The sequence below is a fragment of the Faecalibacterium longum genome (assembly GCF_040094125.1).
Taxonomy (GTDB): Bacteria; Bacillota; Clostridia; order Oscillospirales; family Ruminococcaceae; genus Faecalibacterium; species Faecalibacterium longum.
This window is the reverse complement of sequence record NZ_JBBNIH010000082.1, coordinates 1-46,830: the sequence shown is the minus strand read 5'-3', so window position 1 is coordinate 46,830 and position 46,830 is coordinate 1. Positions and strand designations below refer to the sequence as shown.

43 protein-coding genes, 1 tRNA gene and 1 riboswitch are annotated in these 46,830 nt (G+C 59.3%); of the genes, 32 read left to right on the top strand and 12 right to left on the bottom strand.

Annotation, left to right across the window (positions count from 1 at the left end; translation table 11 throughout):
* Position 1: 1 nt before the first annotated feature.
* The 3 genes from AAAU26_RS02215 (at position 2) to AAAU26_RS02205 (ending at position 3,940) form a co-directional block, all read left to right on the top strand.
* Positions 2-77 (top strand) — tRNA-Gly (locus AAAU26_RS02215).
* A 198-nt stretch (positions 78-275) separates the two neighbouring features.
* On the top strand, positions 276-2,057 hold the full coding sequence (locus tag AAAU26_RS02210; protein ID WP_227619197.1) for an ABC transporter ATP-binding protein: 1,782 nt from the start codon (positions 276-278) through the stop codon (positions 2,055-2,057).
* Positions 2,054-3,940: an ABC transporter ATP-binding protein gene (locus AAAU26_RS02205; protein WP_217211866.1), complete on the top strand. Its 1,887-nt coding sequence runs from the start codon at positions 2,054-2,056 to the stop codon at positions 3,938-3,940. The genes AAAU26_RS02210 and AAAU26_RS02205 overlap by 4 nt, the downstream gene beginning before the upstream one ends.
* A gap of 47 nt (positions 3,941-3,987) precedes the next feature.
* Here the strand turns inward: AAAU26_RS02205 and AAAU26_RS02200 are convergent, their stop codons facing one another.
* From AAAU26_RS02200 to AAAU26_RS02190, 3 genes are read right to left on the bottom strand one after another with little or no spacing between them, the layout of a single operon-like run.
* Positions 3,988-4,548: a GNAT family N-acetyltransferase gene (locus AAAU26_RS02200; protein ID WP_227619198.1), complete on the bottom strand. Its 561-nt coding sequence runs from the start codon at positions 4,546-4,548 to the stop codon at positions 3,988-3,990.
* A gap of 12 nt (positions 4,549-4,560) precedes the next feature.
* Positions 4,561-5,490, bottom strand: a complete 930-nt coding sequence (locus tag AAAU26_RS02195; RefSeq protein WP_158394845.1) for an AEC family transporter — start codon at positions 5,488-5,490, stop codon at positions 4,561-4,563.
* 15 nt (positions 5,491-5,505) lie between these two features.
* The gene (locus tag AAAU26_RS02190; RefSeq protein WP_015565123.1) at positions 5,506-6,501 is read right to left on the bottom strand and encodes a nucleoid-associated protein; all 996 of its coding nucleotides are present in this window, start codon (positions 6,499-6,501) and stop codon (positions 5,506-5,508) included.
* Between the two features lie 159 nt (positions 6,502-6,660).
* On the opposite strand from AAAU26_RS02190, the gene AAAU26_RS02185 reads away from it, so the two are divergent.
* Entirely contained in the window at positions 6,661-7,038 is a 378-nt protein-coding gene (locus AAAU26_RS02185; RefSeq protein WP_015565122.1) for a PH domain-containing protein, read from the top strand.
* A 105-nt stretch (positions 7,039-7,143) separates the two neighbouring features.
* Here AAAU26_RS02185 and AAAU26_RS02180 read toward each other — a convergent pair whose 3' ends face one another.
* Complete coding sequence (locus AAAU26_RS02180) at positions 7,144-7,383, bottom strand: hypothetical protein (RefSeq protein WP_149794605.1); 240 nt, start codon at positions 7,381-7,383, stop codon at positions 7,144-7,146.
* Between the two features lie 293 nt (positions 7,384-7,676).
* On the opposite strand from AAAU26_RS02180, the gene AAAU26_RS02175 reads away from it, so the two are divergent.
* The 13 genes from AAAU26_RS02175 (at position 7,677) to fabZ (ending at position 18,070) form a co-directional block, all read left to right on the top strand.
* Complete coding sequence (locus tag AAAU26_RS02175; RefSeq protein ID WP_227619199.1) at positions 7,677-8,570, top strand: AraC family transcriptional regulator; 894 nt, start codon at positions 7,677-7,679, stop codon at positions 8,568-8,570.
* Positions 8,571-8,598: 28 nt separating this feature from the next.
* A complete protein-coding gene (locus AAAU26_RS02170; protein WP_158394842.1) occupies positions 8,599-8,817 on the top strand; it encodes a hypothetical protein in 219 nt (72 codons plus the stop codon).
* Positions 8,814-9,197: a VOC family protein gene (locus tag AAAU26_RS02165; protein ID WP_227619200.1), complete on the top strand. Its 384-nt coding sequence runs from the start codon at positions 8,814-8,816 to the stop codon at positions 9,195-9,197. The genes AAAU26_RS02170 and AAAU26_RS02165 overlap by 4 nt, the downstream gene beginning before the upstream one ends.
* Before the next feature lie 386 nt (positions 9,198-9,583).
* Positions 9,584-9,817, top strand: a complete 234-nt coding sequence (gene acpP / locus AAAU26_RS02160) for an acyl carrier protein (RefSeq protein ID WP_149794608.1) — start codon at positions 9,584-9,586, stop codon at positions 9,815-9,817.
* A gap of 2 nt (positions 9,818-9,819) precedes the next feature.
* Entirely contained in the window at positions 9,820-10,695 is an 876-nt protein-coding gene (gene accD, locus AAAU26_RS02155; protein ID WP_207677758.1) for an acetyl-CoA carboxylase, carboxyltransferase subunit beta, read from the top strand.
* Entirely contained in the window at positions 10,692-11,657 is a 966-nt protein-coding gene (locus tag AAAU26_RS02150) for an acetyl-CoA carboxylase carboxyltransferase subunit alpha (protein ID WP_158390715.1), read from the top strand. Before accD ends, AAAU26_RS02150 begins: the two co-directional genes overlap by 4 nt.
* A complete protein-coding gene (locus AAAU26_RS02145; RefSeq protein WP_227619201.1) occupies positions 11,654-12,610 on the top strand; it encodes a beta-ketoacyl-ACP synthase 3 in 957 nt (318 codons plus the stop codon). Before AAAU26_RS02150 ends, AAAU26_RS02145 begins: the two co-directional genes overlap by 4 nt.
* A gap of 4 nt (positions 12,611-12,614) precedes the next feature.
* Positions 12,615-13,610 carry a nitronate monooxygenase gene (locus tag AAAU26_RS02140; RefSeq protein WP_227619202.1) on the top strand — a complete coding sequence of 332 codons (996 nt, stop codon included), beginning with the start codon at positions 12,615-12,617 and terminating at the stop codon, positions 13,608-13,610.
* Positions 13,604-14,671 (top strand): NAD(P)H-dependent flavin oxidoreductase, encoded by a 1,068-nt coding sequence (locus AAAU26_RS02135; RefSeq protein WP_227619203.1) that lies wholly within the window; start codon positions 13,604-13,606, stop codon positions 14,669-14,671. The genes AAAU26_RS02140 and AAAU26_RS02135 overlap by 7 nt, the downstream gene beginning before the upstream one ends.
* On the top strand, positions 14,668-15,606 hold the full coding sequence (fabD, locus tag AAAU26_RS02130) for an ACP S-malonyltransferase (RefSeq protein WP_227619204.1): 939 nt from the start codon (positions 14,668-14,670) through the stop codon (positions 15,604-15,606). The genes AAAU26_RS02135 and fabD overlap by 4 nt, the downstream gene beginning before the upstream one ends.
* A complete protein-coding gene (gene fabG / locus AAAU26_RS02125; protein ID WP_149794615.1) occupies positions 15,603-16,352 on the top strand; it encodes a 3-oxoacyl-[acyl-carrier-protein] reductase in 750 nt (249 codons plus the stop codon). The genes fabD and fabG overlap by 4 nt, the downstream gene beginning before the upstream one ends.
* A gap of 15 nt (positions 16,353-16,367) precedes the next feature.
* Positions 16,368-17,606: a beta-ketoacyl-ACP synthase II gene (gene fabF, locus AAAU26_RS02120; RefSeq protein ID WP_158394836.1), complete on the top strand. Its 1,239-nt coding sequence runs from the start codon at positions 16,368-16,370 to the stop codon at positions 17,604-17,606.
* A gap of 5 nt (positions 17,607-17,611) precedes the next feature.
* Positions 17,612-18,070, top strand: a complete 459-nt coding sequence (gene fabZ, locus AAAU26_RS02115) for a 3-hydroxyacyl-ACP dehydratase FabZ (protein WP_158394835.1) — start codon at positions 17,612-17,614, stop codon at positions 18,068-18,070.
* A 59-nt stretch (positions 18,071-18,129) separates the two neighbouring features.
* Here fabZ and AAAU26_RS02110 read toward each other — a convergent pair whose 3' ends face one another.
* On the bottom strand, positions 18,130-19,701 hold the full coding sequence (locus AAAU26_RS02110; RefSeq protein ID WP_227619205.1) for an ABC transporter substrate-binding protein: 1,572 nt from the start codon (positions 19,699-19,701) through the stop codon (positions 18,130-18,132).
* Between the two features lie 335 nt (positions 19,702-20,036).
* Between AAAU26_RS02110 and murD the strand changes: the two genes are divergently transcribed.
* The 4 genes from murD to AAAU26_RS02090 all read left to right on the top strand — a co-directional run bounded on the left by murD (position 20,037) and on the right by AAAU26_RS02090 (position 24,743).
* The gene (gene murD, locus AAAU26_RS02105) at positions 20,037-21,437 is read left to right on the top strand and encodes a UDP-N-acetylmuramoyl-L-alanine--D-glutamate ligase (RefSeq protein ID WP_227619206.1); all 1,401 of its coding nucleotides are present in this window, start codon (positions 20,037-20,039) and stop codon (positions 21,435-21,437) included.
* The gene (locus AAAU26_RS02100; RefSeq protein WP_349180894.1) at positions 21,434-22,192 is read left to right on the top strand and encodes a GNAT family N-acetyltransferase; all 759 of its coding nucleotides are present in this window, start codon (positions 21,434-21,436) and stop codon (positions 22,190-22,192) included. The genes murD and AAAU26_RS02100 overlap by 4 nt, the downstream gene beginning before the upstream one ends.
* A gap of 25 nt (positions 22,193-22,217) precedes the next feature.
* On the top strand, positions 22,218-23,480 hold the full coding sequence (locus tag AAAU26_RS02095; RefSeq protein ID WP_149794636.1) for a methionine gamma-lyase family protein: 1,263 nt from the start codon (positions 22,218-22,220) through the stop codon (positions 23,478-23,480).
* 66 nt (positions 23,481-23,546) lie between these two features.
* Positions 23,547-24,743, top strand: coding sequence for a pyridoxal phosphate-dependent aminotransferase (locus AAAU26_RS02090; RefSeq protein WP_227619208.1), 1,197 nt, complete (start codon positions 23,547-23,549; stop codon positions 24,741-24,743).
* A 157-nt stretch (positions 24,744-24,900) separates the two neighbouring features.
* Here the strand turns inward: AAAU26_RS02090 and AAAU26_RS02085 are convergent, their stop codons facing one another.
* Entirely contained in the window at positions 24,901-26,655 is a 1,755-nt protein-coding gene (locus AAAU26_RS02085) for a sensor histidine kinase (RefSeq protein WP_227619209.1), read from the bottom strand.
* Between the two features lie 85 nt (positions 26,656-26,740).
* Here AAAU26_RS02085 and AAAU26_RS02080 point away from each other — a divergent pair, with 85 nt between their 5' ends.
* Both AAAU26_RS02080 and AAAU26_RS02075 read left to right on the top strand, forming a co-directional pair.
* A complete protein-coding gene (locus tag AAAU26_RS02080; protein ID WP_158394829.1) occupies positions 26,741-27,439 on the top strand; it encodes a response regulator transcription factor in 699 nt (232 codons plus the stop codon).
* A 271-nt stretch (positions 27,440-27,710) separates the two neighbouring features.
* Positions 27,711-29,735 carry an FAD-binding protein gene (locus tag AAAU26_RS02075; RefSeq protein ID WP_227619210.1) on the top strand — a complete coding sequence of 675 codons (2,025 nt, stop codon included), beginning with the start codon at positions 27,711-27,713 and terminating at the stop codon, positions 29,733-29,735.
* A 135-nt stretch (positions 29,736-29,870) separates the two neighbouring features.
* Here AAAU26_RS02075 and AAAU26_RS02070 read toward each other — a convergent pair whose 3' ends face one another.
* From AAAU26_RS02070 to proC, 4 genes are all read right to left on the bottom strand, one after another.
* Complete coding sequence (locus AAAU26_RS02070; RefSeq protein WP_227619211.1) at positions 29,871-30,305, bottom strand: methylglyoxal synthase; 435 nt, start codon at positions 30,303-30,305, stop codon at positions 29,871-29,873.
* A gap of 440 nt (positions 30,306-30,745) precedes the next feature.
* On the bottom strand, positions 30,746-32,008 hold the full coding sequence (locus AAAU26_RS02065) for a glutamate-5-semialdehyde dehydrogenase (RefSeq protein ID WP_227619212.1): 1,263 nt from the start codon (positions 32,006-32,008) through the stop codon (positions 30,746-30,748).
* 1 nt (position 32,009) lies between these two features.
* Positions 32,010-32,789 carry a glutamate 5-kinase gene (proB, locus tag AAAU26_RS02060; RefSeq protein WP_015565101.1) on the bottom strand — a complete coding sequence of 260 codons (780 nt, stop codon included), beginning with the start codon at positions 32,787-32,789 and terminating at the stop codon, positions 32,010-32,012.
* Between the two features lie 3 nt (positions 32,790-32,792).
* A complete protein-coding gene (gene proC / locus AAAU26_RS02055; protein ID WP_227619213.1) occupies positions 32,793-33,599 on the bottom strand; it encodes a pyrroline-5-carboxylate reductase in 807 nt (268 codons plus the stop codon).
* Positions 33,600-33,906: 307 nt separating this feature from the next.
* Between proC and AAAU26_RS02050 the strand changes: the two genes are divergently transcribed.
* Positions 33,907-34,482 carry a TetR-like C-terminal domain-containing protein gene (locus tag AAAU26_RS02050; protein WP_227619214.1) on the top strand — a complete coding sequence of 192 codons (576 nt, stop codon included), beginning with the start codon at positions 33,907-33,909 and terminating at the stop codon, positions 34,480-34,482.
* A 140-nt stretch (positions 34,483-34,622) separates the two neighbouring features.
* Positions 34,623-36,062: a radical SAM/SPASM domain-containing protein gene (locus tag AAAU26_RS02045; RefSeq protein WP_227619215.1), complete on the top strand. Its 1,440-nt coding sequence runs from the start codon at positions 34,623-34,625 to the stop codon at positions 36,060-36,062.
* A 93-nt stretch (positions 36,063-36,155) separates the two neighbouring features.
* Here the strand turns inward: AAAU26_RS02045 and AAAU26_RS02040 are convergent, their stop codons facing one another.
* Positions 36,156-37,436 (bottom strand): AI-2E family transporter, encoded by a 1,281-nt coding sequence (locus AAAU26_RS02040; RefSeq protein WP_227619216.1) that lies wholly within the window; start codon positions 37,434-37,436, stop codon positions 36,156-36,158.
* A gap of 48 nt (positions 37,437-37,484) precedes the next feature.
* Positions 37,485-38,831, bottom strand: coding sequence for a butyryl-CoA:acetate CoA-transferase (locus AAAU26_RS02035; protein WP_227619217.1), 1,347 nt, complete (start codon positions 38,829-38,831; stop codon positions 37,485-37,487).
* A gap of 516 nt (positions 38,832-39,347) precedes the next feature.
* Here AAAU26_RS02035 and coaD point away from each other — a divergent pair.
* The 7 genes from coaD to acrA all read left to right on the top strand — a co-directional run bounded on the left by coaD (position 39,348) and on the right by acrA (position 46,246).
* Entirely contained in the window at positions 39,348-39,851 is a 504-nt protein-coding gene (coaD, locus tag AAAU26_RS02030; protein ID WP_227619218.1) for a pantetheine-phosphate adenylyltransferase, read from the top strand.
* An 88-nt stretch (positions 39,852-39,939) separates the two neighbouring features.
* A complete protein-coding gene (locus AAAU26_RS02025; RefSeq protein WP_158394820.1) occupies positions 39,940-41,157 on the top strand; it encodes an acetyl-CoA C-acetyltransferase in 1,218 nt (405 codons plus the stop codon).
* 120 nt (positions 41,158-41,277) lie between these two features.
* Positions 41,278-42,063 carry an enoyl-CoA hydratase-related protein gene (locus tag AAAU26_RS02020; RefSeq protein ID WP_149794634.1) on the top strand — a complete coding sequence of 262 codons (786 nt, stop codon included), beginning with the start codon at positions 41,278-41,280 and terminating at the stop codon, positions 42,061-42,063.
* A 92-nt stretch (positions 42,064-42,155) separates the two neighbouring features.
* Complete coding sequence (locus tag AAAU26_RS02015; RefSeq protein ID WP_149794635.1) at positions 42,156-43,028, top strand: 3-hydroxyacyl-CoA dehydrogenase family protein; 873 nt, start codon at positions 42,156-42,158, stop codon at positions 43,026-43,028.
* A gap of 120 nt (positions 43,029-43,148) precedes the next feature.
* The gene (locus tag AAAU26_RS02010; protein WP_015565091.1) at positions 43,149-44,318 is read left to right on the top strand and encodes an acyl-CoA dehydrogenase; all 1,170 of its coding nucleotides are present in this window, start codon (positions 43,149-43,151) and stop codon (positions 44,316-44,318) included.
* Between the two features lie 17 nt (positions 44,319-44,335).
* Positions 44,336-45,130, top strand: coding sequence for an acryloyl-CoA reductase electron transfer subunit gamma (acrB, locus tag AAAU26_RS02005; RefSeq protein WP_158394818.1), 795 nt, complete (start codon positions 44,336-44,338; stop codon positions 45,128-45,130).
* 21 nt (positions 45,131-45,151) lie between these two features.
* Complete coding sequence (gene acrA / locus AAAU26_RS02000) at positions 45,152-46,246, top strand: acryloyl-CoA reductase electron transfer subunit beta (RefSeq protein WP_015565089.1); 1,095 nt, start codon at positions 45,152-45,154, stop codon at positions 46,244-46,246.
* A 206-nt stretch (positions 46,247-46,452) separates the two neighbouring features.
* A riboswitch (cyclic di-GMP riboswitch) is annotated at positions 46,453-46,528 on the top strand.
* Positions 46,529-46,830: the final 302 nt, after the last annotated feature.

The window sequence follows — 46,830 nt, the reverse complement described above, 5'->3', positions numbered from 1 at the left end:
TGCGGCCGTAGCTCATCTGGTAGAGCGCCACCTTGCCAAGGTGGAGGTAGCGAGTTCGAGCCTCGTCGGCCGCTCCAACATGAAGCCATCGTTTGTGCAGAGATGCACGACGATGGCTTTTTTCAACAGAAACTGCATCGAATGTTGACAAATCGATGCTCCGGGCCGTATACTGAGACTATCGTGCAACAAACAGAGGCGGGCTGACCGCTTGCGGGAGTTCGGCCCGCGGGCGTTGGCTCGCCTCTGTGCTATGGGAAAAGGAGGGAAAACCAGTGATATTCGGCAAGTACATCAACCGCTATTACCTGCGCCACGCGCCCGCGCTGCTGCTGGGCATCCTTGCGCTGCTGATGGTGGACTATATCCAGCTGCTTGTGCCGCAGCTCTATCGTCTGGTCATCAACGGCGTCAACCTTGGACAGGTGGTGGTGAGGGACGAGACAATGCCTTTCACGAAAGAGGTGCTGTTCCAGCACATCTGCCTGCCCATGATATGGATCGTGCTGCTCATGGTGGTGGGGCGCTTTTTGTGGCGCATCTGCTTCTTCGGCACCAGCATCCGGGTGCAGGCGGATCTGAGGGAGAAGATGTTCGACCACAGCCGCCGTCTGTCCCAGCAGTACTATCAGGTGAACAAGGTCGGCAACCTCATGAGCCTCTACACCAACGACCTCGACACCATCCAGGAGTGCTTCGGCGACGGCATCCTGATGTTCTTTGACGCATTGGTGCTGGGTCTGCTGGCCCTCTACCGGATGTGGTGCATGGACAGACGCATGACCATGCTGGCCCTCATCCCGGCAGCGTTCATGTTTGCCATCGGCACCGTGATGGGCAAGACCATGACCAAAACGTGGGAGAAGCGCCAGCAGGCGTTCTCTGACCTGTCCGACTTTGCGCAGGAAAACTTCTCCGGCATCGCGGTCATCAAGGCGTTTGTCAAGGAGCTCAAAGAGCTCATCGCTTTCCGCAAACTCAACAAAGACAACGAAGAGATCAACGTAAAGTATACCCGCATCTCAGTATTGCTCGAAGTAATGGTGACGTTCTTCGTGGAGTCGGTCATCTGCGTCATCCTCGGCTACGGCGGCTATCTTGTCTACAAGGGCGATTTCAATGCGGGCCAGCTGGTGGAGTACATCGGCTATTTCGAGGCGATCGTCTGGCCCATCATGGCAATCTCAATGCTCATCGAAAAGACCTCCCGCGGCAAAGCCTCCCTCAACCGCATCACCGAGCTGCTGGACGCACCCATTGATGTGGCCGACCGCGCCGGTGTGCCGGACCTCGAAAACCCCAAGGGCGGCATCGAGTTCCGCGATTTGACCTTCCGCTACCCGGACGGCGAGTTCGATGTGCTGAAAAATATCTCCTTCACGATCCAGCCCGGCGAGAGCGTGGGCATCGTGGGCAAGACCGGCGCAGGCAAGACGGCGCTGGTCGATTTGCTCCTGCGCACTTATAACGTCCCCGACGGCACTCTTTTCGTGGACGGGAAGGACGTCAACGGCGTCTCCATCCACTCGGTGCGGCAGGCGTGTGCCTATGTCCCGCAGGAGAACTTTCTCTTCTCGGATACCATCGCCCACAACATCGCCTTTGGCGTGGATGACGCTACCCCTGAGGACATTGAACGGGCAGCCAGCCTTGCTGACGTCCGGGATAACATTGTGGACTTCAAGGATGGCTACGAGACTGTCCTGGGCGAGCGCGGCGTTACCGTTTCGGGCGGTCAGAAGCAGCGAATCTCCATCGCCCGCGCCCTGCTGAAAGATGCGCCCATCCTGATCCTCGACGACTCAGTTTCGGCGGTGGATACCAGGACGGAAAAAATCATCCTCGACAACCTGAAAAAGAGCCGTGCAGGCAAGACCACTCTGCTCATCGCGCACCGCATCTCGACGGTGGAGGGACTGGATAAGATCATCTTCCTCGAAGACGGCAGAGTGGAGGCCGTCGGCCCCCACGACCAGCTCTATGCATCCTGCCCGGAGTACCACAAGATGGTCGATTTGCAGAAGCTTGAAGACGAAGTGGGAGGTGGCAACGCATGATGAGTCTGAATCCGCTTCTTCTCGTAGGCGGCGTTATCGGCACCGTGTCGGTGCTGCTGCTCATCGCCTACGCCTGCGTCAAAGACAAGAAAACGGCTATGGGCTTCGAGCGCAGCATGGCCGACGGCGAGATCCTGCGCCGCCTCTTCGGCTACGCCAAACCCTACCTCAAGCAGTTCGTCGTCGTGGGCTTTCTCGTCCTCTTCTCCATCTCCTACGACATCGCGTCGCCCCTCATCGTGGGCTACATCGAAGAGCTTGTGGTAGGCGATTTCGAACTGAAAAGCCTCTATGTCAGTGTGGCCGTGTACGCGGGTGTGCTGCTCTTCTCGATGGCCAGCACCTATTTGCAGGCCGTCATTCTGCAGCGTGTGGGCCAGCGCATCATCTCCGATTTGCGTGAAGACCTTTTCACCCACATTGAAAGCCTCTCCCACGGCCAGCTGAACGACATCCCGGTGGGCAAGCTCGTCACCCGCGTGACCAACGACACCAACGCCATCTCGATGATGTTCACGAACCTCTTCGTCAACCTCACCAAGAACGCCTTCGTCATTTTGGGCATTCTGGTGGCGATGCTCTTCCTGAACTACGAGCTGACCCTGATGGTGCTTTGCTTCGTACCCTTCATCCTCCTGTTCACGGTCATCTTCCGCAAGTTCTCTCGCCGTGCTTACCGTAAGGTCAAGGACGCGACCACCGACATCAACACCTACCTCTCCGAGAATCTCTCCGGCATCAAAGTCACCCAGATCTTTGGCCGCGAGGACGAGAAGATGGAGGAGTTCCGCCAGAAGAGCCAGACCCTCGCCAAGGCCACGCAGGAGCAGATCTTCGTCTTCGGCGTCTTCCGTCCGCTGGTGTATATGCTGTATATCAGCTCGATCCTCTGCCTGTTCTATCTTGGCGGCATGGGCCATCTGAACCATGTCACCTTCCTCGGGCAGACCATTTCCAGCGGCACCATCGTCACCTTTTATATGTATATCTCCAAGTTCTTCACCCCTATCCAGAACCTCGCCGAGCAGTTCAACTGGCTGCAGTCGGCGCTGGCGTCGTCGGAGAAGGTCTTCTCCATCATGGACATCCAGCCCCAGATGGTGGACGCCCCCGATGCCGTTGAGCTGGACGAAGTGAAGGGCGACATCGAGTTCCGGGACGTCTGGTTCAGCTACATCCCTGGCGAGTGGGTGCTGCAGGGCGTTTCCTTCCATGTGGAGCCCCGCCAGACCGTGGCCTTTGTCGGCTCCACCGGCTCGGGCAAGAGCACCATCCTCTCCCTCATCTGCCGCAACTACGAGTTCCAGAAGGGCGAGATTTTGATCGACGGCATCGACATCCGCAAAATCAAGATTTCCTCCCTCCGCCGTCACTTCGGCCAGATGCTGCAGGACGTTTTCCTCTTCTCGGGTACTATCCGCAGCAACATCGTCCTGCGGGAGGAGAACATTCCGGACGAAGAAATCATGAAGGTCTGCCGGTATGTCAATGCCGACCACTTCATCAACAAACTCGAGCACGGCCTCGACGAAGAAGTCCGGGAGCGCGGCAATAACTTCTCAGCGGGCCAGCGCCAGCTGCTCAGCTTTGCCCGCACCATCCTGCATAAGCCCAGCGTCATGATTCTGGACGAGGCCACCGCCAACATCGACACTGAGACAGAGCTTCTGATTCAGGATTCGCTGGAAAAGATGCGCAGCGTCGGCACTATGCTCATCGTGGCACACCGCCTCTCCACCATCCAGCACGCAGATAACATCATCGTGTTGTCGCGCGGCAAGATCTTGGAGCAGGGAACTCACCAGCAGCTTCTCGCCGCACATGGCCGGTATTATCAGCTGTACACGCTGCAATACCACAAAGAACAAATGGATAAACAGTAAAGCAAAAGCAGGTGCATCATGCGATGCACCTGCTTTTTTGCATAGGCTCAATATTGATACGGCACGATGTCCGGCTGGTCGGGGCGGTGCTCGCCGATGATTTTTTCCATCCAAATCATGTCGTACCAGCGCCCGAACTTATAGCCGCAGTTGTGGAAGGTACCGGCCAGCGTGAAGCCCAGATGTTCGTGGAACTGGGCGCTGTTTTTGGTGAGGTATTCGTCCTCCACCTGCGGGTAGCCGATGCAGGCGTAGAGGTTGAGGACACCCATGGCCTTGAGCCGGTCGGCCAGCGCCTCATAGAGGACGCGGCCCAGTCCGCCGCGCCTGGCGTCGTGGTCGAGGTAGATGGTCAGCTCTGCGGCCCAGTCGTAGGCGGCACGTCCCACAAAAGCGTGGGCATAGGCGTAGCCCTCGATGCGGCCATCCCGCTCGATGACGAGGTAGGGGTATTTTTTCATGATGTCCCGCATCCGACCCTCGAACTCGGCAAGCGACGGCACATCGTACTCGAAAGTGATGACCGTGTGCTCGACGTAGTAGGCGTAGATTTCCAGAATGCGGGGTGCGTCGGCCAATGTGGCGTTGCGGATGGTAATATCGGACATGGTTTTTACTCCTCAGAACATCGTAATGATAAGCGCACACAGCGGCAGAAACACGATGCTGAGCAGGGTGGTCAGCACGACGCTGCCGGCGGCAAACTGCTCATCGTGGTGGAACTGGACGGCGAACACCGAGGTGATGGATGCAGCCGGGCAGCATTCCAGCAGCACGATGACCTGCGTGACCATGCCGTAGCGGAAGAGCCCCAGCGCGGCGAAAGCTGCGATGGTCAGCACTGGAATGAAAAGCATCCGGACTACGGTGAGCTTCCAGATGTGCTGATCGGTGAGGGTGCGGTGCAGGTCGCCCGAGGCGATGAGCATACCGGTGATGAGCATGGAGAGGGGAGTGTTCATGTCGCCCAGAAGTTCCATGGGCTGGACGATGAGGTCGGGCAGCGGGATCTGGAGCAGGTAGAGGACGAGACCCACGACGATGGCGTAGATGGCCGGGCAGTGCAGCAGGCTCTGGGCGACCTTTTTGGGGTCGGAGCTGCCGCTGACCATGCTGTAGCCCACCGTCCAGAGCAGGAGATTGAACATGGTAAAGAAGGCGCTGGCATAAAGCAGGCCCTCGGAGCCGAAGAGCGCCGAAATGAGGGGCAAGCCCATATAGCCCGCATTGGAAAAGACACCGGCGAACCGGAAGATGGGCGTCCGGCTGTCCCTGCTGCGGGCCGTGAACAGCAGGGTGATGACAAGGCCCAGCAGGATGGACAGGGTGCTCAGGGCGAACGCGGCCATGAGGTTGTGCAGAATTTCTGCGCTGAACTCCATGCGGTAGGAGTTGATGATCATGGCCGGGACGACGAGGTTGACCAGCAGGTTCGAGAGAGTCTGCTTGCCCTCGGGGCGGAGCAGGCCGGTCTTGGCACCAAGAGCCCCCAGCCCTATGAGGATGAACAGTTCCGCCACCTGCTGGGCGGTGATGACAGCAAGGTCCATAATAAGATCCCCTCCTTACAGGATGACGTTCTTGATGAGCAGCGAAACACTGCCGTCCTCGGCGTGGAGAAATTCCACCGCAGAATCCTCGGAGAGGATCTCGGTAGGGATCTTTACCTCGATGCCGCTAGCGGTGTGGATGCTGCGGCTCTCCATCCGGCGGATGCGGGCGGGGGAGACAGTGACGGGCTGCTGGGCCTGCGCCGGCTCGAGGACGTCGCTTTTCTCCACATAGTCGTCGAAGGGGACAGCCGCCAGCGGGTATTCCTCAGCAAGCTGCCGGCGCACCTGCTCGACCGTCACCTTGTTGTCGTTGTCAGCGGCCTGATTGGCAATGAGCATGGCCACCTGTGCCTCCACGTGGGGCTCATCCTGATAGTTCTCCTGCACGGCCTGGACGGCGGCGTCCTGAATGGCCTGCAGCTTTTTCTTTTCCGGCTCGGCGGTGGTGTACTGGAAAACGACGGTGGAAAGATAAAACTCCTTGTGGCCGTCGATGTCGAACTTTTTCTCCAGCAGCTTCATGGAGTAGTCGGTCAGGTCCACCAGTGCGCCTTCCTCCACCTTGCCGCTCTGGGTGGGCAGGCAGGCCCGCTGCTGGATGATGGAGTTGACCGGCGCACCGTCTACGCTCTCGGTGTAGTGGGTGTAGCCGTTTTTATAGTTGAGCTTGAGGATGCCCAGCCACGGCTGGCCGTCCCGGGTGAAGTCCACCACAGCGAGGTCGGCCCCCGGAATGGTGGTATGAGCGTGCATATAGTCGAACAGCACGCCCGCGATGCGGCAGGACAGGTCGATAAAGTCCTTGTTCTGTTCCAGCTCGTACCGGAATGCCGAGTCCGGCAGGGGGCGGCACTGGCGGATGTCGTCGCTGGCAAGCAGCTTTTCGATGTGGTATTGCAGATAGGCCGTCTTTTCGGCTGTCATCTCCATGCAGCTGCCGCTGAGCACGGGGGCATCCAGCGTGGTATCCAGAACGTGGAGAATGGCCTGATGTACGATGATCTCCATATGTGAACCTCTTTTTTGTATACAAGAAATCTCAAATCACCTGTCAGTATAACACAACCCGGCCCAAAAGGCGAGAATGACTTGAAGCTCTGTGGCAGAAATGCTATACTTGGCCCAGAAACACCTATTATATAGGGCAAAAGAAGGGAGACTTCCGGTATGGAATTTCGGGAAAAGCCGATGCAGAACCTCATCCGCATCAAGGAGAAGGAGATCTGCAAGAATGTGCAGGCGCTTTTGCTGGACGGCGAAAGCATCGTGGGCGCATACAAGACGGTGCGCGATCAGGCCGTTTTTACGAGCCACCGCATTTTCATGGTGGATATGCAGGGCGTTACCGGCACCCGGCAGGAGATCTTCGTCCTGCCCTACCGGAAGATCGTTCACTTCGGCATCCAGACGGCAGGCTTCGGCGACCCATTGCAGACTTCGGAACTGACGGTCTGCTACGCCGACGAGCACGAGATGAAGTTCGGCTTCATCGGGCAGGAAGAGCTCCTGGCTGTGGCGCAGGCCATCAGCCGGTGCATCCTGTAAAATAAAAATGCAACAAAACGGGACAGCCCCGCTCTGAGATGTGCCAGAGCGGGGCTGTCCCGTTTTGCTGTGATGATGAATAATGAAGAATAGATGATGGCGTTTTCAGCAGGCGCGGCCAGCCTCGAGCATATAGCGCAGGAAGCCGGTGACATCAGCGGGGTCGCTCACGCTGATGCTGAAGCCCTTCTTGGGAGCGTCCAGGGTCTGGAAGATGGCGGAAGCCTCGTTGTCCTTCTTGAGGTCGCAGGTGGAGCCATTGTCCAGGTGCAGGATGACGCTGCCGCGGCTTGCGGCGACCTGTTTCATGAAGCGGTTTTTATCAAAATATTCGATGCGAAGCATAATAAATACCTCCGTGTTCGGTAAAGTGTGTAAGACTTCTGCAAAAGCCTTGTGGGTCGGGGTGCGGGCGGCATCGCGGCCTTGGAGCTGTGGGGCAGTGCGCAAGACCCTTGGAAGCAAAGCTTCGTTGTGGGTTGTATCTGCCCTGTTTCAGTGCTATACTGGGCTTATCAGCTCCGATGAAATAATACCACGAAACCGGCACAGATGATAGAACAAAAACACATTCTTTGTACAACAAAATCGGCTTTGATAAAAAATCTTCAATGTATTGGGGAAAGGAATTGGCGAATATGGCACTAAATATCAGCTCCAACATCGTCGCCAGCGAAAAGGGCAGGGAACTTGTGCAGCACGGCAGCGCGCTGTTTCCCATCGCCTGCTATGCCGAGGATCTGTCCAGCTATTCGGTGGCGTGGCACTGGCACGAAGAGTTTGAATATGTGCTCTGCACGAAGGGACCGCTCCATGTGGACGTCAACAAGACCCGCCTCACCTTGCAGACCGGGCAGGGAGTGTTCATCAACTCGGGCGTCCTCCACGCGGTGGAGCAGGCACCGGAAGGCACAGCCCTGCTCCACTCGGGCGTGTTCCATCCGCGCCTTGTGGGCGGCATGGACACTATCTTCTGGCAGAAGCTCATCCGCCCCATGACCCAGCCCGACGCCCCGCCATTTTTCCTTCTGGATGCGTTGGTGCCGTGGCAGAAACAGGTGTTGGACTGTCTGCACGAGAGCTGGAAAGCCGTGTCAGATGAGCCCTTCGACTACGAGAACCGGGTGCGCTACTACCTCTCTCTGGCCCTGCGGCTGCTGAGCACCCAGTGCGTGGGCGGGCGGACGAAAGTCTCCCAGCAGGAGCAGATCGCCTCCGAGCGGATGAAGCAGATGCTCCACTTCGTGGAGGAACACTACGCGGAAGAGCTGACAGTCCAGCTCATCGCGGGCAGCGTGGCCCTCAGCGAGAGCGCCTGTCTGCGCAGTTTCAGGCAGATGCTGGGCATCACGCCCATCCAGTACGTCAAGCAGTACCGGGTGGAAAAGGCCGCTGATCTGCTTCGCTCCACCCGGCTCAAGACCGGCGAGATCGGCGCGGAGTGCGGCTTCACCGATAGCAGCTACTTTATCAAGATCTTCCGGGAGATAAAACACTGTACTCCCAAAGAATACCGTATGAAATTTTGTTGAGATGTAAGAAAAGGAGAAATCTATCTCCATGCAGCGTGCATTGACATCCGGCCCCATCACCGGCAGCATCCTGCTGGGCCTCTGCATAGGCAGCGGCGCGGCCATCTCGATGCAGTACGGCAGTGGTGAGTACGATAAAATGCGCCAGAGCGTCTTCCAGTCCTTCGCCCTCATTGCGGGCATGGCGCTGGCGGACGCCATCGGCATCGGCTACTATCTGGTGAAACATAGAAAGGAGACGCTGTGAAAATCGAGCACATCGCCCTGTACGTCAACGACCTCGAGGCTGCAAAGGACTTCTTTGTGCGCTATTTTGACGCCGTGCCGAATGCGGGCTATCACAACCCGAGGACGGACTTCCGCTCCTACTTTCTCACTTTCGCGGACGGCGCACGCCTGGAGCTGATGAACAAACCCGGGATGTCCGACGAGCCGAAGCCTGCCGCCCGCACCGGATACGCGCACATCGCGTTCAGCGTCGGCAGTCAGGAGAAGGTGGATGCGCTGACGGCCCGCCTCAAGGCCGACGGCTGCGAAGTCCTCAGCGGCCCCCGCACCACCGGAGACGGCTATTATGAAAGCTGTGTCCTTGCGGTGGAAGGAAATCAAATCGAGATAACGGTGTAACACAAAAGAGCAGAGCCTGCGGTGAAAACCCGCAAGTCTCTGCTCTTTTTGTTATGGATCTATCAGCCGGGCAGCACCACGATGCCCGCCGCAGCAAGTGAGACGATGAGATACATATTTTCTGGGCCGAATATAGCACAGGGGCCGGGAAAAACTACAAAAAGCCCGAAATACACGACGAAAATATTGTATTGGTTGCGCAACGACCTGTGAAAGAAATGAGAAAACTAAAACTTTTTAGATAAAACTATTGACAATGGTGGCCTTGCGAGTATAATGACCTTATCAAATCGTTCAAAACATTTAACTAAATGACATGAACTGATTTGCCCGAACAAGATACGATAGTACAACACACATACACAAGATAAAAGGAGAAAATTACCATGACTTTTGAGGATATGAAGAAGATCGTCGTTGACACCCTGAACTGCGAGGAAGAGAAGGTCACGATGGAGGCCAGCCTGACCGAGGATCTCGAGGCTGACAGCCTGGACGCTGTGGAGCTGAACATGGCTCTGGAGGACGCTTTCGGCGTTTCCATCCCCGACGAGGAGCTGGCCAACATGAAGACCGTCGGCGACATCTTCAACTACCTGACTGCACACGCTGAGGCATAACGATGAACGACATTAGAGACTTGTTCCCGGGCCGGATGCGGGAGCGCGCCTTCCAGCTCAAAGCCCGGCGGGACACCGGTGTGGCGTGGCATGAGCCGCAGTTTGTGGAATGCAAGCAGTGCGGCCGCCGTGCCACCCGCCAGATCTGGGCTAAGAGCCTTTTCGTCTGCCCCAACTGCGGCAATCACCAGCCCATCGGTGCGTACTACCGCCTGAGCCTTGTGCTGGACAGCGGCAGTTTCCGGGAGCTGGATGCAGAGCTGGCCCCGCAGGACGTGCTGGGTTTCCCGGGCTATCCCGAAAAGCTCAGCGCCCAGACCCAGAAGACGGGCCTCAGCGAGGCTGCTGTCGCGGCAGTGGGCCGCATCGGCGGCGTGTCGGTGGTGGCTGCTGTGCTGGACAGCCGCTTCTTTATGGGCAGCATGAGCACGGCCGTGGGCGAGAAGATCACCCGCGCCATCGAGTACGCGGCGGCGAAAAAACTGCCGCTGGTCATCTTTTCGGCCAGCGGCGGCGCCCGGATGCAGGAAGGCATTTTCAGCCTGATGCAGATGGCCAAGACCAGCGCCGCCATCGAGCGCTTTTCGGCCAAGGGCGGGCTGTACATCAGTGTATTGACCCATCCCACTACCGGCGGCGTTACCGCCAGCTTTGCCAGCCTTGGCGACATCATGCTGGCCGAGCCGGGCGCACTCATCGGTTTTGCAGGCCCCCGCGTCATCGAGCAGACCATCGGCGAGCGCCTGCCCGAGGGCTTCCAGCGCAGCGAGTTCCAGCTGGAACACGGCTTTGTAGACAAGGTCGTACCCCGCAGTGAGCTCCGCGCCACCCTCATCCAGCTGCTGCAGCTCCACGCAGGCGGGAGGAAAACAGAATGATAAAAGAACTTCTGGAGCAGCTTGCTCCTTTGGACGCCCAGATCGCTGCCCTGCGTGGCGGCGCACAGGACGAGGAAAGCCAGATGGCCGCTATCACGGCCCACGCTTCCGAGCTGGCCGAACTGGCTGTGGAGGAAGATGAGATCCTCCGCTGCTGCGGCCCGCTGACCGCTGAGGATCGGGTCTTTCTGGCACGCCACCCGGAGCGCCCCCATATCGACGAGACCATCAATGCTCTGTTCACCGATTTCTTTGAGCAGTGCGGCGATCGTCAGTGCCGGGAGGACAGCGCCATTCTGGGCGGCATCGCCCGCTTCCACGGGATGCCTGTGACCGTCATCGGCCACCGCAAAGGTTCCACGCTGGAAGAGAACATGGCCTGCAACTTCGGTATGCCGGGGCCGGAGGGCTATCGCAAGGCCCTCCGTCTCATGAAGCAGGCCGAAAAGTTTGGCCGCCCCATCATCACCTTCATCGACACGCCGGGCGCATACCCCGGCAAAGAGGCCGAAGAGCGGGGACAGGGCGAGGCTATTGCCCGAAACCTGATGGAGATGAGCGGTCTGACGGTTCCCGTCATCGCTGTCGTCACCGGCGAGGGCTCTTCCGGCGGCGCACTGGCACTGGGTGTGGCAAACCACATCCTCATGCTGGAAAATGCAGTCTACTCGGTGCTCAGCCCTGAGGGTTTCGCCAGTATCCTGTGGAAGGATTCCTCCCGCAGCGGCGAAGCCTGCGAGATCATGAAGCTGACCGCACAGGACCTCTACAAGGACGGCATCGTCGAGGAGATCATCCCGGAGCCTGTGGGCGGCGCACAGCGCAGCCACGCGGCCCTGTTTGCCGCCATGGATACGGCCCTGAAAAACCACCTCACCGCCCTCTGCAAGATGAGCGGCAAGGCACTGGCCGACCAGCGGTACAAAAAATTTCGTCAGATCGGAGAAGCGAAACGAGCATGAACGGTTTGCAGTTGATCGCCACCGGCGGAGCTCTGCCCGGCCGCACGGTCACCAATGAAGAGTTGAGCCGCACCGTGGACACCAGCGACGAGTGGATCACCACCCGCACCGGCATCCGCGCCCGCCACTGGTGTACGGAGGAAGAATCCGCCGCCACGCTGGCCATCGCGGCGGCAAAGCAGGCGCTGGAGCGCAGTGGTCTTTCGCCGCAGGATATTGCCTGCTGTGTCTGCGCGACCCTTTCGGCACCTGACGCCACCCCCAGTGTGGCCTGTCAGGTGCAGCGGGCGCTGAGTCTGCCCGAAAACCGCCCCGCGCTGGATGTCAACGCCGCCTGCTCGGGCTTCATCTACGGCACCGCCGTGGCCCGCGGCCTGATGGCGACGCTGGGTGGACGGTACGCCCTCGTGGTGGGCTGCGAAGCGCTGTCCCGCCTGATGGACCAGACCGACCGCTCCACCTGTGTGCTCTTCGGCGACGGTGCGGGCGCAGCGATTTTTGAACTGTGCGACGCACCGTTTGCGATCACGCTGGGCGCACGGGGCGACGAGGCTATCCACGCAGGAGGCCCCTGCCGCACCGGCTCGGCCCCCATCAGCATGGACGGGCGTGCCGTCTTCCGCTTTGCGGTGGACGCACTGCCCCGCTGTCTGCACGCGGTGCTGGACGAGACGCAGCTGGCGCTGGGCGATGTGGACTGGGTGGTCTGCCATCAGGCCAACAGCCGCATCATCGACCACTGTGTGAAAGCGCTCCACGCCGACGCCGCAAAGTTCTACAAGAACATGGACCGCCACGGCAACACCAGCGCGGCCAGCATCCCGGTGGCCCTCAACGAGATGGCCGAAGCCGGTCTGCTCAAAGCCGGGCAGAAGGTATCCTGCATCGGCTTCGGCGGCGGATTGACCTGGGGCGGGATGCTGGTTACGTACAGCCCTCTCAGTCATGGCTGACGCCATGCCAGCCCTCCCAAAGGGTGAGCGCTCTAAAGTAAAACCTATAAATAGGACGATTTACATGAAATTACTCAACGAGATATTAGGCACGAAATACCCCATCATTCAGGGCGGAATGGCCAACATCGCCACCGGCGAGTTTGCCGCTGCCTGCTCCAACGCCGGTGCGCTGGGTCTTATCGGCGCAGGCGGCATGAACGCTGAGACGCTGCGGGAGAACATCCACCGTTGCAAGGCGCTCACCGACAAGCCTTTCGGCGTCAACATCATGCTGATGCACCCCCAGGCCGACGAGTTTGCCAAAATCGTCGTGGAAGAGGGCGTCAAGGTCGTCACCACCGGCGCAGGCAACCCCGGCAAGTACATCCCCATGTGGAAGGAAGCCAGTATCAAGGTCATCCCCGTGGTGGCAGCGGCCGTTCTGGCTAAGCACCTTGCCCCTCTGGGCGTGGATGCCGTCATCGCCGAAGGCACCGAGAGCGGCGGCCATGTGGGCGAGATGACCACCATGGCCCTCGTCCCGCAGGTGGTGGACGCTGTAGATGTCCCTGTCATCGCGGCGGGCGGCATCGCCGATGGCCGCCAACTGGCGGCAGCCTTCGCACTGGGAGCCTGCGGCGTTCAGGTGGGTACCTGCCTGCTGGTCAGTGAGGAATGCCCCGTCCACGAGAACTACAAGGCCGCGCTTCTGCGCGCCAAGGACAGCGACACCATCGTCACCGGCCGCATCGGCGGCACCCCCGTCCGTGTGCTGAAAAACCGGATGAGCCGCGAGTATGTCCGGCAGGAAAAGGCCGGTGCCGACAAGATGGAGCTGGAAAAATACACGCTGGGCAGTCTGCGGCGCGCCGTCTTTGAGGGCGATACCGCCACAGGCAGTCTGATGGCCGGTCAGGTGGCCGGTATGCTCCACGAGGTGCGGCCTGTGGCTGAGATCCTCGACGAGCTGTGGGAGAGCGGGAGGCAGCGGATGCATTCGCTGAGCGAGTTATGCTGACCCTCGCAGGCAAGCCGCTGGCCGTGCCTGTCTTACAGGGCGGCATGGGCGTGGGCGTTTCCCTCGGCGGGCTGGCCGGGGCGGTCGCGGCCTGCGGCGGCATGGGGTGCATCTCCACCGCCGACACGGGCTACCGAGAACCCGATTTTGCCCGCGACCCTTACGCAGCGAATCTCCGTGCGCTGAAAAAAGAAATCGCCAAAGCGAAAGAGATCGCCAACGGCGCGGGACTGGTGGCTATCAACGCGATGGTCGCCACCCAGAACTACGCCGACGCCGTCCGCACTGCTGTGGAGGCAGGTGTGGATGCCATCGTATCGGGTGCGGGCCTTCCGCTGGAGCTGCCCGGCCTGGTGGAAAGAGCTGATGTTGCGCTGGCACCCATCGTGTCCAGCGGACGTGCTGCAAAGCTCATCCTCCGCCGGTGGGCAAAAGCCTTCAACCGCACCGCCGACTTCGTGGTCATCGAGGGCTGCAAGGCCGGCGGACACCTGGGCTTTTCGGAAGAAGAGCTTCTGGCTGGAAAATGCCAGACCCTCGACGAGATCCTGCCCGAAGTGCTGGCTGAGGTGAAGCCTTTCGAGGCTCAGTTCGGCCACGACATCCCGGTCTTCGTGGCCGGAGGTGTCTACACGGGCGAGGACATCGCCCACTATACTAAGATGGGTGCTGCGGGCGCACAGCTCGCCACCCGCTTCATCCCCACCTACGAGTGCGACGCCAGCCAGACCTATAAAGATGTCCTGCTGGCGGCCAATCCCGAAGATGTGCGCATCATCCACAGCCCTGTGGGAATGCCGGGCCGTGCGCTGGCCACTCCGCTGGTGCAGAAGCTTGAACAGGGTCTGCGCTTCCCGCCAAAGCACTGCGCCCGCTGTCTCAAAGCCTGTGAGCCGGCCAAGGTGCCTTACTGCATCACCCACGCCCTCATCGAGGCCGTGAAGGGCAATGTGGAAGAGGGACTCTTCTTCTGCGGGGCCAACGTGGGCCGTCTCGACCGGATGCGCAGTGTCCGGGAGCTGATGGATGAACTGATGGATGATTGGAGGAAACACCAATGAAGCTTGCCATTCTGTATGCCGGTCAGGGCTCTCAGCACCCCGGCATGGGCAAAGACCTTTACGAGAGATACCCCGCGTTCCGGGAGGCGTTCAACGCCGCAGACCTTGACTTTGATTTGGAGAGCGTCTGCTTCGACGATCCGGAAGGCGTTTTGAATCTGACTCAGTACACCCAGCCCTGCATGGTGGCCTTCGCCGCCGGTGTCACGGCTGTCCTGAAGGAAAACGGCGTCAAGGCCGACTATCTGGCCGGTCTGTCGCTGGGCGAATACTCCGCGCTGGAAGCTGCCGGTGTCTTCACGGCCAAGCAGGCTGTGGAGCTGGCTGCCTTCCGCGGCAAAGCCATGGCCGACGCCGCCAAGGGCATCGAGTGCGGCATGACCGCTGTGATGAACCTTGACCGCGACGCACTGGCAAAGTGCTGCGAAGAGGCATCCGTTCTGGGCTGTGTCCAGATCTGCAATTACAACTGCCCGGGCCAGCTGGTCATCGGCGGCGAAAAAGCCGCCGTGGAAAAGGCCGCTGAGCTGGCAAAAGCCGCAGGCGCACGCCGCTGCATCCCGCTGAAGGTCAGCGGTCCCTTCCACACCAAGCTGATGCACCCCGCCGGTGACGCGCTGGCAAAGCGCTTTGCGTCTGAGCACTTCGGCGAGATGGAGACGCCTGTCCTCTTCAACTGCCTCGGCCACGAAAAGGCAGACAGCGACAGCATCCCCGCTCTGCTGGAAAAGCAGGTGCAGAGCAGCGTCTACATGGAAGATACCCTCCGCCGTCTGGGCGAGCTGGGCGTCACCGACATTCTCGAAGTCGGCCCGGGCAAGGCCCTGAGCGGCTTCGTGAAAAAGACGCTGGGCGCAGATGTCCACTGCACCGCTGTCGAGACGGCAGAAGAGCTGGAAGCTTTCCTCACCAGCTGGAAGGAGGCACAGGCATGAGCGAAGAAAAGCTGACCCGTGCCGCCGTCGTCACCGGCGGAAGCCGGGGCATCGGCCGGGCTGTCTGTGTTGCGCTGGCAAAGCAGGGCTGCAATGTGGTGGTCAACTACTGCCACGGTGAGGCCGCTGCCGCCGAGACTGCCGCACTGTGCAAAGAGCTTGGCGTCGAGGCCGTCACCGTGCAGGCCGACGTCTCCACTGCCGAGGGCTGCAAGAAGCTGTTCGAAGAAGCAGTGAATGCCTTTGGCCGGGTGGATATTCTCGTCAACAACGCGGGCGTCACCCGCGACAACCTCATCCTCCGCCTTTCCGAGGAAGATTTTGACACCGTCCTGAACGCCAACCTCAAGGGTGCGTTCCTCTGCTGCAAGGAGGCCGCACGCCGGATGGTGCGCCAGCGCTATGGCCGCATCGTCAACCTGAGCAGCGTGGTGGGTCTGCGGGGCAACGCAGGCCAGACCAACTATTCCGCCAGCAAGGCGGGCCTCATCGGCCTGACCAAGAGCCTCGCCAAGGAGCTGGCCAGCCGGAACGTCACCGTCAACGCGGTGGCTCCCGGCTTCATCGCCACGGATATGACCGCCGCGCTGCCGGAGGCTGTCCGCACCGAGATGTGCAAGACCATCCCGGAGGGACGCGCCGGCCAGCCGGAGGACGTAGCAAACGCGGTGGCCTTCTTCGCCGCCGAACAAAGCAGCTATCTCACCGGGCAGGTGCTCTGTGTGGACGGCGGCATGGCAATGTAAAAAGGAGCTTTTTCTATGGAAAAACGCAGAGTCGTCATCACCGGTCTTGGCACCGTGAACCCTCTTGGAAATAACACCGCTGACAGCTGGGCCGCAGCCCGCGCAGGCAAGTGCGGCATCGGCCCCATCACCCAGTTCGACGCCAGCGAGTTCAAGTGCAAGCTGGCAGGCGAGGTCAAGGGCTTCGACCCCGAGACCGTCGTGGACAAAAAGGAAGCCCGCAAGATGGCCCGCTTCACCCTGCTGGCGCTGGGCGCTGCCGCTGAGGCCATCCAGGACAGCGGCATCGACTGCGAAGCCGAGGCCGAGAACATCGGCGTCATCGTGTCCAGCGGCATCGGCGGTCTGCCCACCATCGAGGAGCAGCACAGCCGCGGCGAGGAAAAGGGCATGGAGAAGGTCAGCCCCTACTTCGTCCCCATGGCTATCGCCAACATGGCGGCAGCACAGATCGCCATCCGCTTCGGCCTCAAGGGGATGTGTACCTGCCCGGTGACGGCCTGCGCAGGCGGCACCAACGCTGTAGGCGATGCTTTCCACCGCATCCGCGACGGCTACGAGCCGGTCATGGTCTGCGGTGGTGCCGAGAGCTGCATCAGCCCGCTGGGCATCGGCGGCTTTACCAGCATGAAGGCCCTCTCCACTGCTACGGACCCTGATGCGGCCAGCCTGCCCTTCGACGCACGGCGCGGCGGCTTTGTGATGGGCGAGGGCAGCGGTGTGCTGGTGCTGGAAGAGCTGGAGCACGCCAAGGCCCGCGGCGCACACATCTATGCCGAAGTCGTGGGCTACGGCGCCAACTGCGACGCCTACCACTTCACGGCTCCCGCACCCGGCGGCGCAGGTGCCATCGGCTGCATGAAGCTGACTCTCAAGGACGGCGGCATTGCCCCCGAGCAGATCGACCACATCAACGCCCATGGCACCGGCACCCACATGAACGACAGCTGCGAGACTGCCGCTATCCACGCCGTCTTCGGCGACCACGCCAAGGACATCGCCGTCGTCAGCACCAAGAGCATGACCGGCCATCTGCTGGGCGGCGCAGGCGGCATCGAGGCCGTGTTTACCGCACTGGCCCTCCGCGACCAGTTCGCGCCGCCCACCATCCACTACGAGCAGCCCGACCCGGAGTGCGATTTGGACTATGTGCCGAATGTGGGCCGTGAGATGAAGATGGAGTACGCTCTGAGCAACAGCCTGGGCTTCGGCGGACACAACGCCTGCCTGGCCTTCAAGAAGTGGGAGGGCTGAGAGCGATGGCAGAACCCCGCACCGTGCGTGAAAACGCAAACAGCCTGACCAGCGAGGACATCGCGGCCATCCTGCCCCACCGGTATCCCTTCGCCCTCGTGGACCGCATTCTGGACTACGAGCCGGGTCAGTGGGCCATTGGCCGCAAGTGCGTCACCCGCAACGAAGAATTCTTCTGCGGCCACTTCCCGGGCCAGCCGGTCATGCCCGGCGTCCTGATTCTCGAAGCACTGGCCCAGACCGGCGCTGTCGCGGCCCTGAGCCTGCCTGAGAACAAAGGCAAGCTGGCCCTCTTCGGCGGCATCAAGAACGCCCGCTTCCGCAAGCAGGTTACCCCCGGCGATGTGCTCACCCTTCACTGTGAGCTGGTCGAGCAGCGCGGCCCGGTGGGCATCGGCAAAGCGTCCGCCTATGTGGACGGCAAGTGCGCCGCCACCGCAGAGCTGACCTTCGTATTAACGTAAAAAAGCAAAAAACAGAGAGGATAGTCATTCCTGAACTATCCTCTCTGTTTTTATGCTTTTTATTTTGATTTGGTGGCATACGTCACATCCAGCACCGGGCCGAAGGGGTCGAAGACGAGGCCCTCGATGCCGTTGGCCACCAGCAGCCGCTTCTGCTGGGTGAAGAGCGGCACGGCAACAGCCTGTTCGAGGAGCTGGCGCTCACAGGCGGCCAGCAGAGAGCAGCGGGTGCTGCCGGTGGCTGTGGCGCTGGCCGAGAGCTGGGTGGTGTAAAGGGCGTCGCTGTAGCCGGTCAGCCCGCCGCCGGTGGGGGAGAACTGGGCCAGCGCGGTGTAGACACTGCCGCCCTCGGCCTGCACGGGGGCGAGGGCGATGGTGTAGCTGCCGTTTTCGAGCCGCTTCTGGAACTCTTCCGGCTCCACCTCTTCCACCGAGAAGAAGAGCGAAAATTCCTTCTGCCATGCGCTGTTGATGAGCTCGGCGGTGTCACTGAGGCCGCTGCCGGAAGGCAGCAGCAGGGAGACGCGGCCAAAGTCGGAGGGGGAGACGCCGCCGTCGCGGGCGGCGATGTAAAGTGCGCGGGGGTCGCCGAAGGCCGGGCGGACATCGCCCGCCGTCTGCCGGTAGTCGATGCCGTCCACAGTCAGGCCGTCGGGGATGAGGCCCTTTGCCTCCGCGAACAGCCCGCCGCCAGGGACTTCCACTGCCGAAGCGGCTACACTGCCCAGTGCCTGCCGAAGCTCAGTGGAAGCAAAGATGGAGTCGCAGTTGAAGAGCAGCGCCCATGTGGTGTCGGAGTAGGACACGCTCTGCAGCGAGGTGGGGGTGCCGCTGTCGTCGAGGGCGGCGGTGCATTTTTCGTTATTGATGAGCTCTTCGGCGAACTGGCCGGAACTCGTGGTGTTCTCCACGAGGCGCAGACTGTCGATTTGGCTCCCCGAAGCCGCCCGGCGGAGGAAAAGGCCGCTGGACGTCCAGTTATAAAGGTAAAAGTGTCCGCTGGAAAGGGTGGAGGCGCTGGTCAGACCGTAGGTGCCTCGGGTGCTGTCAAAAAACGCTTCGTCGCAGGGCATCGCGCCGGGCAGCGTCAGCTTGGAGAGGAACGTCTCGTCGGGCGAGGAGAGTCGGAACACCAGTTTCAGCGGCTCCGCAGCGGTGACGCCCAGCGCGCTGGCGGGCTTCTGACCGGCCAGAACGGCGGCGCTGTTCTCGAGGGCAGAGAACTCCACGGCGTAGGGGGAGTTGGTGCCGGGGAGGAACATCCGCTGGAACGCGAAGACGAAGTCCTCGGCGGTGATGGCGTAGTCGGAGGGATCTCCCTTCGAGGCGGTATAGGTCAGGCCGTCCTTCAAATAGAATGTATAGGTGAGCCGGTCGGCAGATACCTCCCACCGCTCACACAATTCCGGCGCGAGGCTGCCGTCCGATGTGCGGCGGACGAGGCCGCTGTAGAGGTTCTCGCAGGCGATGATGTCCGAGGCGCTGGACGCCACCTGCGGGTCGAGGTTCGCAGGGATGGAGTCCACGAACCAGGTAAAGCTGTTGGAGCCGGAGCCGCAGGCGGTCAGGCTCAGAACGAAAAACGCAGCCAGCAGGGCCGCGACAAAGCGAAGCTGTTTCAAGAGATGCATCCTTTCGGGCCGGTGCGGCCCTGTTTGTCTCAGAAAGTGATAAGAAATACGAAAACTACACCCGGACAGGCGCAGGAAAATTTTGGTGTTGAGCCGGCGCAATGCTGTTGATGCTGCGCCAAAAATCGAAATCGCTATAAGTGTAACAGAAACAGGCAGAAAAGACAATCGACATTTTGTTGATTTGAGTGGACATTTTGAGCCACGGTTTGTGTTTTTCCGTTGCCAATCGGAAACAAATGGTCTATAATGGAGGACGGCAATGCATTTTCTCCTGCGGCTGTGTGCGGCGGGGGTGCTATGGTAATATACATTTATAGAGGAGGTCCTTTTTTATGCAGAAGGAACAGCAGGAGCTTGCAAACCTCATCAAGGGCAAAAAGGTTGCCTTTATCGGCGCGGGCGTCAGCCATAAGACGCTCATCAAGGAGTTCGTGGAGCTGGGTGCGCACGTCACCCTCTGCGACCAGAAAAAGAGCGTGGAAGATTTCGGCGACTACGCCGCCACCATCAAGGAGCTGGGCATCGATCTGAGCCTCGGCGAGAATTACCTCGACGGTTTCAAGGGGCAGGACATCATCATGCGCACCCCGGGCTTCGTGGGCTATTTCGAGAAGCCTTTGCAGGATGCCATGGCCGCCGGCACCATGGTCACCAGCGAGGTGGAGCTGTTCTTCCAGTTCTGCCCCTGCGAGATCGTGGCCGTGACCGGTTCTGACGGCAAGACCACCACCACCACCCTTATCTCCAAGTTCTACGAGGCCGCAGGCCGCAGGGTGCATCTGGGCGGCAACATCGGCGCAGCCTTGCTGCCCATGCTGCCCGAGGTGAGCCCCGACGACGTGGCCGTGGTGGAGCTGTCCAGCTTCCAGCTCATCAGTATGCACCAGAGCCCCAACATCGCCGTCGTCACCAACGTGACCCCCAACCACCTCGACCACCACAAGGATATGCAGGAGTACATCGACGCTAAGCGGAATATCCTGCTCTACCAGAAGCAGCCCTGCCGCGCTGTCCTCGGCTATGAGAACGAGATCAGCCGCTCCATGCAGAAGGACTGCAAGGGCAAGCAGGTCTGGTTCACCCGCCTGCACGAGACGGACAACGGCGCGTTCCTGCGGGAGGACGGGATGCTCTGCATGGCAGAGAACGGCGTCGTGACTCCCTTCCTCGCACAGAAGGACGTGAAGCTGCGGGGCCTGCACAACATTGAGAACCTGCTGGCCGCTGCCGCCGCCGTCTGGGGCGAGGTGCCTGTGGAAGCCATCCAGCTGGTGGGCAGTAATTTCACCGGCGTGGAGCACCGCATCGAGCCGGTGCGCGTGCTGGACGGCGTCACTTATTATAATGACTCCATCGGCACCAGCCCCACCCGCACTATCGCCGGTCTGCGCAGCTTCGACCAGAAGGTCATCCTCATCGCAGGCGGCTACGACAAGCACATCCCCTACGAGCCGCTGGCCCCTGAGATCACGGCTCATGTCAAGAACCTCGTGCTGATGGGTGCTACCGGCCCCCGCATCGAGAAGGCCGTGCGCGAAGACCCGAACTTCAACGAGGCCGAGCTGCCCATCCAGCACGCCGACAACATGCAGCACGCTGTGGAGCTGGCCCGCGCCTGCGCAAAGCCCGGTGACATCATCATTCTCTCGCCGGCCAGTGCTTCTTTCGACCTCTACCCGAACTTTGAAGTGCGTGGCCGCGAGTTCAAGAGCATCGTCAACGCGCTGAAGTGATCGCCCAAATCAAAACGCCCCGCCAGAAGCAGCGCTTTTTGAACGCCTGCCGGGGCAAGCTCTGTCTCGGGGCGACCATGCCGCTGGCGTTCGCCCTCTTCGGTAAGAGCCAGCCGGGCCGCTTTTTCGCCGGGCCGACGCTGGCGCTGGATGTCGGCGGCAGCACCGCGTGGCTGGCGGGTCACGCCAACCCCGAGGAGCTGGCGGGCTTTCTGGCTTTCTGCGGCTGTGAGGCCGTGGTGCTGGATGAAGCCGAGTGTCCGCCGCCCACCGGTTGGAAGCGGGCAAAGACACACAGCGTCTTCGGCCTTGCGCCGGGGCGTCAGCTGCCCTTGCCTGAGGCAGACGCTGCCCTCTGGCAGAGTCTTGCCAAAAACACAGAACCTGCCGCCGGAAAAGCAGCGGATCTGCTCTTCCCTGACAGGCCATCAAAACGGGACGACTTTTACTCTGAGCTCTGCTCCAAGCGCAGCCGGGGCCTTGCCCGGGTCTGGACGCTGGAACGGGAAGGGAACATCATCTGTACGGTGGGAGCCTACGCGCTGGCAAATGGTCAGGCATACATGGCCTGCGGCGAGACCGTGGAAGCTCTGCGGGGCAAAGGCGTCGGCGGGCGGCTCATCGTCGAGATGGCGAATGCCCTCGCCGCCGAAGGCTGGATGCCTGTCTTCCTGTGCAGCCCCGAGCGGGTACATTTCTATACCCGGCTGGGCTTTGAGAAGATGGGGGAGTATGCACGATATGAAGTACAATAACAATTAAGGATTCATTATAATGTCAATGTTAAATCACTTTTTCGATTATAAACCCGAAGTTCTGGCGCTGGATGAAAAAGCCCTCGAGCTCTGCCAGCCCTACTTCAAGCAGATGGAGGACATCCGCGACTACAACCAGCTCAAGATGCTGAAAGCCTTTGCGGACACCCAGATGTCCTCCACCGATATGCTGGGTACCACCGGCTACGGCCTGTGGGACACCGGCCGCGCCAAGCTCGAGCAGATCTTTGCCGAGGTGATGGGCGCCGAAGATGCACTGGTGCGCAGCCAGTTCCAGAGCGGCACCCACACGCTGGCCGTGGCTCTTTTTGGCCTGCTGCGGGCAGGCGATACCCTGCTGGCTGCCACGGGCCGTCCGTATGACACGCTGGAAGGCGTCATCGGTCTGGATGGCAAGGGCAAAGGCACCGGAACCCTGATGGATTACGGCATCAAGTACGACGAGGCCCCGCTGAAGGCCGACTTTACCCCGGACTATGAGCTCATCGCCCAGAAAGCCCCGGGCGCGAAGGTCTGCCACATCCAGCGCAGCCGCGGCTACCTGCAGCGCAACGCCTTCGACCTCGATACCATCCGCAAGGTCGCCGACACCGCACGTGCCGCCAACCCCGACATCATCATCTTTGTGGACAACTGCTACGGCGAGTTCACCCAGAAGGAAGAACCCTGCCAGGCAGGTGCCGACCTCGTGGTGGGCAGCCTCATTAAGAACCCCGGCGGCGGCATTGCCCCCACCGGCGGCTATATCGCAGGCCGAAAAGACCTCGTGGAGCTCTGCGCCTACCGCCTGAACGCCCCCGGCCTCGGCAAGGAGCTGGGCTGCACCCTCGAGACGCCCCGCGATATGTATCTGGGCTTCTACTATGCCCCCGGCGTGGTCTGCGAGGCTATCAAGACGGCCATCTACGCCCAGTGCCTGCTGGAACTGGTGGGCAAAAAGCCCATCCCTCGCTACTGCGAGGCCCACAACGACATCGTCACCTGCTTTGATGCTGGTACGGCGGACGCCCTCATCGGCTTCTGCCGGGGAGTTCAGGCCGCAAGCCCCGTGGACAGCTATGCCGCCCCGGAACCTTCTCCGGAACCGGGCTACACCGACGAAGTTATCATGGCCAGCGGCAGCTTTACCCAGGGCAGCACCATCGAGCTTTCCTGCGACGGCCCGCTGCGTGAGCCGTATACCTGCTACCTGCAGGGCGGCCTGAACTTCGCCGCCAGCCGCGCAGGCGTCCTGCTGGCTGTGCAGAATGCGTATTTTAAGGACTGAACCTCTCAGTCACCTTCGGTGACAACTCCCCTCTCGAGGGGAGTCTAAGATGAAAAGGATCAAAAAATGCCACGATTAAGCGACCGCGTCGGCACCTTTACCGACTCCGTCATCCGCCGGATGACCCGCATCAACAACCAATACGATTCCATCAACCTGTCGCAGGGCTTCCCTGATTTCGACCCGCCGAAGGAGCTGACCGACGCGCTGGCCAAAGCCGCCCACGACGGCCCCCATCAGTACGCCGTGACCTTCGGTGCGCAGAACTTCCGGGAGGCGCTGGCGAAAAAGACCAGCCCGGCGCTCCACCACGAGGTGGACCCCAACACGGAAATCTGCGTCACCTGCGGCGGCACCGAGGCCATGATGGCCGCCATGATGACCATCTGCAACCCCGGCGACAAGGTGATGGTCTTTTCGCCGTTTTACGAGAACTACGGCGCAGACGCCATCCTCTCGGGGGCTGAACCCATCTACATCCCGTTAGTGCCGCCGGAGTATGAGTTCGATTTGAGCCTCATCGAGAAGGGCTTTGCCGAGGGTGCCAAGGCGCTTATCCTCTGCAACCCCTCCAACCCCTGCGGCAAGGTCTTCCGCCGCGACGAGCTGGAAGCCATCGCCAGGCTTGCCATCAAGTATGACGCTTTTGTGGTGACGGATGAGGTGTACGAGCACATCGTCTACGCCCCGGCAGAGCACATCTGCATGGCCAGCCTGCCCGGTATGTTCGAGCACACCATCACCTGCAACTCCCTCTCCAAGACCTACTCCATCACCGGCTGGCGTCTGGGCTACCTCATCGGCCCGGCCTACGTCATCGAGGGCGCCCGCAAGGTGCATGATTTCCTGACTGTCGGTGCAGCCGCACCCCTGCAGGAGGCCGCCGTCGCCGGTCTGACCATGCCCGCAAGCTACTATGAAGGTCTGCGCGCTCTTTACACCGAGAAGCGCGACCACTTCCTTGCCGGGCTGGATGCCATCGGTCTCAAGCACAACGTCCCGCAGGGTACTTATTTTGTCATGATAGACATTTCGGATTTCCTCTCCCTGCCCCAGTTCAAGGGCTGGACCGACCTGGAATTCTGTGAGTGGATGATAAAGAACATCGGTGTGGCGGCTGTCCCTGGTTCGAGCTTCTTCAAAGAGCCGGTCAACCACCTCATCCGGATGCATTTTGCCCGCGGCACCGACGTGCTGGACGAGGCTGTGCATCGTCTGGCAAAGCTGACGGAGCTGCTGAAATATAGCAGTTTGCGTTTTTAATGCACAAGCAACAGCCGCAAACTGCATATCGCAAAGATGCAGTTTTGACCGGCACTATTTTTGAAAATTGCGATAAGAAAGAGGACATCATGCGATTTTTTTGCGTGATGTCCTCTTTCTCTATCGAGAGATAGATCTTATCAGCGGCCTTGCCCTCTCAGTCTGTAAGTAAGGGGAGCCGCAGCGTGAAAATGCTGCCCTTGCCGACTTCACTTTGCAATGTGATCTCGCCGTGGTGGAGGTGGGCCAGCTCCTGCGCGATGGTCAGGCCGAGGCCGGTGGAGTCGTGCTTTTTGTCAGCGGTGGTATGGAAGTATCGGTCAAAGACAGCGCTCTGGTCTTCCGGTGCGATGCCGCAGCCGGTGTCCTGTACGCTGACGCAGGCCGTTTCGCCCTCGGCGCGGCAGTCCACATGGATGCTGCCCCCGGCGGGAGTATAGTGGATGGCGTTGGTGACAAGGTTCTGGATAATTTGCTGCAACCGCACGCTGTCGCCCCAGACAGGCAGAGGCGTGTCGGCGCTGACATGGAGTTCGACGCCCTTCTGGTCGGCCTCGCTCCGGCAGGCGGCGCAGACGGCGGCGGCTTCTTCGTTGAGGGCGGCGCGGTCTTCGTTGAGCAGAATCTGCTTCTGCTCGAGCTTTGCCGCGAGGAAGAGGTCTTCCGTCAGCCGCCGCAGGAATTCAATGCGCTGACGCAGAGCCGGAAGTAGGGCCGGAAGGGCCTCGGGGGCCGATTCCAGTGTTTCCAGCCCGCCGCTGACGGCGAAGAGAGGGCTGCGCAGGTCGTGGAAGATGTTGAGCATCATGCTCTTGCGGGCCTCGGTCTCGGCGGTCAGCTCTTTTGTCCGCTCTGCCACCCGGGCGTCCAGCTCCCGGGCCAGCTGCTCGGTGCGGTCGAAGAGAAGAGCAAACCTCCGGCAGACGAACACCATGCAGCCGATGGCAAAGGGAAGGTCGTAGAGGCGGGCGCAGCGCAGCAGGTAGAAGGGGACAGACTCCACAAAAAGCACGCTGTCCAGCCCGGGCATTAGCGCCCAGACCCGGAAGCCGGTGGTGACAGCACCGGGCAGGAGCATCAGAGCGGCACCCTCATAGTCTGCGTTCACGGCGGCCATTAAGTAATAAAGGCAGAGGCACATGCCCGCTACCAACATCCCGACCCGCAGCGGGGGATAGCTGCTCGTGGACAGCGCAAAGAAGACGACGCATCCGGCGGCAAGCGCAAGGAGCCCCCGCCCGGAGCGGGGCAGTTTTACCCCCAGCAGCCCTGCCGCCAGCAGTGCCGAGGCCAGCACAGTGAGGGAGAAGAAGGAGCGGAGGATGCGCTGGAGCAGACGGTTTCGGATGGCCGGGAAGAAGAAGACCATCAGCGCCCAGGCGCTCATAATGACGAGGTAGAGCAGGAAGTACCCCAGCTCCGGCAGGTGCTTATAGTGGTAGAGCGCCAGCAGCACCATCCCCATGGTCACAAAGGCCGTCAGAGCGATGAGCTGAGTCATGGTGCGGAAGCGGAATGCCCGGGAGGCGAAGGCGGAAGTCATCAGCCATGTCTGGGGGCTGCGGCCACAGGTGAACACCAGCTCCACCGTCTCGCCGGGCGTGACGTCCAGTGCATACAGCTCCCCCGAGCGCTCGAGGCTGGTGAGGCTCTCAGGGGCCAGCGGTACCGCTGTGTTGGTGACGCAGAGGGTGAGGGACGGGATGTCTTCTCCCACCGTGAAAGTAAAGTGCCACTGGCCGGGGGCTTCCTGCCGCCAGCCGTCCAGTGCAATGCCCTGGGCGGCGTGCTGGGCTGTGAGCACACTGCCGCTGTGCAGATGCTCGAACTGTGCGTTGCCCCAGATACCGACCAGCACGATAAAGGCCGTAAGCAGGGCGGAGAAAATCAGAATGGGCCATTTTTGCTTCATGGCGATGCCTCCCCTTGTAGATGTGCAAAAAATAAGGTATACTATAGTATATCAAATCGTGCGAAAAAAGGGGAGGGCTGACAGGATGATCCGCGTATTGTTGGTGGAAGATGACCCCGTGATCCGCGACACCACATGCTATTTTCTGAAAAGTCAGCAGAATTTTGAGGTGGTCTGTGCAGAGACGGGCGGCGACGCTTTGAGCCATGCGCGGGAAAAGTTCGATGTCATCCTGATGGACATCCTTCTCCCGGACACCAACGGCGTAGACCTCTGCCAGCGTCTGCGCAGCTGGCACCACTGCCCCATCATCTTCACATCCTGTCTGGACGATACCGACACCATCGTCCGCGCGCTGGAAATGGGCGGCGACGACTTTCTGGCAAAGCCCTATAATAACAAGATCCTGCTGGCCCGCATCATGGCCAACATCCGCCGGGTGCAGATGGACGGCGCAGAGCCCAGCGTCAACGGCTACCACTGCGCGGCCTTCACGCTGGATGCCAACAGCCACAGCGTGGAGAAGGATGGCCGCAGCGTCCATCTGGCCGACATGGAATATCGCATCCTCACCCTCTTCGTCCGCTACCCGAACACCTTCTTCACAGCCAACGAGCTCTACCAGAAGATATGGGGCAAGGAAAGCCTCGGCGATGTGCGGACGGTGCAGGTACATATCCACAACCTCCGCAGCAAGATAGAGCCCGACCCGGCAAAGCCCGTCTACTTAAAAAATGTCTGGGGCAAGGGTTATGTCTTCCAGCCGGACGGCGGCAAGGTTTAAGAATCGTTTTGATGAGAGCACCGACTTCTTAAGGAAACTTAAGCAGTCGGTGCTTTTTTTGGACTTGTTAAGCAAATAATTAACGAGAATGTCCAGAATTGAACTAAGAAATGGCTAGGATGTTTAAGGATTCTTAAAAGACAGACCCTTGAATTTGTGTTAAATTATTATCGAACGATGTGGGCGGCAGTGCAAGAAGGTCTGCCGCTGCACGGAGCTATGAGAAAGAATAGAGAAGAAGAAAAAGACACGAAGAAAGGAACCACGCAAAATGAACAAGATCTCCCGTAAAGGTTTTCTGAAGATCGCTGCCGCAGCTGCCATGTCTGGTGTGACTGCCGGTGCTCTGGCTGCCTGTAATGCTGCCAGCTCTTCCACCGCCGCACCTGCTGCTTCCGGTGCAGCCGGTACCTACATCCCCGGCACCTATGAGGGTACTGCTGAGGGCATCTCTTCTACCGTCAAGGTCACCATGACCTTCTCCGACAGCGCTGTGACCGACGTTGTGGTCGATACCTCCGGCGAGACCGCTTCTTACGGCGCTGCTGCTGCCGACCAGCTGCGTGAGCAGCTGATGGCTGCAGGCTCTGCTGAGATCGACGGCGTTTCCGGTTCCACCATCACTTCCGACGCTGTTATGAAGGCAGCCAAGAGCTGTTACGCTCAGGCCAAGGGCGAGGCTACTGTGACCTCCGTCCAGCTGCCCACCGGTGACGAAAACGATTGGCTGGGCAAGGAGCCTGACATCGACGAGGCTGCCATCACCGAGACCGTGGACACCGACATCCTCATCGTGGGTGCAGGCAACGGCGGTATATTCGCTGCCGCCTATGCTGCCGCCAACGGCCTGAACTTCCGCGTCATCGAGCAGAACGGCAACGTGCAGGATACCCGTCACTGGGTCGGCGCTGTGGACGGCTTCGGCGCACAGGCACAGGGCATCAAGATGGACCGTGCCAAGCTGCTGAGCGAGATCTCCCGCTACGCTTCCGGCAAGTGCGACCAGCGCGTTGTCAAGACCTGGATCAACGAGTCCGGGGAGATGATCGAGTTCATCCGCTCCATCATGGAAGACAAGTACGGTGTCAAGATGGTCTACACCTACGGCGATGAGGCTAAGTGGCCTGCCGAGAACGCCGAGCACAACACCGACTATATGTACCCCGAGATCGAGTACACCTATGACCGCAGCTCCGGCGCAGCCCGCAACGAGCTGCTGCTGCAGTACATTCAGGAGCTGGGCTACGATGTGGACTTCAAGACCTCTCTGGCAAAGCTGGAGAAAGACTCCACTGGCCGCATCACCGGCATCATCGCCCAGAGCACCGAGGATGACCACTTCATCCGCTACAACGCCAACAAGGGCGTTCTGCTGGCCTGCGGCGGCTTCCCCGGCAACCCCTACATGATGGAGCAGCTGGACCCGCTGGGTACCTCCGTCACCACTGCCTGCTCTTACTCTCCGGCCGATAAGGGCTACGGCATCCGTGCCGCTGTCTGGGCCGGTGCAAACCTCGACAAGGAAGCTGCTCCCATGCTGTTCGACCGCGGCATCGTGGCTCCCGGCGTGGACGGCGGTTATGTGGCAAGCGACTCCGCTTTTGGCGGCAAGGCCTTCCCCGGCCCCATCCGCCAGTACAACCCCGGCACTCAGCCTTTCCTGAAGGTCAACCGCAACGGTGAGCGCTTCGCCAACGAGAGCAGCCCCTACAACGACATCGTCTACGCTGCTGCTCATCAGCCGGGCCGTGTCTACGCACAGATCTGCGACGCAAACATTCTGGAGGACGCAAAGCGCTTCCACACCATCGGCTGCTCTGCCCAGACCCGTAATGCCGGCGCAGAGTATATCCAGAAGCAGATGGACAATGCAGAGAAGGAGGGCGTCTTCTTCAAGGCCGACACCATCGAGGAGCTGGCCGACAAGCTGGGCTTCACCGGCGAGGCCAAGGACACCTTCCTTGCTACCGTTGAGCGTTACAACGAGCTGTACGACAAGCAGAACGACGAGGATTTCGGCAAGCCCGCTTATCGTCTGAGCGCCATCCGCACCGCTCCCTTCTACGGCTGCTGGCTGGGTGCCTCCCTGTTGTGTACCGAGCAGGGCATTGCCATCAACGACAAGGGTCAGGCTCTGGACAACGACAACAAGCCGATGCCAGGCCTGTATGTCACCGGCGATATGTCCGGCTCCTTCTTCGCCAACAACTATCCCTGCCTGATGGCAGGCGTGGCTATGGGCCGCACCCTGACCTACGCCATCAAGGCAATCAAGCAGATGGGCGGTCTGGAATAAGTTATCCCTCAGTGGTACCTGAGCGCATAAGATAAAAAGACACCGCAGAAGTGTGAAAGCTTCTGCGGTGTCTTTCTTTGTCGAAAACCCTCTATACACAAAACCACAAATGGCGAAAAAATCTTAAAAACAGGCTCAGCACACGGCCCGATGGACGGGCAGCGGCTCCACGATGTCGGGATGGATGCCCTCACGGTAGTCGAGGTCGCCCTGGTCGAGGCCGCGCAGCAGCACTTCGGCGGTGGCGATGTTGGTAGAAATCGGCACACTGTGCATATCGCACAGCCGCAGCAGGTTCTGCTCGCTGCTGCCGTTCTCGGCCTTGAGCGGGTCGCGGAAGAAGAGCACGAGGTCTACTTCGTCGCAGGCCACCCGGGCCGAGATCTGCTGGATACCGCCCAGCTTCCCGGAGAGGTAGCAGTGTACGGGCAGGCCGGTGGCCTGCGTCAGCATCCGACCGGTGGTGCCGGTGGCAATGACTGTGTTGCGGGATAGGATGCCGCTGTAAGCTGTGCAGAACTGCAACGCCAGCTCTTTGCGGGAATCATGTGCAAGAATAGCAATCGTCATAACGCTCTCTCCTTCATTCCAAGTATAGTGTTGTGAGTGGGCGGATATGCTCGGAAGAGTGTTCTCCGCAGTAAAACGGTCTGAAAAGTTGAAGTCTTGCGGAGAACAATTCTCGATAAACAGACTAAACCAGTGCGATTGTGTTGAATCACACCCTCATTTTAAATTTAACCCGCAGAAGGCCCGTATGTCAAGAGGTTTGTTGTGATTTTTGCAAGATAAAATGGCAAAAGTATGACTATGGCTTTGTGGAGAATGGAGAAAATTTGGATACAAGGAATTATTCTCGGATGTATTTGCAAAACTTTTTCAACCAAAAGTGTGCTTGAGAAAAAAACGGTCCATCTCGATGAAACAAAAATACAGGCTGAGGCATTCAGCCCCGGCCTGTGGAGAAAATTTTTACCGAAAGGGTGATGTATCCCGGGAAAACCCGAAAATTACCGGGTCTGACCGTTGCCGTGGATGATGTACTTGTAGCTGCACAGCTCGCCGAGGCCCATGGGTCCCCGGGCGTGGAGCTTCTGGGTGGAGATGCCCATCTCACAGCCTAGGCCGAACTCTCCGCCGTCGGTGAAGCGGGTGGAGCAGTTGACGTAGACGGCGGCACTGTCCACTGCCGCCGTGAAGAGGGCAGCGTGGGCGTCAGTCCGGGTCAGGATGGCTTCGCTGTGGCCGGTGGAGTGAGCCGCGATGTGGGCGATGGCTTCCTCCACGCTGTCCACGATTTTCACCGCAAGGATGTAGTCGAGGAACTCCGTGTCGAAGTCCTTCGGCCCGGCGGGGGTGCCGGGGATGAGGGCGGCAGCGCGCTCGTCCAGCCGCAGTTCCACCGGGTGCAGACCCTTGGCGGTGCGGTCGGGGCCGAGGCGCTGGGCCAGCTTCGGCAGGAATTCGCTCGCAATGGCGCTGTGGACGAGGCAGACTTCCTCGGCGTTGCAGACGCTGGGGCGGCTGGCCTTGGCGTTCTCGATGATGTCCAGCGCCTTGGTCTGGTCGGCGGTGTCGTCCACGAAGATGTGGCAGATACCGGTGCCGGTCTGGATGCAGGGGACTTTCGCGTTCTCGACGCAGGCACGGATGAGTCCGGCCCCGCCGCGCGGGATGAGCAGGTCCACATAGCCGACGGCGGTCATCAGGGCGTTGGCTGAGGCATGGGTGGTGTCCTCAATGAGGCAGACTGCTGTTTCAGGCAGACCGTTTGCCCGCAGGCCCTGCCGCAGGGTGGTCACGATGGCGTTGGCCGAGCGCCACGCCTCTTTGCCGCAGCGGAGGATGCAGGCATTGCCGCTCTTGATGGCGAGGGCGGCAGCGTCGCTGGTGACGTTGGGGCGGCTCTCGTAGATGATGGCGATGACGCCCATCGGCACGGCGGTCTTCTCGATGACGAGGCCATTGGGACGCTCGATGCGGCTCAGCACCCGGCCCACCGGGTCGGGCAGGGCGGCAACGTCCCGGATGCCCTTGGCCATGGCCTCGATGCGCTGGGGCGTCAGGGCGAGGCGGTCCAGCATGACGTCGCTGATGTGCCCCTTGGCGGCGGCCATGTCCTCGGCGTTGGCGGCGAGGGTGGCGTCCATGGATTCCGGTGCGCAGAGGGCATCAGCCATCCCGAGAAGGGCAGAATCACGGGTGCCGCTGTCCGAAAGGGCAACGGAAGTCTTGGCCCCGCGGGCGGCTTCCAGAATTTCCTGTGTGGTCATGTTATGCCTCCTGTCTGTGGGCCGCAAAGCGGGTGCCTGCGGCACGGCCCTCGGCGATGTCATAGAGCAGCTCGGGGTGGGCGCCGTTCGCGATGACCATGTCAGCTCCGCTGGAGGTCACCATCCGGGCGGCCCGGAGTTTGGTGGACATTCCGCCGGTACCCAGCGCCGAGCCGGCTCCGTCGGCCAGCGCCATCACCTCGGGCGTGATGTCCTCCACCAGCGGGATGAGCTTTGCGTCCGGGTGGGTGTGGGGGTTGGCAGTGTAGAGACCGTCGATGTCGCTCAGCAGCACCAGCAGATCAGCTTTGATGCAGCAGGTGACGATGGCGGCGAGGGTGTCATTGTCGCCGATGGAGGTGATCTCGTCGGTGGCGACGGTGTCGTTCTCGTTGATGATGGGCAGTGCGCCCAGCTCCAGCAGACGGGTGAGGGTGTTCTGGATGTTCTCACGGCGGCTGGCGTGCTCGATGTCCACGCCGGTGAGCAAAATCTGCGCCACCGTGTGGTCGTAGGCGCTGAACAGCCGGTCGTAGGTGTACATCAGCTCACACTGACCCACGGCGGCACAAGCCTGCTTGGAGGACATATCGGTAGGGCGGGCGGAAAGCGACAGCTTGCCCACACCCATGCCGATAGCACCCGACGACACGAGGATGACCTCATGTCCGGCGTTCTTCAAATCGCTGAGCACTTTCACCAGCTCTTCGGTGTGGCGGATGTTCAGCCGCCCGGTGGAGTGGGCCAGTGTGGAGGTGCCGACTTTGACTACGATGCGCATAGATCAACCCTTCCCCATCTCTTTTGTCTTGTTGTAGGAGGCGATGACGGCGTCCATCACCGCGCCCCGCAGGCCCTTTTCTTCCAGCACCCGCACGCCCTGGATGGTGCTGCCGCCGGGGCTGCACACGGCGTCCTTGAGTGCGCCGGGGTGTTGGCCGCTCTCAAGCACCAGCTTTGCGCTGCCCAGGACCATCTGGGCGGCGTACTCCTGCGCCTTGGCACGGGGCAGGCCGCAGGCCACGCCGCCGTCGGCCAGCGCCTCGATGAACTGGTACACCCAGGCCGGGCCGCAGCCGGACACGCAGCTGGCCGCGTCGATGAGGCTTTCCGGCACAGCATCCAGCCGCCCGGCGGGGGCCATCAATTTCAGGAACTCGGCCTCTTCCTCAGCGGTGACATTGGAGGTGCAGTACTGTATCATACCGGCCCCCACCGAAGCGGGCGTGTTGGGCATGATGCGGATGACGGGGCAGTCGCTGCCCGCCATCTCCTGAATGCGGGCGATGGACAGGCCCGCCGCCATGCTGCACAGCACGAAGCGGCTGGGCCGTTCGGCCAGCGTGAAGCGGAGCGGTGCCAGCAGCTCCTCCATCATCTGGGGTTTGACGGCTAAGAAGATGAGGTCGCAGCGGCCTGCCACCTCGTCGTTGATGGTGGTGTTGCAGCCCAGCTCAGCGGCCAGAGCCTCTGCCTTGGCGGCGGTGCGGTTGGCCAGCCAGACGTTCTGCGGGTCTGCCGCCTTGCAGACGGCCCGGGCGATGGCTCCGCCCATGTTGCCGCAGCCTAAGAAACCGATGGTATTCAGCATAAGAAAAACCTCTTTCCCAATCAAAAGAACAGGGGAGATTCCCCCCCTCTGTGTCTCCATTGTAAGCAGGGCCGGGGGAGAAATCAAGAGGAAAGCCGGAAAATGTCAAAGCTTTTCGGAAAGCTCCTGATAGACGCGCTGCGGCGGCGCAGGTTTTTTTGCTATCCAAATCTTAAGAAAACATAAAAAGTTCATGAAAAAGTCGAAAAAGGTGCTTGCACCTGCACGGGCGGATGAGGTATCATAATAGATAGAAGTTGGGAAACTCCGCACAGAACGGGGCAAACGCGAAAGGATGGGCATTCTCGTGGCACAGACGACAAAACGCGCGCTGGAAGCATCGCTCAAAAAGCTGCTGCTCCGCAAGCCGCTGAATAAGATAACGATAAACGACATTACCGAGGACTGCGGCGTGAACCGCATGACCTTTTACTACCATTTCAAGGATATTTACGATTTGGTGGACTGGATCCTGGTGGAGGATGCCGCCGAGGCGCTGGAGGGCCGCCAAAACTTTGAAACCTGGAGCGAGGCGCTTCTGGACGCCTTGCAGCGCATCCAGGACAACCGGGTGCTGGTGCTCAACGTCTACCGCTCGGTAAGCAGGGAACAGGTGGAGCAGTACCTCTATAAAATGCTTGACCCTCTGCTGCGGATGTTTGTAGAGCGTGAAAACATCCCGGTGCAGGAAGAGGACAAGCAGTTCATCATTGATTTTTATAAGTATGGCTTTGTGGGTATGGTGCTGGAATGGATACGCCGCGATATGAAGACCGAACCGGCCATCATGGCCGAACGGCTCAACATCATGATGCATGGTGATTTGAAGCGGGCGCTGCTGCGCTTCAGCACCGACGGCAGAGCATCAAAAACCGACGACTGATAAAAATCTGAACAAGCAGAGCAGGATGATAGAAAAACTATCACCCTGCTTTTGTTGCTTATAGAACCTTTGTCGGAAAAATGTTAAAGTATTGTCAAAACAAAGGGCTGGCAAAGACCCACACAAGGAGGCAGACTTTTATGAGTATCGCGTTGGAGCCGTTGAGCCATAAGGTACAGCGTACCGCTGTCGGAACGATGGTGGATGTGGCACTGGCTCATGTCAGAAAAGACCGTCAGAAGGCGTTTGCCGAGATGGTGGACGTCGCCAAGCAGTTCTATGGCGACTCGTTCAGCGAGGAGACGTATGAGCACGCCCGCGCAGTACTGACCGATGCGGACAGCAAGTGGTCGAAGCTCATCAACTGTGTGCTCGACCAGACCGCGCCCAGCGTGGCACGCACCACGGCGCTCAACCTTGGCTATGAGGCGTTCTTCCGGGGGACAAAGACCATCCGCGAGAACCGCACAAAGTACCACTGCAACATTCCGTGGCTGATCCTGTTCGACCCCACTTCGGCTTGCAATATGCACTGCGTGGGATGCTGGGCGGGCGAGTACGGCCACAAAAACAACCTCAGCTTTGAGGATATGGACAAAATCATCACCGAGGGCAAGGAGCTGGGGGTCTATCTCTATATGCTCACCGGCGGCGAGCCTCTGGTGCGGAAGGCGGATATTCTCCGTCTGGCAAAAAAGCACAACGATGTGCAGTTTGCGATTTACACGAACTCTACCCTCATCGATGAGCCGTTCTGCGAAGAGGTCGTAAAACTGGGCAATATCGCCTTCATGCTCTCGATCGAGGGAACTCCCTCTACCAATGATGCCCGGCGGGGCGACGGCCACTATGCCGCTGTCATGAATGCGATGGACTTGCTCAAGGCCCACGGGATCCTTTTTGGCACCTCCATCTGCTATACCAGAGACAATCTCGAAGCCGTCACCAGCGACCACTTTATGCGGATGCTCTGCGACAAGGGCGCGCACTTCGGATTCTACTTCCACTATATGCCGGTAGGCAACGAGGCTGCGCCGGAGCTGATGCCCACGCCTGCTCAGCGCAAGTACATGATCGAGCGCATCCGGTATCTCCGCTCAGAAAAGAGCGATATTCCGTTTTATCCGATGGACTTCCAGAACGATGGCGAGTTTGTGGGCGGATGCATCGCAGGCGGACGCAACTATTTTCATATCAATTCGGCGGGCGATGCAGAGCCGTGCGTCTTTATCCATTATTCCAACGCCAACATCCACGACAGCAGCATCCTCGATATTCTCCGCAGCCCGCTCTTCATGGCCTACCACAACGGCCAGCCCTTCAATAAAAACCATCTGCGTCCCTGCCCGATGCTGGAAAACCCCGAGCTTCTGCGCCAGATGGTGCATGACACCGGTGCTCACAGCACCGACTTGCAGTCGCCCGAGAGCGTAGACCATCTCTGCGATAAGTGCGGTGCATATGCTGCCGACTGGCAGCCTGTAGCCGACGAGATCTGGTCGCACGTCACCCTCAGGGAGAGCCGGTACGAGAATTACAAGGACTGGGAACCGGCTCATTCCACTGCTCACGCGAAATGACTTTATCGGTCTTTCAAACATAAAAATGCGCAGAAAAGCCCCCATCTTCACCGGCTGAGGCAGCCGGGAGGATGGGGGCTTTATCTTGTTATTTTATTCTTCGCCGGGATCAATGACGATCTCGGTTTCCGTTCCTTCATCTTCCACAGGCGCGGGAGCCGGGTCGCCGGGATCGCCGAACTCGTCGTGGTAGACGGTCATCTGGTCGAGCTGGCCGTTGCGGCGCAGGCCGTGGAAGACCAGCTTCTTGATGACGTCATAGATGACGGCGAACAGCGGCACGCCCACGATCATGCCCACGAAGCCCCACAGACCGCCGAACAGCAGGATGGAGAAGAGCACCCAGAAGCTCGAAAGGCCGGTGGTGTTGCCCAGGATCTTCGGGCCGATAACATTGCCGTCCAGCTGCTGGAGCACCAGAACGAAGAGTACGAACCAGATGGCCTTGATGGGGCTCTGGATGAGGATGAGCAGCGTTGCAGGCACGGCACCGATGAAGGGACCGAAGAAGGGGATGACGTTGGTGACGCCGATGATGACCGACACCAGCAGTGCGCTCGGGAACTTGAAGATGATGCAGGCGAAGTAGCAGAGCACGCCAATGATGGCGGAGTCCATGATCTTGCCGTTGATGAAGCCGCCGAACATCTTGTCTGCGTAGAGGACTTCCTCCTGGATGAGCTGCGCCCAGTGGGGCTTGACGACGCTGTAGAGGATCATCTTGGCCTGTTTGGCGAACTTTTTGCGGCTGGCCAGCAGGTAAACGGCGACGATAAGGCCGATGAGCAGGTTCTTGAACCAGATCACCACATTCATGACGCCGACGCCCACACCGCTCAGGATGCCTTGTAAATTCTGCAGCGAGGGGAGCAGGGTGGTGCGCAGAGCGGTCAGATTGTCAGCAATGGCATCGTAGGCATCGTTGAAGTAGCCCATCAGTGTCTCATTATCCAAAAAGACTTTCTGTGTGTTCACCCAACGCATGAACCGGGTGATGCTGGTCTGCGCGGTGTAGTAGAGGGAGGTGACGCTTGTGATGAGCTGCGGCACCACCATCATCACGAGGGCGTAGACCACCAGCACACCGAACAGAAGCGTCGCCGCAATGGCAAGCATATTGGCCATGCTGTGGAGCTTTTCGGGGAAGATACGGTGCAGAAAGCCCTCAATGGTGTTGCACACCGGCTTGAGCAGATAGGCAATGACGGCACCATAGATGAAGGGCATCAGGATGCCGGTCACCTTGGAGACCGCGTCGCCGAACCCGTCGAAGCGGTAGATGAAGAAGAAGAACAGGATGCTTAGACTTATCGCACCAAAGCCCGCGAGCATTCCGTAGATATAGGGCTTGATGTGCGGCTTTTTGTCCATCATGTGTGACTCCATTCCTGCCGCAGACGGCAGGAGCCGGTACGGCGATGTTTAGATTTTGTTGCTGCGGCGCCAGATGTGCATCTTCTCGGCCTCTTTGATAAGCTCCTCGCGGAAGTCGGGGTGTGCCACATTGATGAGGGCTTCGGCCTTCTCCCAGGTGGTCAGACCCTTGAGGTTGACGCAGCCGTATTCGGTGCAGAGGTAATGCAGATTGGCGCGGGTATCGGTGATGATGCTGCCGTTTTCCAGCGTGGGACGGATGCGGCTTTCGAGCTGACCGGTCTTCTTATTAAAGAAGGTAGAAGACAGGCAGATGAAGCTCTTGCCACCCTTGGAAAGGTATGCGCCCAGCACGAAGTCCAGCTGGCCGCCTGCACCGGAAATGTGCTTGACGCCGGCGCTCTCCGCATTCACCTGGCCGAACAGGTCGATGTCCACCGCATTGTTGATGGAGATGAAGTTGTCCAGTGCGGAGATGCTGCGGATGTCGTTGGTGTAATCGACGGGAGCAGACATGCACTCGGGGTTGTTGTTGAGGTAGTCGTACATCTTCTGGGTGCCGGCACCGAAGGCGTAGACCTGACGGCCCTTGTCCAGCTGCTTGTGTGCGCCGGTGATCTTGCCGGCCTTGGCGATGTCCACGAAAGCGTCAACGTACATCTCGGTGTGGACGCCCAGGTCCTTCAAATCGCTCTGGGCGATGAGGCTGCCGATGGCGTTGGGCATACCGCCGATGCCCAGCTGCAGGCAGGCACCGTTGGGGATCTGCGGCACGACGAGGTTTGCGACCTTCAAATCGACCTCGGAGGCGGGGCCGGCAGCGGCCATCTGGCCGATGGGCGGATTGTCGCCCTCCACGATGCCGGTGACCTGGGAGATATGGACACAGTTTTCCATACCACCGAGGCAGCGGGGCATATTGGTGTTGACCTCCACGATGATCTTCCTGGCCTTCTCACAGACGGCACCCAGATGGGAAGCGCTGGGGCCGAAGTTGAAGTAGCCGTGCTCGTCCATCGGAGTCACCTGGAAGACGGCGATGTCCAGCGGGTCGGGACTCTCGCGGTAGTAGCGGGGCAGCTCCGAATAGCGGATGGGGGAGTAGAACGAGAAGCCCTGTGCGATGGCTTTGCGCTCAATGCCGCCCATGTGCCAGCTGTTCCAGGTCATGTGGGCAGCGGGGTCGTCGATCTGGAAGATCTCAGTCACCCACATCAGGATGCCGCCGCGGAAATTGACGTTCTCCAGTTCGGGCAGGCGCTTGGCAAGGGCGGCGTCCACGGCCACGGGGGTGTTGACGCACCAGCCGTAATCCACCCAGTCGCCGCTCTTGACCAGAGAAGCAGCCTGCTCGGCAGTCATCTTTTTCTGGGCATACATTTCCATGAAATCCATTATAAACCATCCTCTCCTTTAAGAACATAAAAGAATTGTAAATTTATTATTTACAATTCTACGGGACAAAATCTTAGCCGGAAATTTACCGTTTCTTCCCAGTCCGGACACTGTCTTATCACACCCCGGCGGTATCCTTGGGGTCGGCAGGGCAGAAGCCTCCGGCAGCGGCACACCTGCACAGCTTAGTTATAACATTAACAAACATTATAATCAAGCCCTCTTCCGCGAAAAAATGTCTCGCAGGACAATTTAACTAAATTTCTTAGGTATTTGTGGCGATTGTTTGGTATAGCAAAAACAATTTTTTTCGAAAAAGTACTTGATAAAATTTTGACGATATGGTTTACTAAGGGTGTACCAAGATGATGCGTCCCAGTGCGAAGTTAATTGACTAAAAATTAACGATATTGCGATGGCGATGCGGCCTGGTACTTGAAGCAGGAACTGAAAAGTGCTATCATGGCAACACCAAATGCGCTTTTCCAAAGCGCGCAAATAAAGGAGACCATACCGATGGCAACAGCAGTTTACCCCGGGTCATTTGACCCGGTCACGAAAGGACACCTCGACATCATCAAGCGAGCTGCAAAGATAAACGACCAGCTCATTGTGGCAGTGCTCATCAACAGCGCAAAGAACCCTCTGTTCACCGTAGAAGAACGGGTGGCGCTGCTGCGGGAATGCTGCAAGGACATCCCGAATGTGACGGTGGAGAGCTTCGACGGCCTGACCGTGGAGTTCGCCAAGAAGCGCCACGCTTCGGTGATGGTGCGGGGCCTGCGGGCGGTGACGGATTTCGAAAACGAGATACAGCTCGCCCAGACGAACCACGCACTGATGCCCGGCATCGAGACGATGTTCCTTGCCACCAGCATCAAGTGGAGCTACCTTTCTTCCACCATCGTCAAGGAGGCTGCCCGCTACGGCAGCAACATCTCCAAGTTCGTGACGCCCAACGTAGAGAATGCCATCCACGCCAAAGTGGAGCAGCTCCGGGCGGAAGGAAAAACGCTCTGATACCTTTTATAATGCAGAAAGGCCCTCGGGCTTTTTGATAAATAGTTTTACGAAACCCCGAAACATATAAATTCAGGAGGCTATTAACATGAAGAAAATTGTTATCGCATCTGCTTGCCGTACCGCTATTGGTAAGTTTGGCGGCACCCTGGCAAACGTCCCTGCTGCAGAGCTGGGCTCCATCGTCATCAAGGAGGCCCTGAACCGTGCTAACGTGAAACCCGAGCAGGTCGATCATGTTTACATGGGCTGCGTCATCCAGGCTGGTCTGGGCCAGAACGTCGCTCGTCAGGCTTCCCTGAAGGCTGGCCTGCCCGTCGAGACTCCTGCTGTCACCGTCAATGTGGTCTGCGGCTCCGGCCTGAACTGCGTGAACATGGCTGCTCAGATGATCGAGGCCGGCGATGCTGACATCGTGGTCGCAGGCGGCATGGAGAACATGGACATGGCTCCCTTCGCAATGATGAAGGGCCGCTACGGCTACCGCATGGGCGCTCCCATGGGCAAGAGCGAGATCGTGGATACCATGGTCAACGATGCTCTGTGGGATGCCTGCGGCTTCAACAAGCACATGGGCATGACCGCTGAGAACGTCTGCACCAACGAGACCTATCAGAAGAAGTACGGCTACAGCCCCATCACCCGCGAGATGCTGGATGATTTCGCTTACCACAGCCAGCTGAAGGCTGACAAGGCCATCAAGGACGGCGCTTTCAAGGATGAGATCGTTCCTGTTGTCATCAAGGGCAAGAAGGGCGACACCGTGTTCGATACCGATGAAGGCCCCCGTCTGAGCGCTCCCGAAGTGCTGGCAAAGCTGAAGCCCGCCTTCACCAAGGACGGCATCGTCACCGCTGCAAACTCCTCCGCTATCAACGATGGCGCAGCTGCTCTGGTCATCATGAGCGAAGAGAAGGCCAAGGAGCTGGGCGTGAAGCCTCTGGCTACCTGGGTCGCAGGTGCTCTGGCAGGCGTCGAGCCTGAGGTCATGGGCCTTGGCCCCATCGCTGCTACCAAGAAGGTCATGGCTAAGACCGGCATGACCGTTGCTGATATGGACCTGGTCGAGGCCAACGAGGCATTCGCAGCACAGTCCATCGCAGTCGGCGAGGCTCTGGGCTTCGATAAGGACAAGCTGAACGTCAACGGCGGCGCAATCGCTCTGGGCCACCCGGTCGGCGCTTCCGGTGCTCGTATCCTCGTCACCCTGCTGTACGCTATGAAGCATCGTGGTGCTCACAAGGGTCTGGCTACCCTGTGCATCGGCGGCGGCATGGGCTGCGCAACCATCGTCGAGATGGACTAATTTCCCTTTGAAGGGTCACTCCGGATATTGATGCAGCCCGGACAGTGGGCGAGACCGGAGACTTGCCCCTTGTCCGGGGGCTGTTTTGAATAAGATATAACCTGAATGGAGGTTTTCACAATGGCATTTGTAAAAACCGAGGTGCAGGGCGCAGTCGAGATCATCACCATCGACCGCCCGAAGGCACTGAACGCCCTGAACCCCGAAGTCCTGGCAGACCTGAAGGCTGCTTTTGAGGCAGTTGACCAGTCCGCCATCCGCTGCATCGTCCTGACCGGCGAAGGCGACAAGAGCTTCGTGGCAGGCGCTGACATCGGCTCCATGAGCACCATGACCAAGGCCGAGGGCGAGGCTTTCGGCAAATTGGGCAATGATGTGTTCCTGATGATCGAGAGCTTCCCCATCCCCGTCATCGCAGCCGTCAACGGCTTTGCACTGGGCGGCGGCAATGAGCTGGCTATGAGCTGCGACATCCGCATCTGCTCCGACAACGCTGTGTTTGGTCAGCCGGAAGTCGGTCTGGGCATCACCCCGGGCTTCGGCGGCACCCAGCGTCTGGCACGTCTGGTTGGCATGGGCATGGCAAAGCAGCTGGTCTACTCTGCACTGAACATCAAGGCTGACGAGGCTTATCGCATTGGCCTGGTCAACGCAGTGTATCCGCAGGCTGAGCTGATGGAGAATGTCCTGAAGCTGGCCAACAAGATCGCCAAGAACGCTCCCATCGCCGTGCGCAACTGCAAGAAGGCTATCAACGACGGCATCAGCCTCCCCATCGAGAAGGCTGTCGAAGTCGAAGAGAAGCTGTTCGGCGACTGCTTCGAGACTCATGACCAGAAGGAAGGCATGGCCTGCTTCCTGAGCCGTGAAAAGCCGAAGCCCAAGGCAGTGTTCACGAACAACTAAACTAAACCATAACGCCTCTGCAATGCCTCCCCGGAAAGGGGAGGCACGGAGAGGCACTACATTCAGAAGATATAATAAAGGAGAGATTTCCCATGAAGATCGGTGTTATCGGTGCTGGCACTATGGGCCAGGGCATCGCAAAGGCATTTGCTCAGGTCGAGGGCAACACGGTTGCTCTGTGTGACATCAAGCAGGAGTGGGCCGAGAATGGTCTGGCAAAGATCAAGAAGGGCTATGAGAAGCTGGTCGCTAAGGGCAAGATGACGCAGGAGAAGGCTGACGCTATCGTCGCTGCTATCACCCCGGGCCTGAAGGAAGACCTGTGCGCTGACTGCGACCTCGTCGTTGAGGCTGCTTTCGAGGATATGAAGGTCAAGCAGACCACTTTCGGCGAGCTGGATAAGATCTGCAAGCCCGAGTGCATCTTCGCTTCCAACACCTCTTCTCTGTCCATCACCGAGATCGGCAAGGGTGTCAGCCGTCCTCTGGTCGGTATGCACTTCTTCAACCCCGCAGACCGCATGAAGCTCATCGAGGTCATCGCTGGCTGCAACACTCCCGCTGAGACTGTCGAGAAGATCAAGGAGATCTCCGTTGCCATCGGCAAGCAGCCGGTCCAGGTCAACGAGGCTGCCGGCTTCGTCGTCAACCGCATCCTGATCCCGATGATCAACGAGGCTGCCTTCATCAAGATGGAGGGCGTTTCCAACATCGCCGGCATCGACACCGCTATGAAGCTGGGTGCCAACCACCCGATGGGTCCCCTGGAGCTGGGCGACTTCATCGGCCTGGATATCTGCCTCGCCATTATGGACGTCCTGTACAAGGAGACCGGCGACAGCAAGTATCGTGCATGCCCGCTCATCCGTAAGATGGTCCGCGGCGGCAACCTGGGCTGCAAGTCTGGCAAGGGCTTCTACGTTTACAACGCAGACCGCACCAAGACCCCTGTCGACGAGCTGTAAATTAGTTTGAAATTTCTCTCGGTCGTCCCGAAGAAAACGGCCGGGAGGAATTTGTTTGCACAGGACATGAGTGTAGCTGCCCTGTGCTGAAAGAAAAACATCCGTTAGGAGGATATAGCGATGGATTTTACTCTGTCCAAGCAGCAGCAGATGGTGCAGAAGATGTACCGCGAGTTTGCTGAAAACGAAGTCAAGCCTCTGGCAAAGAAAGTCGATGCCGAAGAGTATTTCCCCAAGGAGACCGTCGAGAAGATGGGCAAGCTGGGCATGATGGGCATTTACTTCCCCACCTCCGTTGGCGGTGCAGGCGGCGACGTCCTGTCCTACGTCATGGCTGTTGAGGAGCTGAGCAAGGTCTGCGGCACCACTGGTGTTATCGTTTCCGCACACACCAGCCTGTGCGCAGCACCTATTTATGAGAACGGCACTCCCGAGCAGAAGGAAAAGTATCTGCCCAAGCTGTGCAGCGGCGAGTGGCTGGGTGCTTTCGGTCTGACCGAGCCGGGCGCTGGTACTGACGCTCAGGGCCAGCAGACCACTGCTGTGGAAGATGGCGATTACTGGGTGCTGAACGGCTCCAAGATCTTCATCACCAACGCAGGCTACGCTGACGTGTTCATCGTCATCGCTGTTACCGATAAGGTCCTCGACAAGAAGGGCCGTCCCACCAAGCTGTGCTCCGCCTTCATCGTGGAGCGTACCGACCCGGGCTTCTCCGTCGGTAAGGCTGAGGATAAGATGGGCATCCGTGGTTCTTCTACCTGCGAGCTGATCTTTGAGGACTGCCGCATCCCGAAGGACCGTATGCTGGGCGTGCGCGGCAAGGGCTTCCAGCTGGCTATGGCTACTCTGGACGGCGGCCGTATCGGTATCGCTTCCCAGGCTCTGGGCATCGCCGAGGGCGCTCTGCAGGAGACCGTCGCTTACGTCAAGGAGCGTAAGCAGTTCGGCCGCAGCATCTCCGCTTTCCAGAACACCCAGTTCGAGCTGGCCGAGATGAAGGCCCGTATCGAGGCTGCAAAGTATCTGGTCTACGCTGCCGCTCTGAAGAAGCAGGAAGCTATGAATGGTGCAAAGGTCCGCTACAGCGTCGAGGCTGCTCAGGCTAAGCTCATCGCAGCCCGCACCGCAAGCGACGTGACCCGCCGCTGCCTGCAGCTGTTCGGTGGCTACGGCTACACCCGTGACTACCCCATCGAGCGCATGATGCGTGATGCCAAGATCACTGAGATCTACGAGGGCACCAGCGAAGTGCAGATGATGGTCATTTCCGGCGCGCTGCTGAAGTAAGGGAGGCAAGATTTACAATGAAAGCAATCGTTTGTGTAAAGCAGGTTCCTGATACCTCCGGTAAGGTGGCTGTCAAGGCGGATGGTACTCTGGACCGTGCCTCTATGGCAACCATCACCAACCCCGATGACCTGAACGCTCTGGAGGCCGCTCTGAAGCTGAAGGACGAGACCGGCTGCGAAGTCGTCGTCGTCACCATGGGTCCCCCGCCGGCCGAGGGCATGCTCCGTGAGCTGCTGGCCCGCGGTGCTGATAAGGCTGTTCTGGTCTCTGGTCGTGAGTTCGGTGGTTCTGATACCTTCGCGACCAGCCAGATCCTCGCTGCTGCTGTCAATAAGATCGGTGTCGGCCCCGAGGACGTCGTGTTCTGCGGCCGTCAGGCAATCGACGGTGATACCGCACAGGTCGGTCCTCAGATCGCTGAGAAGCTGCACCTGCCTCAGGTGACCTATGTTGCTGACATCCAGAAGGATGGCAACAGCCTCACGGTCAAGCGTATGCTGGAAGACGGCTACATGATGGTCAAGGTGCAGACTCCCTGCCTGCTGACCTGCATCAAGGAGCTGAATCAGCCCCGCTACATGAGCGTCAATGGCATCTTCACCTGCTACGACAAGCCGATGGAAGTGTTCGATTACAACGCTCTGAAGGACGATCCGCTGATCGAGGTCGATACCATCGGCCTGAAGGGTTCTCCGACGAACGTCTTTAAGTCCTTCACTCCTCCGCAGAAGGGCGCAGGCACTATGCTGACTGGCGACGATACCACTGCACAGCTGGCTGGTATCCTGGCCAAGAAGCACCTGATCTGATGAAAGGAGCATAGGATTACAATGGCTGATTTTAACGAATACAAGGGCGTCTGGGTCTTCTGCGAGCAGCGCCAGGGCGCACTGATGTCCACTGATTTTGAGCTGGTCAGCGAGGCCCGCAAGCTGGCTGATGAGCTGGGCTGCGAAGTCACCGGCCTGCTGCTGGGCGACAACGTCGAAGGCATTGCAAAAGAGCTGGGCGGCTATGGTGCCGATAAGGTCATGGTCTGCGACAGCCCGCTGCTGAAGGATTACACCACTGACGCATACGCCAAGGTCGTCTGCGACATGGTCAACGAGTACAAGCCTGAGGTCCTACTGATCGGTGCTACCAACATCGGCCGCGACCTTGGCCCCCGCTGCGCAGCTCGTCTGCACACCGGTCTGACCGCTGATGCTACCCATCTGGACATCGACACTGCAAAGTATGTCGAGTTCCTGAAGGAGAGCTCCACCATCGACCTGTCCAAGCAGAAGTTCGATTACGAGGACCGCAACCTGAAGATGACCCGTCCTGCTTTTGGCGGCCATCTGATGGCTACCATCATTTGCCCCCGTTTCCGTCCTCAGATGTCTACCGTCCGTCCCGGCGTCATGAAGAAGGCTCCCTTCGATCAGGCCAAGGCCGATGCCTGCCAGATCGTGAAGCCCGCATTCAGCCTGACCGCTGACGACATCAAGACTGAGGTCCTGAGCGTTGAGAAGGCAGCTGAGAAGCTGGTCGACCTCATCGGTGCAGACGTCATCGTCTCTGTTGGCCGTGGCATCAGCAAGGACGTCAACAAGGGCATCGAGCTGGCTGAGCAGCTGGCTGCAGCTCTGGGCGGCGGCGTTGTCGGCGCATCCCGTGCTGTTACCGATGCTGGCTGGATGACCGCTGATCATCAGGTCGGTCAGACCGGTAAGACCGTCCATCCCAAGATCTATGTGGCTCTGGGCATCTCCGGCGCTATCCAGCACACCGCAGGTATGCAGGATTCTGAGTGCATCATTGCCGTCAACAAGAATGAGTCCGCCCCCATCTTCGGTGTGGCTGACTACGGCATCGTGGGCGACCTGTTCAAGGTCGTTCCCGAACTCATCAAGCAGGTCGAGGCAGCAAAGGCTGCTCAGTGATCAGCTGAGAAATAAGGTCCAGGAGGGCAGCTCGAGAGAGCTGCCCTCTTTTTGCATTTTACTTTTATTATAAATAAGAAAGAAAACCCTATGATTTTCCCATTGACAGGAAAGAAGAAATATGGTATATTCTATCCAGAGAGATGAAGGTGCTCAGGCACTGGAAAATCACTTGAATGTGATCGACTCAAAAAAGAGTTTGCGAATAGAATATTTAGCAAAGCAGTTGAAAAGCTGTGACGCAAAGCTAAAGGGCCTGTAAAATGGTAGCCAGTTGCATTTTTAAGGAATTGCCTTTACTTTGTTTTTGAGTATCGTGATTCCTTTTTTTAGTCGCCGGAACAGTTCATGTGATGATGTCTCTCGAAACCCCACAGATGAGCAGGAAACATCTGTGGGGGTTTTATTTTTGTCTACGGTGTCGGGACGCCTTACACAAAGAATCCAAGAGGATGAAGCTGATTTGAGTCAGCGCGAAAAAACCTGAAAAAACTTGCAAAAAAGTGTTGACATCCGGCCCGGCGTATGGTATTATACTTGAGCGCCAAGCGCTGAGACAAAAGAATGACTTCTGAGTCCCAGCT

Excerpts from the sequence above, each read along its gene's own strand:
- murD (WP_227619206.1), top strand. The coding sequence starts at position 20,037 with ATGCAGAAGGAACAGCAGGAGCTTGCAAACCTCATCAAGGGCAAAAAG.
- acpP (WP_149794608.1), top strand. The coding sequence starts at position 9,584 with ATGACTTTTGAGGATATGAAGAAGATCGTCGTTGACACCCTGAACTGC.
- AAAU26_RS02080 (WP_158394829.1), top strand. The coding sequence starts at position 26,741 with ATGATCCGCGTATTGTTGGTGGAAGATGACCCCGTGATCCGCGACACC.
- AAAU26_RS02085 (WP_227619209.1), bottom strand. The coding sequence starts at position 26,655 with ATGAAGCAAAAATGGCCCATTCTGATTTTCTCCGCCCTGCTTACGGCC.
- AAAU26_RS02175 (WP_227619199.1), top strand. The coding sequence starts at position 7,677 with ATGGCACTAAATATCAGCTCCAACATCGTCGCCAGCGAAAAGGGCAGG.
- AAAU26_RS02040 (WP_227619216.1), bottom strand. The coding sequence starts at position 37,436 with ATGATGGACAAAAAGCCGCACATCAAGCCCTATATCTACGGAATGCTC.
- AAAU26_RS02190 (WP_015565123.1), bottom strand. The coding sequence starts at position 6,501 with ATGGAGATCATCGTACATCAGGCCATTCTCCACGTTCTGGATACCACG.
- AAAU26_RS02015 (WP_149794635.1), top strand. The coding sequence starts at position 42,156 with ATGAAGATCGGTGTTATCGGTGCTGGCACTATGGGCCAGGGCATCGCA.
- AAAU26_RS02200 (WP_227619198.1), bottom strand. The coding sequence starts at position 4,548 with ATGTCCGATATTACCATCCGCAACGCCACATTGGCCGACGCACCCCGC.
- AAAU26_RS02195 (WP_158394845.1), bottom strand. The coding sequence starts at position 5,490 with ATGGACCTTGCTGTCATCACCGCCCAGCAGGTGGCGGAACTGTTCATC.
- proB (WP_015565101.1), bottom strand. The coding sequence starts at position 32,789 with ATGCGCATCGTAGTCAAAGTCGGCACCTCCACACTGGCCCACTCCACC.
- fabG (WP_149794615.1), top strand. The coding sequence starts at position 15,603 with ATGAGCGAAGAAAAGCTGACCCGTGCCGCCGTCGTCACCGGCGGAAGC.
- AAAU26_RS02025 (WP_158394820.1), top strand. The coding sequence starts at position 39,940 with ATGAAGAAAATTGTTATCGCATCTGCTTGCCGTACCGCTATTGGTAAG.
- AAAU26_RS02140 (WP_227619202.1), top strand. The coding sequence starts at position 12,615 with ATGCCAGCCCTCCCAAAGGGTGAGCGCTCTAAAGTAAAACCTATAAAT.
- AAAU26_RS02170 (WP_158394842.1), top strand. The coding sequence starts at position 8,599 with ATGCAGCGTGCATTGACATCCGGCCCCATCACCGGCAGCATCCTGCTG.
- AAAU26_RS02075 (WP_227619210.1), top strand. The coding sequence starts at position 27,711 with ATGAACAAGATCTCCCGTAAAGGTTTTCTGAAGATCGCTGCCGCAGCT.
- AAAU26_RS02135 (WP_227619203.1), top strand. The coding sequence starts at position 13,604 with ATGCTGACCCTCGCAGGCAAGCCGCTGGCCGTGCCTGTCTTACAGGGC.
- accD (WP_207677758.1), top strand. The coding sequence starts at position 9,820 with ATGAACGACATTAGAGACTTGTTCCCGGGCCGGATGCGGGAGCGCGCC.
- AAAU26_RS02090 (WP_227619208.1), top strand. The coding sequence starts at position 23,547 with ATGCCACGATTAAGCGACCGCGTCGGCACCTTTACCGACTCCGTCATC.
- AAAU26_RS02110 (WP_227619205.1), bottom strand. The coding sequence starts at position 19,701 with ATGCATCTCTTGAAACAGCTTCGCTTTGTCGCGGCCCTGCTGGCTGCG.
- fabF (WP_158394836.1), top strand. The coding sequence starts at position 16,368 with ATGGAAAAACGCAGAGTCGTCATCACCGGTCTTGGCACCGTGAACCCT.
- AAAU26_RS02070 (WP_227619211.1), bottom strand. The coding sequence starts at position 30,305 with ATGACGATTGCTATTCTTGCACATGATTCCCGCAAAGAGCTGGCGTTG.
- proC (WP_227619213.1), bottom strand. The coding sequence starts at position 33,599 with ATGCTGAATACCATCGGTTTCTTAGGCTGCGGCAACATGGGCGGAGCC.
- AAAU26_RS02150 (WP_158390715.1), top strand. The coding sequence starts at position 10,692 with ATGATAAAAGAACTTCTGGAGCAGCTTGCTCCTTTGGACGCCCAGATC.
- AAAU26_RS02145 (WP_227619201.1), top strand. The coding sequence starts at position 11,654 with ATGAACGGTTTGCAGTTGATCGCCACCGGCGGAGCTCTGCCCGGCCGC.
- AAAU26_RS02045 (WP_227619215.1), top strand. The coding sequence starts at position 34,623 with ATGAGTATCGCGTTGGAGCCGTTGAGCCATAAGGTACAGCGTACCGCT.
- AAAU26_RS02035 (WP_227619217.1), bottom strand. The coding sequence starts at position 38,831 with ATGGATTTCATGGAAATGTATGCCCAGAAAAAGATGACTGCCGAGCAG.
- AAAU26_RS02020 (WP_149794634.1), top strand. The coding sequence starts at position 41,278 with ATGGCATTTGTAAAAACCGAGGTGCAGGGCGCAGTCGAGATCATCACC.
- fabD (WP_227619204.1), top strand. The coding sequence starts at position 14,668 with ATGAAGCTTGCCATTCTGTATGCCGGTCAGGGCTCTCAGCACCCCGGC.
- AAAU26_RS02205 (WP_217211866.1), top strand. The coding sequence starts at position 2,054 with ATGATGAGTCTGAATCCGCTTCTTCTCGTAGGCGGCGTTATCGGCACC.
- AAAU26_RS02185 (WP_015565122.1), top strand. The coding sequence starts at position 6,661 with ATGGAATTTCGGGAAAAGCCGATGCAGAACCTCATCCGCATCAAGGAG.
- coaD (WP_227619218.1), top strand. The coding sequence starts at position 39,348 with ATGGCAACAGCAGTTTACCCCGGGTCATTTGACCCGGTCACGAAAGGA.
- AAAU26_RS02095 (WP_149794636.1), top strand. The coding sequence starts at position 22,218 with ATGTTAAATCACTTTTTCGATTATAAACCCGAAGTTCTGGCGCTGGAT.
- acrB (WP_158394818.1), top strand. The coding sequence starts at position 44,336 with ATGAAAGCAATCGTTTGTGTAAAGCAGGTTCCTGATACCTCCGGTAAG.
- acrA (WP_015565089.1), top strand. The coding sequence starts at position 45,152 with ATGGCTGATTTTAACGAATACAAGGGCGTCTGGGTCTTCTGCGAGCAG.
- AAAU26_RS02180 (WP_149794605.1), bottom strand. The coding sequence starts at position 7,383 with ATGCTTCGCATCGAATATTTTGATAAAAACCGCTTCATGAAACAGGTC.
- fabZ (WP_158394835.1), top strand. The coding sequence starts at position 17,612 with ATGGCAGAACCCCGCACCGTGCGTGAAAACGCAAACAGCCTGACCAGC.
- AAAU26_RS02010 (WP_015565091.1), top strand. The coding sequence starts at position 43,149 with ATGGATTTTACTCTGTCCAAGCAGCAGCAGATGGTGCAGAAGATGTAC.
- AAAU26_RS02065 (WP_227619212.1), bottom strand. The coding sequence starts at position 32,008 with ATGACCACACAGGAAATTCTGGAAGCCGCCCGCGGGGCCAAGACTTCC.